This is a genomic window from Pelagerythrobacter marensis (assembly GCF_036700095.1).
In the GTDB taxonomy this organism is placed as follows: Bacteria; Pseudomonadota; Alphaproteobacteria; order Sphingomonadales; family Sphingomonadaceae; genus Pelagerythrobacter; species Pelagerythrobacter marensis_A.
Window position 1 is genome coordinate 2,718,233 of record NZ_CP144918.1, and the last position, 54,558, is coordinate 2,772,790.

Sequence of the window (54,558 nt, forward strand, 5' to 3'; positions counted from 1 at the left end):
CATTCGCAGCGCCGCCAGGCCGAGGCGCAGCAAAACACGCTTTTCGGCGTTGCGGGCGCCATTCTCTCGGGAATCTTCCTGGGCGACAGCGGCATCGGCCAGCAACTTTCGCGCGGCTTCCTGCAAGGCTCGCAATTGCTGACGCTGCGCTTCTCGCGCAGTCAGGAGTTGCAGGCGGACGAGCTGGGGATTCAGTATCTGACACGGGCCGGTTACGATCCGCATGCCATGGCCACCGTTCTGCAAAGCCTCGCCGCGCAGAACGCGCTGGATGCTTCGTTGCAAGGGCGGGGCGATGCAAGGGTGCCCGAATGGGCCTCCACCCACCCCGACCCTGCAAGCAGGGTCCAGGCCGCGATGCGGCGTGCTGCCGGGACAACCGGGGTGACCAACCGCGATACCTTTCTGACCCGGATCGACGGGCTGGTCTATGGCGACGATCCGAAGCAGGGCATTATCGAAGGGCGGCAGTTCATCCATCCCGAGCTGCGGCTGTCGTTTACCGCGCCGCAGGGCTTCTACATGGTCAACGGCACGCGAGCGGTCTCGATCAACGGCCAGAGCGGCCAGGGGCAGTTGAGCACCGCACCTTACGACGGCAATCTCAGCAACTATGTGCATCGGGTATTTCGTGCGCTCGGCGGAAACCGGCAGACGCTTGCGCCGGCTGCGCTCCAGCAGACGACCGTCAACGGCCTGCCTGCCGCATACGGAACCGCGCGCGTCAACAGCGGCAACGGGCAGGTCGACGTGGTGGTGTTCGCTTACGAATTCTCGAACGGGCAGGCGTATCATTTCGCCACACTCAGCCAGGCCGGCCGTTCGGGCGTGTTCACGCCGATGTTCAATTCGATGCGTCGCATCAGCCGGGCAGAGGCCAATCGCGTCGTTCCGCGACGGATCGATGTCGTGACGGTGCGCAGCGGCGACACCGTTTCGTCGCTCGCAAATCGCATGGCTTACGATACCGCCAGGGAACAGCGGTTCCGCGTGCTGAACGGCCTGGGTTCGCGCGATACGCTGCGGGCGGGGCAGAAGGTGAAGATCGTGGTGCGGGGGAGCTGAACAACCTGGTAAATGAAAAGGGCGGCGGGATCTCTCCCGCCGCCCTCTAGTCCAAATGCTTGACGCTATCCGTTGATTAGCCCTCGGCTGCAACGAGGTCGTCAGAAACGGCGGAGAACGTCGCCGACAGATTGCTGCCCAGCGTGGACATAGCAGTGATCGCGGCAACGGCGATCAAGGCGGCAATCAGGCCGTATTCGATGGCGGTGGCACCCTGCTCGTCGCGGAGCAGCTTGTTGATGAACTTCATTTCTAGTCTCCTGGTCCAGTCTTCGATTCCCGAACTCTTTCCAGCAACGCGGAACGAGCAGCTAATGGAAATAGGTGTGGAGAATTGATAAAATACTAAGGGACGCGGTCCCCAATTTTCCTCAGCCTCTTTCCTTCGTGACCTCGGTCGAAACCGCGCTCCACATCACAGTGGTTTTGTCGGCGACTTCCGTAAATGCGCCGATGCACGCGACAACGATCAGCGTCACGATCAGGCCGTATTCGACTGCGGTTGCACCGCGAGTATCGCGTCCGATGCGCGTCAGAATAGTCTTCGACTGCATTGGATGCCCCCGATACGGTCCTGTATGCGGCTTGTCGCACCCGATCCCTTAAGAAATGGTTCCCGCGAGCGTTCGAGATGGAAAAATTGCCGACATGGATCGCCGTCGTTGCGCTGGCATTGCGGCGCCGCGATGGACGATGGCTGATGCACCGGCGCCCACCGGGCAAGCATCACGGGGGCCTGTGGGAGTTCCCGGGGGGCAAAGTCGAAGAGGGGGAAACACCTGATTTTGCCTTGAAAAGGGAAATTCAGGAGGAACTGGGAATCGGTCTCGACCGGGAGCTTCTGATTCCGGTTTCCTTCGCACAGACTGCGCGGGACGACGAGCGACCCGGGATTGTCATCCTGCTTTACACCGCCACCCGCTGGGAAGGGCAGCCGCGATCACTCGAAGGGGGCGAGATTGCATGGTGGACTCCGGGAGAGATTCGCGAACTGGACAAGCCGCCGTTGGACATCGCGCTGTGCGAATCGCTGTTTTCACAACGATTTGACGATCCGGGGCGATAGGGGATTGCAAAGGTCGAATCCGCCTCCTATGTGGCGCCCTCCAAGCGCGCCCGTAGCTCAGCTGGATAGAGCACCAGACTACGAATCTGGGGGTCAGAGGTTCGAATCCTTTCGGGCGCGCCACTCTTTCTTTTTCATTGCAGGTTCCCGCTATTTTACGGCGGGTAACCAGAGCAGGATGTCTAGGAGAGCCAATCTCTCCTGGTGATTTCTGTTATGTGAACTCACGCTGTCGCGGCAGTTTCCTTGATCCTCCGGGAGTTACGATAGTTCGGGCTGGGGAGCACCCGCCGGTGTGCCATATTGGACTCCCCTGGATGTGGCGAAATCGATAAATGTTCGCAAAGGAACCGGAATGCGGCGGCGACTTGGGTAATAGAGGAAGAGGCCGGGATAGGTTGGGCACCAGTCCTCAAGCACCCGTACGACGCGGCCATTTGCCAACAGCGGCTGCGCCAGACTTTCCAGGACGTTGGCGATGCCGAGCCCGTCGGATGCTGCACGCAAGCTGTTGTGCTGACTATCCAGGGTCAGAGGCCCGTTAACATCGATTTCGATCTTCTTTGCGTTCTTCGCAAATTCCCAAGCGTAACGTGTTCCGCTGGGAAAACGGTAGCGAATGCAGGCATGTGCTGCGAGATCGGCAGGGACTTTCGGCTTCGGGTATCGGCGGAAATAGTCTGGTGAAGCCACGATGGCATCGCGTTGTTGCGGGCCGAGCTTGACCGCGATCATGTCTCTTTGCAGGCGTTCGCCGAAGCGAATGCCGGCATCGTATCCTTCAGCCACAATATCGACCAGACTGTCATTGGCCGAAATTTCCAGGTGAATCGCAGGATAAGTCTGCAAGAATGGCTTCATGATCGGGGCAAGGATAACCTCGACGGCCACTTGCGGGGCATTCAGTCTAAGCGTACCCGCCGGCTGTTCGCGGAAGTTGTTGACCGCATCGAGAGCATTTTCAAGGCCGTCGAAAGCGGGCCGCAGATGCTCGAGCAGCCGGTGGCCCGCCTCAGTGGGAGCCACGCTGCGAGTAGTGCGATTGAGCACCCGGACACCCAGCCGATCTTCAAGAGTCCGAATTCGATGACTGATTGCCGACGGTGTGATGCCGAGGTCGACGGCTGCCCTGCGGAAGCTGCGGCGCTCGGCCACCGCCGCAAAAGTCATCAGATCGGAAATGTCGGCCGGTCGCATTGATGAATCTCACTCACCAGATCAATCGAGATTATATCCATTAAAGAAACGATCCCCAAATGCCACTTTCCGGTCCGACGCCGACAAACCCGTGAGCCGGAGTGGACCGTGCATCGTCATTCTCGAATTGCCATCCCAACCGATGGTTTCTGGCCAACGGTTCCGAACGTTCAAGCGGGGAAGAGGCTCGGTTGTCGCTCCGACCGCCGGACGAATGATCCCTATCAAGGAAAGAATGGACAACCCATGAGTACAGACTTGGAAAACCCAGCCTCCACGCCGACGCCGCCGCGAACCCTGGACCGTAAGGTGGCGGTGGTGACTGGCGCAAGTTCTGGCATTGGCCGCGCGACGGCGATCGAGCTGGCGCGGCGGGGCGCCGCAGTTGTCGTGAGTGCGCGTCGCGCGGATAAAATCGATGCTTTGGCGGATTCATTGGCAACCGAAGGACACGACGTCCTGTCCGTACCGGCCGATGTGGTGCAAGCTTCGGATATCGAACACCTTATCGAGGCGACTGTAGAGCGGTTTGGGCGTGTGGATATCGCCTTTAACAATGCAGGCACGGAAGGTGTCTTCGCCCCTTTCGAGGAACAGACCGACGAAACGTTCGACCTGGTCTTCGGGCCGAATGTTCGTGGTGTTTTCAATGCCATGCGTTTTGCAGCGAAGGCGATGCTGGCCCAGGGTGGGGGTGTCATCATCAACAACGCCTCTATGGGCGGTGTTATCGGATTTGAGAATGCCGCGCTTTATGTGGCCACCAAGCATGCCGTATTAGGTCTGACCAAAACGGCGGCACTCGAATGGTTTCCCCGTGGGGTTCGCGTCAATGCGATCTGTCCCGGCATTATCGACACCCCCCTTCAGGACAGGATATGGCCTTCCGCCGAAGCGAAAGATCGTTTCGCCGCCGAAAGTGTGGCCGGGCGCGCAGGAACGGCCGAGGAGATTGCCAGAGCCGTGGCATTCCTCGCATCCGATGACGCAGCGTTCGTTTCAGGGCACGGGCTGCTGGCCGACGGCGGTTACAGCGTAGCCTGATTCCCGATTGTTCACCTCCGGCACCCACCAAGGAAGGCAGAACATGTCCGAACAGATAACACTTGTCGCGCATATCAAAGCCAAGCCGGGACAGGAGGAGGAACTGGGCCGACGTTTGGCGGCTCTGATCGATCCGACACGGGCTGAGGCGGGATGCATCAATTACGATCTGCATCGCCTGAACGACGATCCATCGGTTTGGATGCTCTATGAAAACTGGGTTTCGAAGAGCGCGCTCGACGCTCACTTCAAAATGCCATACTTGGAGGCCTTTCTGGCCAGTAAAGAAGATCTTCTGGCTGAAGATATGGAAATCCGCCTTTACTCCATGACTTCTAACGCAGAATAACCGGGGCCAGGCGAGAGGCGGGGATCGGGGCAGATAGAGTTATCTTTTTGCGGCGTGTTCCCGGCGCGCGATCTCGTGCAGCCAGTCGGCATGGCGCGGCGCCTTCTTGGTGCGGCTCCATTCCTCCAGCATCGGCATGGCCACGCGTTTCAGTTCGGCATATTGCTCGTCGGTCCCGATATCGGCCGCCAGTTCGACCCTGTGGCCGTTGGGATCGAAGAAGTAGATCGACTTGAAGATGCCGTGATGCGTCGGGCCGAGCACGTCGATCCCGAGGCTTTCGATGTGATCCTTTGCCGCAAGCAGTTCATCTTCGCTGCCGACCTTGAAGGCGAGATGCTGGACCCAGGCCGGCGTGTTCTCGTCGCGCCCCATCTCCTTCTGCGTCGGCAGTTCGAAGAAGGCGAGAATGTTGCCGTTCCCGGCGTCGAGAAACACGTGCATGTAAGGGTCGTAGTCGCCCGTGGAAGGCACGTGGTCTTCCGAGAAGGCGCTGACATATTCCATGCCGAGCACCTTCTCGTACCATTCGACAGTCTGCCGGGCGTCCTTGCAGCGATAGGCGGCGTGATGAACGCCGCCCAGCCGGATGGGATGTTCGCTCATTCCGCAGGCTCCGTTTCGGCGGCGGCATCTTCGACTTTCAATGCGCCGCGCTTGATCTGGTCACGCTCCATGCTTTCGAACAGGGCCTTGAAATTGCCTTCGCCGAAGCCTTCGTCGCCCTTGCGCTGGATAAATTCGAAGAACACCGGCCCCACCTGCGCTTCGGCGAAGATCTGCAGCAACAGGCGCGGCTGGCCGCCTTCGGTCGTGCCGTCCAGCAGAATGCCGCGCGCCTTGAGTTCCTCGACATTTTCGCCATGGCCGGGCAGGCGCTCGTCCAGCATCTCGTAATAGGTCGCCGGCGGGGCGGTCATGAACGGAACGCCGAGCTTCTTCAGGTTGTCCCAGCAAGCGATCAGATCGTCGCAGATCAGGGCGATGTGCTGAATGCCTTCGCCGTTGAACTCGCGCAGGTACTCCTCGATCTGCCCCTTGCCGCCGTCGCCTTCCTCGTTGAGGGGGATGCGGATCTTGCCGTCGGGCGCCGTGAGCGCTTTCGAGGTAAGGCCGGTATATTCGCCCTTGATGTCGAAATAGCGGATTTCCTGGAAGTTGAAGAGCGACTCGTAATAGTCGGCCCAGTACTTCATGCGCCCGCCATAGACGTTGTGTGTCAGGTGATCGATCAGCTTGAAACCGGCACCGACCGGATGCTTCTCGACCCCGGGCAGATACTCGAAGTCGATGTCGTAGATCGACAGACCTTCGCCGTTCTCATCCTCGTACCGGTCGACGAGATAGAGGATCGCGCCGCCGATTCCGCGAATGGCGGGGATACGGAGTTCCATCGGCCCCGTCTCGACGTGAACCGGCTCTGCGCCCTGTTCCATCAGGTGGTCCCAGGCCTTTGCGGCGTCGCGTACCCGGAACGCCATGCCGCAGGCGGAAGGGCCGTGCTCGCGCGCAAAATACCAGGCGGCGCTGCGCGGTTCGTAATTAGTGATGAGGTTGATGCCGCCCTGGCGCCAGAGCTGCACATCCTTGCTGCGATGGTTGGCAACCTGGGTGAAGCCCATTGCCGCAAAAACCGGTTCGAGGACGCCCTTCTCGGGAGCGCAGAATTCCACGAACTCGAAACCGTCGAGGCCGGCTGGGTTTTCGAACAGGTCTGGCATGGCTGAATCTCCTTGTTATTGGTTTCATATGTAACCAATTCCGTTCGCCGTTGCAAGGCGCCCTTGCGGTGGTGAGAAGGGCGGGCGATTCACATGGCGGGCGCTTCGGCGCATTTTGGGCGTGCTTGGCGACAAACGCCTTGAATCGGCAGGAGAACTGTGATTCTGTCGGCCTGATGACGTTCGAGGGACACAAGATCACGCTCCCCAGGGAGAAAGTGACTCAAGGGCTGGCCCTGGCCGTGCTGCTCTTGCTGATGGCGCTGGCGATCGCGGGGCCGAGCGGACTGCTGGCCTGGGGCGAGAATGCCCACTTGCTGGAACAGCGGCAGGCGCGCATTGCCGAGCTGATCGAAGAGCGCGATGCGCTGAGAAACCGCGTCAGCCTGCTCGATCCTGCACACGCAGATCCCGACCTGGTGGGCGAGCAGCTGCGACAGAACTTCAACGTCGTCCACCCGGACGAAGTCGTCCTGATTCTCGACGAGCAAGGCGAATAGCCGCGCCGCTACGGCATGGGCGATGTCCGGTGCGCCGGGCCGGTCCGTAATTCGTATTCACTGCGATCCGGGGACGTTGCGCGGACGCGCGCCTTGCGCCTATAGGCGGGCCATGCCGCGTGGCGCGGCGCACCTCCCCAGGTGATCGCGACAACCGAGGATGAGAGATTTGGCCAGAACCGCCAAGACCCGCAAGACGTCCACCGACAACAAGGGCAAAGGCCCGGCGGAGGACACCGATTTCGCGCTGCACAGCCTTCAGGAATCGTTCGAAAGCGCGAAGAGCTACGATGCTTCCGAAGAGGAAATGCTGGAATTCTATCGCCGGATGCTGCTGATCCGGCGGTTCGAGGAGAAGGCGGGCCAGCTTTACGGCCTCGGCCTGATCGGCGGGTTCTGCCACCTCTACATCGGGCAGGAGGCTGTCGCCATCGGCCTGCAGAGTGCGCTCGACAACGATCGCGATAGCGTGATCACCGGGTATCGCGATCATGGCCATATGCTTGCATATGGCATCGATCCCAAAATCATCATGGCCGAGTTGACGGGGCGCCAGGCCGGGATATCGAAGGGCAAGGGCGGCTCGATGCATATGTTCAGCACCGAGCACAAGTTCTACGGCGGGCATGGCATCGTCGGCGCGCAAGTGCCGCTCGGCGGCGGACTGGCGCTGGCGCACAAGTACAACGAGGATGGCGGCCTTTGCCTCGCCTATTTCGGCGACGGCGCGGCAAACCAGGGCCAGGTCTACGAGACGTTCAACATGGCCAGCCTGTGGAAGTTGCCGATCGTCTTCGTGATCGAAAACAATCAATACGCGATGGGGACAAGCACCGCACGGTCCAGCGCCGAGACCGAGTTCCATCGCAGGGGCACGGCCTTCCGGATCCCCGGAATGGATGTGAACGGGATGGACGTGCTGGAGGTTCGCGCGGCGGCGGAAGTCGCCTTCGCCCACGTCCGCGAAGGGAAGGGCCCGGTTCTGATGGAACTCAGCACCTACCGGTATCGCGGGCATTCCATGTCCGATCCGGCCAAATATCGCACGCGCGAGGAAGTGCAGGATATTCGCGAACACAAGGATCCGATCGAAGGCCTGAAGAAGGTGCTGATGAATCGGGGCAAAAGCGAGGACGATTTGAAGGCGATCGACAAGGAGATTCGCAAGATCGTGGCCGAAGCTGCCGATTTCGCCGAAAATTCGCCAGAGCCGGAAGCGGGCGAGCTCTACACCGACGTGCTGGTGGAGGAGTACTGAGCCATGGCGATCGAACTGAAGATGCCCGCGCTTTCGCCGACGATGGAGGAAGGCACGCTGGCGAAATGGCTGGTGAAGGAAGGCGACGAGGTGCGTTCCGGCGACATCCTCGCCGAGATCGAGACCGACAAGGCGACGATGGAGTTCGAGGCAGTCGACGAAGGCACTGTCGGAAAGATCGTCGTTCCCGAAGGCACCGAGAACGTGAAGGTCGGCACCGTCATCGCCCTTCTGGCCGGCGAGGGCGAAGACGCCAGCGAAATCGAGGCTCCCGAACCGTCCGACGAGGACGAAAAGTCCCGGCCGGAGACGGACGAGAACGACGGCGATCGGGAAACGCCGGCACCGACGAAGCCCAGGTCGAAACCGAAAGCCGATCCCGAAATCCCCGACGGAACCAACATGGCCAGCGTCACCGTGCGTGAAGCGCTGCGCGATGCCATGGCGGAGGAAATGCGCCGCGACGAACGGGTGTTCGTGATGGGCGAAGAAGTCGCCGAATATCAGGGCGCCTACAAGGTGACCCAGGGTCTTCTCGAAGAATTCGGGCCCGAGCGCGTGATCGACACGCCGATCACGGAATACGGTTTCGCGGGCATCGGCACCGGCGCGGCGATGGGCGGGCTGCGTCCCATTGTCGAGTTCATGACGTTCAACTTCGCGATGCAGGCCATCGATCACATCGTGAACTCTGCTGCGAAGACCAATTACATGTCGGGCGGACAGATGCGCTGCCCGATCGTTTTTCGCGGGCCCAATGCCGCCGCCAGCCGGGTTGGGGCGCAGCACAGCCAGAACTACGGCCCATGGTATGCCAGCGTTCCCGGTCTGATCGTTATTGCGCCTTACGACAGCTCGGACGCGAAAGGCCTGCTGAAGGCCGCGATCCGTAGCGAAGATCCGGTGGTCTTCCTCGAGAACGAGCTGGTTTACGGCAAGACGTTCGAATTGCCCGAGCTTGACGACCATGTTCTGCCGATCGGCAAGGCGCGGACTATGCGCGAAGGCTCCGACGTCACCATCGTCAGCTACTCGATCGGCGTCGGCTTCGCGCTCGAAGCAGCGGAGAAGCTGGCCGAGGAGGGCATCGATGCCGAAGTCATCGACTTGCGAACCCTGCGCCCGCTCGACCGGGAGGCCATTCTCGAAAGCCTGGCCAAGACCAATCGCCTCGTCATTGCCGAAGAAGGCTGGCCGACCTGCTCGATCGCGTCCGAAGTGATTGCGATCTGCATGGAGGACGGCTTCGACCATCTCGATGCGCCGGTTCTGCGGGTGTGCAACGAGGACGTGCCGCTGCCCTATGCAGCCAATCTCGAGAAAATGGCGCTGATCGACGCCGACCGGATCGTGCAGGCGGCGAAAAAGGTCTGCTACGTTTGACGGATCGGGGTGCGATGGAGCCCTTATGGGGCCGCCCGTCGCACCCCGTTATACACGGAGCGATCCGCAGAACATCGGGATTGCCGGAGTCGCGCGATCAGCAGCTGCTGACCGGTGCAGCGGGGGCAGGGTTGAAGACCCCCGACAGATCGCGGTCGTCGCGCACGTACATCGCGGCGGTCTTGTAGATCGTCTGCTCTGGGATCAGTTCGCCGAAGATCACCGGTCGATAGTCGTAGAAGACCTCGGCGTACATGATCGCGAAGTTCGACTCGGCCTGAACCTGCCGCGTTCCGCTGCCCATTCCTTGAAATGCGGTGCCGGTCTCGCCGGTCCCTTCGGGTCCGTATTTCGATGGATAGGTCTTGTCGCCGCCGCACCGCTGCCAGTGAATCCATTGGCCACCGTCATCGTTCACCTCCAGGCTGGAGAGGATGACACGGCCGTTTTCCTTCAGGTCGAGATTGCCGCCCTGGAGAAACGCGGCCCTGATCGACTCGTTGGCGTCCAGTTCCCGAAAACGCGGGTTGCCGCCAACGATCTCCTGCTTTGCGCGCGACGCGTTATCGGCAAGCGATATGGCGATCTGGTTCACACGCAGATGGACAGTGGTATAGTTGACCAGTTCCAGACCCCCGAAACCGAGGGCGATCATTATCGGCAACGAGTAGGCGAATTCGATCAATGCAACGCCTTCGCATGCTCGGGCGAACGCGCGCATGCGATCTGAAATCGCTGTCAGGGAAATGTTTAAGGGCATATGTACACTGATCGACGAGTGGCCTGCTGTCCGAATGGCTGGTTGCGCATTACCGTGGTCGCCTGGGCAAAGCCCCTGTGCGGCAGTCCCACCATTCTCCAGAACGGGAACAGTCGGTCGTAAGTCACCGTAACTTCGTACAGTACGACGTCGTCGGCTCCGCCGAGTCCCTCGGCGCCGACGTCGGGATCCCATTCACCGTTGTCGTTTCGATCGGTGAAGCATTCGGTATCGTCGTAGGTCCCGCTGCCGTTGGCATCGTCGAAGTCCTCTGGTGTTCCCACATCGCTGAAGGTCTCGTAGTTCAGTCGGCGGATTGTGAGGTCGTCCTCTTCGAGAAACGGCATGACCGCCTCTACCCGTTCGCGCACCTCCGCGTCGATCGCGTCCTGGCCGGCGCGTCCGGTCTCTAAGCCGGAGTCGCGTCCGGCTTCCTGAACCGCACCCTGCAGAACGGACTGCATGTAAAGCCCGTGCCCGAGATCGAAGATCCCGAAGATGAACATGAGCAGGACTGGCGCGACTATGGCAAATTCAACAATAGTCACACCATCGCGGGCGTCTTTCAACCTGGCGAGAGCTAAAGAAAGCGTCATTGGCCAAGCCTCAAATCGGCGACCTGTGACGCGATATAGCGGAACGTTGCGCGCAGTTCGGTGACATCGCTGGAGAAATAAGCGCGGTGCCCGGTCGCACAGGCCTTCATCTCGTCTGTCAGCGACGATCCGAATCCGATCACCCAAACGGTGTAACCTTCGCTTTTGATGGCATTGCATGCGGCGACAAAGCGCGCATCGTGATAGGGCGGCAGATCGTCTCTGTTCGTGTATCTGGGAGCGACACGGTTGTCGTACTTCTCCAGGCCATATGCCGAGTAATAGTTGGTTTCAGGCGCCATCTCGCCATCGGTCATGAAGATGATGTGGCGGCTGACCGAACGATCGGGCTCGTCGTTGACCGTCGTGGCGAAGATGCCGTTCGGGCTTGCCAGACGCCCGCCCCAGATCATCCCTATGTCATGGTAGGTTCCGCCAACCGCATTCAGATCGTCGAGATAGTCTTCAAGCCATTGCGGAACTTGATCGGGCGTGAGATCGACCTCCTGGAAAAGGCGCATCGGTGCCGGGCAGTAACTTGTTACACTCGATCTCGTACTGCTCGAGTCGACTCCGTCATAGTAGTTGTCGCGATAGAAGACCGCGGGCGCGAAATAGGGTTTCCACCGCGTTTCGTCGCTATCGGGAGCCGAGTTTATATCGAGGTCGGTCGCACCCGACGGAACGGGATCCATGTCCTCGTCCACCACTGTCGCCCGCTCTTCGATACATCCTTCCCAGGTATAGCCTGTTTTCGTCAGACCGCTGGTGCCTTCCATTACCGCAAGCGAGCGGATGTCGTGGAAGCCTGGCGTGGGTGTATAGGCGTTGGACGAAACCCAAGTCACGAACTCGACCGGTCCGAACGATTTCAGTGCTGAAACGTCGATATCGGTCTGCGCATAGCGCCACAAGCTCTCGCTTTCATATACTGTCTTGTAGGAGTCGACCGTGACCGTTTTCTTTTGGCGCTTGCATACGCCCCAGCCATTGCCAACGTGTGTCCATGATCCCTTGCTGTATGTAATCTCGGTCGTCGATCCGGGCGGCGCTCCCCATGTCTCCGGGTTCCGGCCATTTTGGGGATAGTCATTATTCCAATAACGCTTGCAATCCTCCCGGGATGTATAACTAGAGTAAGTTTCGGATTCGGTTTTAGTATGGGAATCTTCAGGGATATATTTCGGTGTTTCGAAATAGGCACGCCGCGATTGGTAGGGAACACTGTCGGCTATGTAGTCCATCGGCATCTCGCCATTGACTAGCAAACGTCGGGCATTCACCGTCATGCTATAGGGCACGAAGCCATAGCGAACGCGCACTTCATCGTCGGTTACCGACGAGGCAATCGTCTTGTGGAAGTCCTTCACAGCATCGCGCAGGCCCTGGATGCGCGTACCGGCCATGGAGCCGGTAGTGTCGAGCACGAACATGATGTCGGAATTCGTGATCTGCAGCTCCGCCATGCAATTTACCGAGAAAGAAAGGTCGGTCTTGCCGAATATCTTCATCAGTACGGTGGGGATGCGCGCGCTTGCGGTACCCAATACGTCGCCGTCTACGCCGGCTTGCGTGGTAAAAAGGACCTGATCGGCATTGACGATCCTGGAATCGAAATTGGCATTGAACATGCTCGCGGCCTTGGCCCGCTCGTCGCTCTCGTACTCGCCGGTTTTGGCCATGGCGCGGCGGCCGGCGAGGACTCCGGCATCGCAGGCGTTCTGCAACTGCGTTTTTGTCAGGTAGGCACGGCTGGTGTCGACCCCGCCGCCGACGATGGCGATCAGCGGGATAATCGACGCGGCGACAATAGCGAGGGTGTTTCCCCCTTTATCGCGTCCCAGCGCGGCAAACAGTTTATCAGTGCCCATAAGTTTAGCCAGAATCCGCAGCTTCCCTGACCAGCGCACTAGTGACGCCGCATTAAAAAACTCCAAATGACGGATTTGCCGGCGTGGGGATGACCGTGGTGAACCGGCATCCTCCCTGCTATCGGACGGCCAGGCATGATCGACGAGATGCTCCCCCTGCCGCAACGTCTGGCGCTTCACTACGCGCCCGGGCCTGCCCGCGCTCCAACGCTCGCTCTGCTGGCGCTCGACGCGCGCTTGTCCGAACTCGTGGCCAAGGCGAACGAGCCGCTCCTCGCGCAGCTGCGGCTCGCCTGGTGGCGCGACGAGCTGGGCAAGCCGCAGGCCGAACGCGCCCGAGGGGATCCGGTGCTCGACGCGCTCGAGGCCTGGGCAGGCGAGGAACAGGCGCTCGCCGGGCTCGTCGATGGATGGGAGCAACTGATCGGCGATGCGCCGCTACCCACAAGTTCGCTGGAAAAGTTCGCCGACGGCCGCGGCAATGCCTTCGCGGCGCTTGCCCGGCTGACGGGGCAAGGGCAATCGGCAAAGGCGGCAGGCCACGCCGCCAGGATCTGGGCCCTGGCCGATTTCGCCGCTCATTCGAGCAATGCGGAAGAACGGTCGACCGCGCTCCAGCTTGGCGGTGCGCTTGCTCGCCGGGCCGGTGCGAAGCTACCGCGTCCGTTGCGCGCGGTCGCTGTCCTGCGCGGTCTCGGCCGGCGCGCGATCGAGCGTGGCGGGGGGCCGTTGGTCGGCGGTCGGCGGGACGTGCTCGCCACCATGCGGCTCGGCATGTTGGGGCGCTAGATTGAGGGTCCGTCGGGGGAGGGGAGTATCATGAACCGGGTCGTGCTTACGGCGATCGCCACGCTGGTCCTCGTGGGGCTGGGCCTGTTCTGGTGGCAGGGCAGGGCCGAAGTGGAGCAGGGAGCGCCGCCGCCCTTGCTCGAGGAAGTGCAGGAGGACGAACAGAGCCTGCCCGAAGTCGATCCCGGCGAAATGGTCGGCCCGGAACCGCCCGAAGCGACCGAACTGACACGCGAAGAGCGGCGCTTCTTCCGCTACGATCGCAATCGCGATCGCCGCATCACGCGGACCGAGATGCTCGCTTCGCGCACCGCCGGTTTTCGCAGACTGGACGTCGACGGAAACAATCTGCTTACCTTCGAAGAATGGGCGGTAACGACGGCCGAACGCTTCGAGGGAGCGGATGCCGACGGCGACGGTGAACTGACCCCGGCAGAATTCGCCACGACCGCTCCCAAACGCCGGTCCAAGCCGGCGTGCCGCTGCTGATCGGCGTCGGCGCTTCGCGGGAAAGCGGCTTATGCCGGAATGGCATCCAATTCGGCAATCCACGCACCGAACTCGGCCTTCGCCCGAGTGGTATAGGCTTCCTTGCGCGCCTTTTTCTTCACGTCGTGCAGCGGCGGGAAAAGCCCGAAATTGACATTCATTGGCTGGAACGTTTCCGCGTCCGCATCGCCGGTGATGTGCGCGAGAAGGGCGCCCATCGCGGAGCTGCGAGGGGGTGGAGACCAATCGGCATTGCCCAGTTCGGCAGCCGCCATCATGCCCGCCATCAGCCCCACGGCCGAGCTTTCGACATAGCCTTCGCAGCCGGTTATCTGGCCTGCAAAGCGGATATGCTCGCCACCTCGCAACCGCAACTGCCTGTCCAGCACCAGCGGCGAATTGAGAAAGGTGTTTCGGTGAAGGCCGCCGAGGCGGGCGAACTCGGCATTCTCCAGCCCCGGGATCGTTCGGAAAAGGGCGACCTGCGCGCCATGCTTGAGCTTGGTCTGGAAGCCCACCATGTTCCACAGGGTTCCGAGCTTGTTGTCTTGCCGCAACTGGACGACGGCATAGGGCCAGCGGCCCTGGGGAAACTCGGGGCAGGCCGTGCGCGGATCGTCGAGGCCGACGGGCTTCATCGGCCCGAAACGCAAGGTGTCGACGCCCCGGCTTGCCATGACCTCGATCGGCATACAGCCTTCGAAATAGGGGGTATTGGCCTCCCACTCCTTGAACGTGGTCTTCTCGCCGTCGAGCAGCCCCTGATGAAAGGCGAGATATTGCGCCTTGTCCATCGGGCAGTTGATGTAGTCCTTGCCGTCCCCCTTGTTCCAGCGGCTCTGGAACCAGGCGACGTCCATGTCGATACTGTCGCGATGGACGATCGGGGCGATCGCGTCGAAGAATGCGAGCCGGTCTTGCCCCGTTGCACGCACGATGCTCGCCGCCAGGGCTTCGGCTGTCAGCGGGCCGGTGGCGACGATCGTGGGGCCGCTGTCGGGCAATGCGTCGATCCGTTCGCGCACGATGGTGACGTTCGGATGCTCGCGGAGCGTCCGCTCGACTTCGGCAGAGAACACGTCGCGATCCACCGCCATTGCCGAACCTGCGGGGACGCGCGCCTTCTCGCCCGCACGCATGACAAGCGAATCGAGGCGGCGCATTTCGTGATGGAGGAGGCCGACCGCGTTGCGTTCGTCGTCGTCCGAGCGGAAGCTGTTCGAACAGACCAGCTCGGCCAGCCCCTCGGTCTGGTGCGCCGGGGTGGTGGCCCCGCTGCCGCGCATTTCCGACAGGCGCACGCGAAAGCCGCGCCGGGCGAGCTGCCAGGCCGCCTCGCTTCCCGCCAGGCCGCCGCCGATAATGTGTACGTCATGGGTCATTGTCGGCAGAGACCTAGTGGTTGCGCCACCCCCGGTTCAAGTCCAAGAACGCGCTTTTCGGGGGTAAGCAGGACGATGACGAGGCGCGCGCTGGTCGAACACAGGCCCTGGCTGTTCGCTGCGATCGCCGCGGCGACCATATACTATGTCGCGCGCGACTGGCAGGTGGGCGAGCTGTGGTTGATCCTGCTCAAGGGAGCGGGATGCCTGTGTCTGGCGGCCTATGCCCTGTCGCGCCATGCCAGTGCCGACGCCCGCCTCCTGGGCCTGATCATGGCCTTGTCCGCCCTCGGCGACATGCTGATCGAACTCGACTTCGTTTGGGGTGGGGGCGCGTTCTTCGCGTCGCATCTCGCGGCAATGGCCCTCTATCTACGCAATTTGCGCGATCGTCCGCAGTCCAGCCAGAAGGCGCTGACGGTGACGCTGCTGGTCGCAACTCCGCTGATTTCCTGGCTCGTATCGGGCGATTCGCGTGTCGCCCTCTATGCTCTGGCGCTGGGCGGAATGGCGGCCTGCGCCTGGATGAGCCGCTTCCCCCGCTACCGGGTCGGCCTGGGCGCGGTGCTGTTCGTGATTTCCGACTGGCTGATCTTCGCCCGGTTCGGCCCGCTGGCCGCTAGCCCGCTGCCGGGATTGCTCATCTGGCCGATATACTTTTCGGGGCAGTTCCTGATCGCCACCGGGATCGTGCAGACTTTGCGCAGACACGATCCCGGAGAACGATAGAGCCATCGTCACGCCACCCGCGAGCAGCCAATCGGCGAAGTCCGCTGCCCGAGGGTCAAGCGCCAAGCCGTCATTCGGGATCCTGGGGCCTGTCGTCGCGCGTCGCGGGGTTCGTAGGGGCGGTCTCGTCGGCATCCCGGGCCAGCATGCCTTCGACGATCATCGCCTCTGCCTCGCTTTCGGGCGCTTCTTCTTCGTCGAGGCGAACCGCGCTGACGATATGTTCGCCCTCGGCGACCTTGAACAGGCGCACGCCAGCCGACCCGCGGCCGATCACACGCAGGCTGTCCAGCCCGATACGGATCAGCTTGGCCCGGTCGGTCACCAGCATCAACTGGTCGCGTTGAGTCGCGTTGAAGCTGGCGACCACGGGGCCGTTGCGTTCGATATTGTCGATGTTGACGATACCCTGACCACCGCGCCCGATGCGCCGGTACTCGAAGGCCGAAGACAGTTTGCCGTAGCCATTGGCGCAGACGGTCAGGATGAACTGCTCCTTCGCCGCCAGTTCCTCGAAGCGTTCCCGGGCAAGCTCGCACTCGCCTTCGCGTTCGCCCTTCCAGGGGGCGAAGCGGAGGTATTGTTCGCGCTCTTCCGCGTCGGTGCCGACGCGACGGAGGATCGAGAGCGAGACAACCTCGTCGTCGCCCTTCAGATTCATGCCTCGCACCCCGGTCGAGGTGCGGCTCGTGAACTCGCGCACGTCCTCGCCCGCGAAACGGATCGCCTTTCCGTTGCGGCTGGCGAGAAGAACGTCGTCGTTTGCGTCCAGCAGGGCGACCCCGATCAGTCGGTCGTCGCTACCCTCTTCGAACTTCATCGCGAACTTGCCGTTCGAAGGGATATTGGTGAAAGCGTCCATCGAATTGCGGCGCACATTGCCTTTCGCGGTCGCGAATACGACCGAGAGCGCTCCCCAGCTGTCTTCGTCTTCGGGGAGGGGCAGTACGGTCTGGATCGTCTCCCCGTCGTCCAGCGCGGGCAGGAGGTTGACGATCGGGCGCCCCCGCGTGGCGGGGCCCCCTTCGGGCAGCTTCCAGACCTTGAGGCGATAGACTTTGCCCGCTGTCGAAAAGAACAGCACCGGATTGTGGGTCGAGGTGACGAACATGTCCATCACCGCGTCTTCCTGTTTCGTGGTCATCCCCGCGCGCCCCTTGCCGCCACGGGCCTGCGCCCGGAACGTCGAAAGCGGGGTGCGCTTGATGTAGCCGTCGAGCGTGACCGTCACGACCATCTCGTCGCGTTCGATCAGGTCCTCGTCCTCGATCCCGTCCCAGGCCGGCGCGATGTCGGACAGGCGCGGAGTGGCGTAGAGATCGCGAATTTCCTGCAGCTCTTCGCGCAAGACCGTGTAAAGCTTCTGCCTGTCGGCAAGGATCGCGAGATACTCTTCGATCGCGATCGACAGTTCCTTCAGCTCGGCGCCGATCTCGTCGCGGCCGAGCGCGGTCAGGCGGTGTAGCCGCAATTCGAGAATGGCCTTCACCTGTCGTTCCGACAGGCGGTACGTCCCGCCTTGCTGCTCGGCATCGGGTTCGATCGCTTCGACCAGCCGGATGTACTGCGCGATATCGCCGATCGGCCATTCGCGAACGAGCAGCTTCTCGCGCGCCTGGGCCGGGTTGGAGGAACCGCGGATGATTGCCACGACTTCGTCGAGGTTCGACACCGCGACCACCAGGCCAAGCAGGATATGGGCGCGTTCGCGGGCCTTGTTCAGTTCGAACTTGGTCCGGCGCGTGATGACCTGTTCGCGAAAGACGATGAACGCCTGGATGATATCGCGCAGGGTGAGCACTTCGGGCCGCCCGCCGCGGATCGCCAGCATGTTTGCGGGGAAGCTCGCCTGGGCCGGAGTATGCCGCCAGATCTGGTTGAGAACGACTTCGGCGGTCGCATCGCGCTTGAGTTCGACGACGACGCGGACGCCCTCGCGGCTCGATTCATCGCGGATGTCGGCAATGCCTTCGATCCGCTTCTCCTTCGCCGCGTCGGCAATCTTCTCGACCAGGCTCGATTTGCCGACCTGATAGGGGATCGACGTGAGCACGATCGACTGCCGGTCCCCGCGCGAAGTCTCGATCGTATGGCGACAGCGCATCAGGATCGATCCGCGCCCTGTGGTATAGGCGGCCCTCGCGCCCGACTGGCCCAGGATCAGCGGCGCGGTCGGGAAATCGGGCCCCGGTATGATCTCGAACAGCTCCTCGGTCGTGATCCGGGGATTGTCGATGAAGGCCAGGCAGCCATCGATCACTTCGCCGAGGTTGTGCGGCGGAATGTTGGTCGCCATGCCGACCGCGATGCCGCCGGCGCCATTGACCAGCAGATTGGGGAAGCGCGCGGGCAACACGGTCGGCTCGCTCCGCGAACCGTCGTAGTTCTCGGCGAAGTCGACGGTATCCTTGTCGAGATCGTCCAGCAGGCTGTTGGCGACTTTGGCCAGGCGCGCCTCGGTATAGCGCATCGAGGCGGGCGGATCGGGGTCCATCGAGCCGAAGTTGCCCTGACCGTCGATCAGCGGCACCCGCATCGACCAGCTCTGCGTCATGCGTGCCAGCGCATCGTAGATCGCGCCGTCGCCGTGCGGGTGATAGTTACCCATCACGTCGCCGACGATCTTGGCGCTTTTGCGATAGGGGCGCCCGGCGACGAAGCCGCCTTCCTGGCTGGCGAAGAGGATTCGCCGGTGGACCGGCTTCAGCCCGTCGCGCACATCGGGAAGCGCGCGACTGACGATCACGCTCATCGCGTAATCGAGGTAGCTCGTCTTCATTTCGTCGACAATGTCGACTCGGTCGAAATCTCCGGCTGGCGCCAGCGGTGCAAGGGTATCGGTATCGTCGCTCAACGGACTTCTTTTCTTTTCGTTCTACGGTTGGGAACCTGGTGGGAAGAGCCTAGGCCAGTCGACCGGGCAGCACCACCTGGATAGCACCCAGATGGGTGTTCGGGCGGTGTTTTTCCACACTTGCGCGCTCGCTGGCGTGCGGCGGGGGAACCTTCCATTCAAAGCCGGTTCAGAACGTTTTCCCTAGAAGGAATTGCAATGGCCGCGTTGAGACGGCACTAGCGCGTACATCGCGCGTTTCCTTAGCCTCATTGGCAGAATTATCGAAATGGGAGATACCCAGATGCACTTTTCCGTCCGCAACCCCAAGGCGCGTCGTCCGCGTCCCGGAACGCATTTCGCCCTCGCTCTCGCGCTTGCCGCGGGCGGAGTGCTTGGCGTATCCGCACTGGAAACGCCGGCCGCAGCGCAAAAGAAGGGCGATCAGGCAAAACCGAACTATACCAAGGGCTTTGTCGAAGTCTATCAGCCTCTGGGCAAGCGGCTCGAAGCGCAGGAGGATCCCACCGCGTTGAAGGCCGAGATTCCGGCCCTGACGGCAGCCGTCGAATCCGACGATGACAAGTTCGTGGCGGGTCAGGCGATCTATACGATCGGCGTGCGGGCCGAAGACGCCGCCTTGCAGCGTCGGGGGCTGAACATGATGCTGGAGAGCGGCAAGATCGCACCCGAAAACCGCGCGCTCAGCCTCTTCGCGTCCGGCCAGTTGGCTTATCAGGCCGAGGATTACGCGCAGGCGCGCGAGCGGTTCGAACAGGCCGCTGCGGCGGGTTACGAAGATGCAAACCTGCAGGGTCTGATGGCCGAAACCTACTTTGCCGAAGACAACTACGCAGCCGGTCTCGCGAGTTTGAAGCAGGCCATCGAAGCGCGCGATCAGGCCGGCCAGCCGGTCGAGGAAAACTGGATCAAGCGCGGCTTCGCCATCGCCTACAACAATCAGCTCGCCGATCAGGCGGCCGATTTCGGCAAGCTGTATATCGAGCACTATCCTTCGCCCGACGTCTGGGGCGATGCGATCGCGGTTCAGCGCAGCTTCTACGATTACGACGATCAGTCGCTGCTCGATCTCATGCGGTTGGCCGACCGGACCGACAGCTTGCGGTCCGAACGCGATTATGTCGATTACATTTCGGCGGCCGATGCGCGGCGTCTGCCGGCGGAAGTGGGGCGGATCGTCGACGCCGGGCTTGCGGCCAACATGCTGAACCCCAGCGACGTTCTGGTGACCGAAGCGAAGGCGACCGCCGCAGCGCAGACCGGCCCGGCGCGGGCAGACGTGGCCCAGCTCGAGCAGGATGCACGCGGTTCCGGCGCGACAGCGCTCGACGCTGCCGCCGCCGGCGACATGTATCTCAATTTCGACAACACGGCCAAGGCGATCGAAATGTACGAACTCGCGCTGACCCGCCCCGACGTGGACCGGGCGAGGGTCCTGACCCGTCTTGGCATTGCACAGGTGGATCAGGGCCAGTTCGCCGAAGCGAAAGCGAACTTCGACAAAGTCGAAGGCCCGCGCGCGGCCATTGCCGATCTCTGGGCGCTCTATGCCGAGGCGCAGCTTTCGGGCGGCACAGCCGCGCAGTAAGGCTTCGTTCTAGCGAATGGAAAATCAGGCGCGGGCTTCGGTCCGCGCCTTTTTTCTGGCTGTTTCCTGCTTGGAACGTCGCGTGACTTAACGCAGCCGCTTGACCCACACCTGGTCGCCCTCGCGGCGCTCCATGGCGAAGTTGGGGATCGCCTCGACCAGATCGATCAGCCGGGCATAGCCATAATTGCGGGTGTCGAAGCTGGACCGGTTGCCGGCCCGCTGCCCGACTTCCGAAAGCTTCGCAAAGCCCTTCTCGTCGCGCTTGCTGGCGTTGTAAGCCTCGAACAGCAGATGCAGCATTTCGTCGTCGAGCTTGCTGCCTTTTGCACCGTTCGCACGTTCTTCCTTCTCGGCCCGGATCAGCGCTTCGACATCGATGAACCGGGTGCATGCCTGCCGGAATCCCTCCGGCGTTTTTGCGCTGCCGAATCCGTACACCGGATAGCCGTCCTGCCGGATGCGCATGGCGAGCGGCATGAAATCGCTGTCGCTCGACATGACCCCGAACCCGTGGACGCGCCCGCGATACATCAGGTCCATCGCATCGATGGTCATCTTCATGTCGGTGGCATTCTTGCCGCGGGTCAGGTCGAACTGCTGCTGCGGTTCGATGCCATAGCGGTGGACGAGGTCGGCCCAACTCTTGAGCGCCGGCTTGCGCCAGTTGCCGTAAGCCCGGCGAATATTGACCTGACCCAGCTCCGCCAGGACGGTCAGCACGGGGTCGATCCCCGCCGGACTGGCATTGTCGGAATCGATCAGGAGGGCGATGTTTCGGTGCTGTAGCTCGTCGGACATGGGTGCCTAGATGGCTGGCGGCGCGACAAGGCGCAAGCGCTTTACGCGACCGGCCGAAACTCTCCGCTCTTCTGATCGAGCAGATGAAGGACACCGTCCGAAATCGCGAAGAATGCACCGTGCAGCGACAACGCCCCACTGGCTTCCTTCTCCTGGACGCACGGGAAAGTGCGCAGGTTGTCGAGGCTGACTTTCACGGCCGCTTGCTCCATCGCGCGCTCGGCCTCGCGGCTTTCGGTGCCCAGGCTGGCCGCGATCGGCGCCCGCGCTTCGTCCAGCATCGAAATCCAGTTCGCGACAAAACCGCCCTGGCCCGGCTCGGTTCCGTGAAGGTCCTGCGTAAGCGCCGCCTTGCACCCGCCGCACAGGCCATGACCCATGACGACGACTTCGCGCACTTTCAGGAACTGCACCGCGAACTCGAGCGCGGCCGAAACACCGTGATGGCCCGGCGTCGTCTCGAACGGCGGAACCATCGCCGCGACGTTGCGCACAACGAATATCTCGCCCGGATCGGCGTCGAAAATCTGAGTGGGATCGACACGGCTGTCCGAACAGGCGATGACCATCACCTGGGGCGATTGCCCGGCGGCCAACTCGTTCCACCGTTCGCGCTGCGTCACCCATGCGCCCTTGCGGAAGTGGCGGTATCCATCGATCAGATCGGCAAAGCTTTTCATGGGCCCCCCATGCCGCGAAGCGAAAGGGCTGGCAAGACGGGATGTGGGGACCTAGATGGGGCGCATGAACGATCTTTCCGCCGCTCCTGCGCCAGAAGCACCCCGTCCCGAGCGTCAACGCAAGCCCGACTGGATTCGGGTCAAGGCCCCGGTAAGCAAGGGCTATCACGAAACGCGCCAGTTGATGCGCGATCTCAACCTCAACACGGTGTGCGAGGAAGCGGCCTGCCCGAACATCGGGGAGTGCTGGACGAAGAAGCACGCGACCGTGATGATCCTGGGCGACGTGTGCACCCGCGCCTGCGCGTTCTGCAACGTCAAGACGGGCATGCCCCGCATGGTGGACCCGATGGAGCCCGAGAACGTGGCCATCGCCGCGGGAAAGATGGGCCTCAATCACATCGTCATCACCAGTGTCGACCGTGACGATCTGCCCGACGGGGGCGCGGAACAGTTCGTCAAGGTGATCAAGGCGCTGCGGCGCGAAACGCCCGAGACGACGATCGAAATCCTCACCCCCGATTTCCGCAACAAGATGCGCCCCGCGATCGAGGCGATCTGCGAGGCGGGGCCGGACGTTTTCAACCACAACCTGGAAACCGTTCCGCGCCTCTATCCCACCATCCGCCCCGGCGCGCGCTATTACGCGTCGCTGCGGCTGCTGGAGGAGGTCAAGGCGCACGACCCGCTGATCTTCACCAAGTCGGGCATTATGCTGGGCCTTGGCGAGCAGCGGCTGGAGGTTCACCAGGTGATGGACGACATGCGCAGTGCCGATGTCGATTTCATCACCATGGGGCAATACCTCCAGCCGACGCCCCGGCATGCCAAAGTGGAGGACTTCGTCACGCCCAAGGCCTTTGCCGCGTTCGGATCGATCGCGCGGGCCAAGGGCTTCCTGCAAGTCGCCTCCAGCCCGCTCACCCGCTCCAGCTATCACGCGGGGGACGATTTCGCCGAGATGAAGGCCGCTCGCGAAGCGAGGCTGGCCAAGCAGCAGGCCTGATGCCCGGTATCCGCGAAAGCCGCACGGTGCCCTATAGCGCGGAGCAGATGTTCGACCTCGTGGCCGACGTCGCGCGCTACAAGGAATTCCTCCCCTGGGTCATCGCGACCCGCGTTCGCTCCGACAGCGAGGAGGAAATGATCGCCGACATGGTCGTCGGATTCAAAAGCTTTCGCGAAAGCTTCACTTCGCGCGTGACGAAACGGCGACCCGAGATGATCGATGTGGTCTATGTCGACGGCCCGCTGCGCGATCTCGACAACGAATGGCACTTCACCGATCTGCCCGAAGGCGGAAGCCGGATAGATTTCTCGGTGCAGTTCACCTTCAAGAACCGCATTTTCGAGGCGCTTGCAGGCCAGTATTTCGACCGGGCATTCCGCAAGATGGTCGCAGCGTTCGAAGAACGTGCGAGGGATCTTTACGGCAGCAGCAATTCCAGCGCGCAAAGCGTCGCCTGACGGCGTATTTCCGCGCGGCCGATGCTGCCGAAATTGCGCAGCTCCCCTTCCGGATCGCCGGTTTGCCCGCGCGTGACCCGGGCGAAGACGACGGTCCCCACCGGCTTGAGATCCGTCCCGCCGTCCGGCCCGGCGACGCCGCTGATGGCCACTGCCACGTCTGCCAGGCTGCGTTCCAGCGCCCCCTGCGCCATGGCCCATACGCAGGCGATCGAAACAGCGCCGAACGTTTCGATGATCTCGCTGGAAACGCCCAGCGATTCCACTTTCGCTTCGTTGGAATAAGTCACGAAACCGCGGTCGAGCACGCGCGAAGACCCGGGGATCTCGGTCAGAGCGGCGGAGACGAGCCCGCCGGTGCAGCTTTCGGCCAGCGCGACGCGGCGATCGACGCGGGCATTTTCATCCACGACCCGGCGTGCAAGCCCTTCGATATCGTCGCTCAACAGAGCGCCCGACATCGCTAGTTCCCTCCCACTGCGCTTGTCGGCCCGCTGTCGTCATCGTCGGCGACGGCCATGACAAATCCGACGAGCCCGGCAAGGGTGTCGACAGGCAAGGGATCGAGAAGCTCCAGACCGCGTTCCACATCGGCGCAAGTTGCGCGATAGCCCGCAAAGAGCGCGGGCAGGCCGAAACGAACTGCACTTTCGACGTGCTCTGGATCGGGCGCTTCCCGAGCCTCAACCGGCGGTGGACAGAGCATGAGCGCAAGGGCGGTCAAGGCGGTGACACGTCTGCCGATCACGATCGATCCTTTCCAATCAGGGTGGCGACCGCCTGTGCAGCGATACCTTCGCCGCGGCCGGTCGGCCCGAGTCCTTCGGTGGTGGTGGCTTTCACGCTAACCCTCTCCGGGTCCGCCGCCAAGAGCCGTGCGATACTCGCCCGCATGGCTTCGCGATGCGGGCCGATCTTCGGGGCTTCGCAGATCACGGTCAGATCGACATTGCCGATCGCATAGCCGGCTGCGGAAACCAGCTTCACGGCGTGCTCGACAAAGCGCGAAGAGGGCGCGCCCTTCCATTGGTGGTCGGAAGGCGGGAAGTGCGTTCCGATATCGCCCGCCCCGATCGCCCCCAGCAAAGCATCGACCAGCGCATGCAGCACGACATCGGCGTCGCTGTGCCCGGCCAGCCCCTTGTCGTGCGGAATACGGAGCCCCCCCAGCCACAGTTCTTCGCCCGGGGCCAGGCGATGGACATCGAAACCCATCCCCGTTCGAATGGCCGGGCGCTCGCTCACAAAGTCTTCTGCCACAGTCAGCTTCTTCAATGCTTCGTCGCCTTCGACCAGGGCCACGACGCCGCCTGCCGCGCGCAGGACCTGGGCATCGTCGCCGGCGTCGCGCGGTCCCTGCCAGCGCCGATGAGCTGCCAGTATCGGGCCGAAACGGAAGGCCTGCGGCGTCTGGACGCGGCGCAACCTCGCGCGATCCGCCGATCCCGTCATGACACCGTCGCCGGCGATGGCAAGACTGTCCACGACGGGCAGGACAGGTATTGCGCCAGCGTGATCGGCCAGAGCCGCCAGCAGGCGCGCGATCACCGCCCGGGGGAGCGCCGGCCGGGCCGCATCGTGGATCAGAACCGACTGCGGCGCGACCGCTTCCAGATGTTCCAGAGCGTTGGCGACGGACTGCTGGCGTGTCTCGCCCCCGGCAACCAGTTCGTACCCGTCAAGGCCCGTCAGCGCCTCGTGCGCCTGCTTCTCGGCGTCCTGCGCAATAGCGACGACTATCGGAGCAGCACCTGCCTCCAGCAGAGCTTCGACCGAATGGCGGACGACCGGCTTTCCGTGCCAAGGCACAAACTGCTTCGGCGCCGCCTGGCCGGCGCGCAGCCCCTTGCCGGCGGCAACCACGATCGCGGCGAACGGGGGCAGGGGCGTGCTGTGCGGCATGGAGACCGGGGCGCTAGCGCCTTGCACCGCGGCGGGCAATCCACTATGCGCTGCCCAAAATTTAGGCACCGCTTCGATGACGACGCTTCCTACCCCTCCGGCTCTCAAGCCCATTCATGTCGGTCCGGTCACGATCGACTGCCCTGTCGTGCTCGCGCCGATGACCGGGGTGACCGACATGCCGTTTCGGACGCTCGTGCGGCGCTACGGCTCGGGGCTCAACGTGACCGAAATGATCGCCAGCCAGGCGGCCATTCGGGAAACACGGCAGTCGATTCAGAAGGCGGCCTGGGACCCTGTGGAAGAGCCGGTGTCGATGCAGCTCGTCGGCTGCGATCCGGAATCGATGGGGGAGGCTGCGAAGCTGAACCAGGATCGCGGGGCCGAGATCATCGACATCAATTTCGGCTGCCCCGTGCGCAAGGTCACCAACGGCATGGCCGGCTCCGCCCTGATGCGCGAGGTACCGCTGGCGACGCGGCTGATGGAAGCGACGGTCAAGGCCGTTTCCGTGCCGGTTACCGTGAAGATGCGGATGGGTTGGGACCACGCCAGCCTCAACGCGCCCGAACTCGCCCGTATTGCCGAAGATCTGGGCGTGAAGATGATCACCGTGCACGGCCGCACGCGAAACCAGATGTACAAGGGGCAGGCCGACTGGGCTTTCGTGCGCAAGGTGAAGGAAGCGGTGTCGATCCCCGTCATCGTCAATGGCGACATCTGCGGGATCGATGACGCCGCCCGGGCGCTGGAGCAATCGGGCGCGGACGGGGTGATGATCGGGCGCGGCGCTTACGGCAAGCCGTGGCTGCTCGGCCAAGTGATGCACTGGTGGCGGACCGGCGAAAGGCTTGCCAGCCCCAGCTTCGACGAGCAGTACGCGGTCCTGGTCGAGCACTACCGTGCCATGCTGGACCACTATGGCCGGGAGGTGGGCACCAAGATCGCGCGCAAGCACCTCGGTTGGTACACAAAGGGGATGCACGGCTCCGCGGAATTTCGCAACCGGGCCAACTTCATCGACGACCCGGACCAGGTTCTGGGAGAGATCGAACGCTTCTACGAACCGTTCCTTCATCGCCGCGCGGCATGAACGCAACGAGCGAACGGCCCGATGCCGCGGCCCAGATCGCCGGTCTGATTTTCGCTGTCCTCCTGCTCGATCCCGACCTCGTCGTACGCGAAGCCAATCCCGCCGCCGAAGACCTGCTGCATCGCAGCGCCCGCAGGCTTGTCGGCGAACCGCTCCTCGACGTGATCGCCCTCGACGACGAACGGGTCGCCCAGCGCCTGACGGATGGCGAGGCGCGGCTGACGGTGCGCGGAATGGCGATGCGCTGCGGCGAGCGGGTGACGCAGGTGAATGTCACCGTATCGCCGCTGGCAACGCATCCGGGCTGGCGCGTGATGACCTTTTCCGAAGTGGGGCAGGGCGAAATGGGCGACCAAGGGCGGGAAGAGACGGCCCTGCGCGCGCCCGCCATTCTCGCGCATGAGATCAAGAACCCGCTGGCGGCGATCCGCGGGGCGGGCCAGCTCGTCGCACGCAAGCTCGATGAAAAGGATCGGCCGCTGGCGACGATGATATCGGCGGAGGTCGATCGTATCGCCCGGCTTATCGACCGGATGCAACGCCTGGGCAGCGAACGCGCCGATCCGGTTGCGGCGACCAATCTGCACGAGGCGATCCGCAGCGCCACCGCCACAGTGCAAGCGGCCGGCAAGCAGCGGGTCGAAATGGTCGAGGAGTTCGACCCCTCGCTACCGCCCGTGCTCGCCAGCCGCGATGCGCTGGAGCAGGTGTTGATCAATCTCGTTTCCAACGCCTGCGACGCCTGCGCCAACGAGCGCGCGCCCAGGGTCGTCATACGCACGCGCTTCGTCAGCGGGCTTGTTTCGAACCTCAAGCTGGGCCGCGCGATTCGGCTGCCGATCGAGATCACGGTGAGCGACAATGGGCCGGGGATCGACCCGATCCTGCGCGATCACGTGTTCGAACCTTTCGTGACGTCCAAGGCAAGCGGTCAGGGTCTCGGCCTGGCGCTCGTCCGCAAGCTCATTCGCGATATGGACGGCCGTATCGGCCATCAGCGCGACGAACGCGAAGGGCTGACCCATTTTCGCATTCACCTGCCCCTGGCAAGGGAAGAAGGAGAACAGCCATGAGCGGCACCGTGCTGCTGGTCGAAGACGATGCGTCGATTGCCACGGTCATCCGGTCGGCGCTCGAGGACGACGGTTTCACCGTCGATCGCTGCGACAGCATAGAGGCACGCGATCGTCTGCTTGCCGCCGGCAAATACGACGTGATGCTCACCGATGTGATGCTGGCCGACGGGGACGGGATAGCCACTATCGAGAGCGTGCGGGCGACATGCCCGGACATGCCGCTGATCGTCCTTTCGGCGCAAAACACGCTCGATACCGCGGTGCGTGCAAGCGACACCGGAGCGTTCGAGTACTTTCCCAAACCCTTCGACCTCGACGACCTGGTGCGTGCCGTAAGCCAGGCCGTAGGGTCCGGCGCCAAGCGGGGGGAAGAGGGGCAGGCAGGCGACGGGTTGCCGCTGGTCGGGCGCAGCCATGCCATGCAGGCCGTCTATCGCATGATCACCCGCGTCCTGCGAAACGATCTGACCGTGCTCGTGCTCGGCGAATCGGGCACGGGCAAGGAACTGGTCGCGGAGGCCATCCACCAGCTGGGCCATCGCAAGTCGGGGCCTTTCATTGCCGTCAACGCGGCCGCCATCCCTGCAGAGCTGATCGAAAGCGAGCTGTTCGGCCACGAGAAGGGCGCTTTCACCGGGGCCATTGCGCAAGCGATCGGCAAGTTCGAGCAAGCAAACGGCGGAACGCTGTTTCTGGACGAGATCGGCGACATGCCGATCGAGGCGCAGACCCGCCTTCTGCGGGCGCTGCAGTCGGGCCGCATCCGACGGGTCGGCGGCCGGCAGGAAATCTCCATCGACGTACGGATCATTGCCGCGACCAATCGCGATCTCAAGCCGATGATCGCCGCCGGGCGGTTTCGCGAAGATCTGTTCTACCGCCTGAACGTCGTACCGATCGTGCTGCCGCCGCTGCGCGAACGGGTCGAGGACATAGAGGCACTGACGAAGCACTTTCTGGGCCTGGCGGCGCGCGAGGGGCTGCCGGAACGGCGGATCGACCGGTCGGCGCTGGCGTTGCTGGAGCAGCAGGCGTGGCGCGGCAATGTGCGGGAACTGCAGAACGCGGTCTATCGCCTGGCGCTCATGGCGCGCGACGATGTCATCGATGCGCCGACCGTCGCGGCCGTACTGGGCGATACCTCCGACACCGCCGTCGCCGGACAGGACGACGGCCTGCGATCGGCCCTGGCGGCATGGCTGGCCGAACACGCACCGGCACAAGGCACCCTGTACCACCGGGCCATTGCAGCCTTCGAACGTCCGCTGTTCGAACACGCCCTCAAGCAGACCGGCGGGAACCAGTTGCGGGCGGCAAAGTTGCTGGGCATCAATCGCAACACGCTACGCAAGAAGCTCGGCGAACTGCAGCTCAATGTCGACGATTTCGCTCAAGGAGGATAGCAGTCTGTCCGGTGAATTTGTCCTTTGGACGGATTTGCCCTTGCAAAACCGCAACAGTGCAGTTGTAAGCTTGCAACTGTGGCGGAATCGACACTCCCCTTGACGAAGCGCAATCCGCGCTGGTGGCGGCGCTTCGTCGTTGCATCGCGGCGAGCCAATTTCTTCCTCCTGCTGGAGATCGTCTCCGCGGTCTCGCTGGCCGCGATGATACTGACCACCTGGCTGACGTTCGACAGGGCGCCGGCCGACGGGCAGCTCGTTCCGGCAGGGCAGATCGCCAGCCTGCTGATCGGAACGCTGTTGCCGGCGATGGCGCTTGTGGTCCTGTTCGGTCGGCGACTGGCCCTGCGCCGGGCGGCGGGCAGCACGGCCCGTTTGCACGTCAGGCTGGTGTTTTTCTTTTCGCTGGTCGCGGCTGTTCCCACGCTGCTCGTAGCGGCTTTCGCGGCAGTGCTCTTCCAGTCGGGCGTGGACTTCTGGTTCTCCGACGATTCGCGCGGCCTGATGCGCAACGCCAATGAGTTTGCGCGTTGGTACTACGAGGAAAACCAGCTGGAAGTCGCCAATCACACAGTCGCGATGGCTGGCGACCTGCGCTACTATCTCGAGCGCGGCAGTCTGACCGACGGCGGATTCGAGGATTATTACCGGTATCAGGCCGAAGGCCGGAACATCAACGAATCGGCCATTCTCCAACGCGTCGCGGACGGCAGCTTGCGAACCGCCGCGATGTTCGGGCTGCTGGCCGACAACGATCCGACGCGGCTCGATTCGTCGATCTTCGACCGGGTCGGGAGCGAGGAGCCCGTCGTCGTGCAGAGCGAGACGGAACGGATCGAGGCCATCGCTGCCATCGATCGCGACAGCGGCATCTTTCTCTACAACGCACGAAATTCCAGGGCCTTCGCCTTCGACCTTTGGGATCGCGCCAATTCGATCTCGGCCAACTACGAGATGCTGACCCAGCGGGGGAGGGCGCTTCAGTTGCGCTTCAACCTCGCGCTGTTCTTCGTTTCGCTGGGATTGCTCGCGCTGGCCGTATGGTTCGCGCTGCGCTTCGCCGATCGACAAGTGGAACCGCTCACCGACCTCGTCGGCGCGGCGCGACAGGTCGGCGCGGGCAACTTCGCGTTGCGGGTGGAAGGGCGCACCGGCCCCGACGAGATCGGTCTGCTCAATCGCGCATTCAACCGAATGACAGCCCAGATCGAAAAGCAGACCGATGCGCTGGTCAGCGCCAACCGGCAGCTCGAAAATCGTCGCGCATTTATGGCAACGGTGCTCGAATCGGTTACCGCAGGTGTCATCTCGGTCGATCAGGATCGCCAGGTCCTGTTGATGAACGGTTCGGCGCAGGCGCTCCTTCTCGACGAAGGCTCGCCGCCGCCTATCGGGCTGACACTCGACGAATTGACTCCGCCGATCGCGGCACTGGTGAACGGCGGAATCGATCGGGGGGTCGTCAACCAGACGGTCGCCGGCGAACTGCTGACGCTCGCCGTCAAGATCGCGGACTTCTCCGAAGGCAAAGTGATCACGTTCGAGGATATTACGCGCCAGCTGCTCGACCAGCGACAAGCCGCCTGGTCCGATGTCGCACGCCGTATCGCGCACGAAATCAAGAACCCGCTTACCCCGATCCAGCTCGCTACCGAGCGGCTGAAGCGCCGCTATCGCTCGCAGATCGAAAACGACGGCGAGTTGTTCGACGAGCTGACCAGCACGATCGTGCGCCAGGTCGGCGACCTGCGGAAGATGGTGGACGAGTTTTCCTCGTTCGCGCGCCTGCCGAAGCCGGTCTTCCGGCAGGAAGACGCGCTCGATCTCGTGCGTCAGGCGCTCTTTCTCCAGGAAGTGGCGCATCCCGAAATCGATTTCCGGTTCGAATTCGACGGGACTGGCCCGGTAACGCTCGCCTGCGATCGCCACCAGGTGGGGCAGGCGATGACCAATGTGCTCAAGAATGCGGTCGAAGCCGTCGAAGCCCGCAAACGCAATGCCGAGCCGGATTTCAGGGGGCGGATCGCAGTGTCCATCGTTCCCGGCGAGGACGATGTCGTGGTCGCGGTGGAGGATAACGGAGTCGGCCTGCCGCAGGACCGCGACCGGATCGTCGAACCTTATGTGACGACGCGCGAGAAGGGGACCGGGCTCGGCCTCGCGATCGTCAACAAGATTGTCGAAGAGCACGGGGGGGAAATGGCTTTTGCAACTGCGGCGGGCGGGGGAACGCGAGTCACCCTGCGCTTTGCGCGCAACCCATCGCTGCAGGGGAGCGAAGCGGCGGAATGATATCTTGCAAGGAGTATTGTCGATGACCCTCGAAATTCTCGTCGTGGACGACGAACGCGACATTCGCGAGCTCGTTTCCGGCGTGCTGAGCGACGAGGGGTACGAATGCCGAACCGCGGGCGACAGCGGAGCCGCGCTGGCCGCCATCGATGAGCGCCGCCCAAGCCTGGTCCTTCTCGACGTCTGGCTCCACGGAAGTCCGATGGACGGGCTCGAAGTGCTCGACGAGATCAAGAAGCGCGAGCCCGAGCTGCCGGTGATCATCTTTTCCGGGCACGGCAATATCGACACTGCCGTTTCCGCCGTCAGTCGCGGGGCGGTGGATTTCATCGAGAAGCCGTTCGAAGCGGAAAAGCTGCTCCACCTCGTCGCGCGCGCCACGGAGACCGAGCGGCTGCGCCGCGAAAATACCAGGTTGCGGCAGGGTTTCAGCGTCGGCGAGGAATTCACCGGCAATTCTTCGGTCATCAACCAGGTCCGCGCCACGCTGAAACGGGTGGCGGGCACTGGCAGCCGGGTTCTTATCAGTGGCCCGGCGGGCGCGGGAAAGGAAGTCGCCGCCCGGCTTCTGCACAGCTGGAGCGGGCGTGCCGACGGCGGGTTCGTGATCGTCAATTCGGCGAGGATCACGCCCGAGCGTTTCGAGCAGGAACTGTTCGGCGAGGAATCGGACGGCAAGCTCGTCCGGCCCGGCCTGCTCGAACTGGCGGATGGCGGGACGCTCTACCTGGACGAAGTGGCCGACATGCCGCTTTCCACCCAGGCACGCATACTTCGGGTGCTGACCGAACAGAGCTTCGTGCGCGTGGGCGGGAACCGCCAGATCGGGGTCGACGTGCGCGTCGTCTCCTCGACTTCGCGCGATCTGGCGCAGGAGATCGAGGACAAGCGGTTTCGGGAAGACCTGTTCTACCGCCTGAACGTGGTCCCCGTCGCGATTCCCTCTCTGGCCGAGCGGCGCGACGATATTCCGGCGCTGACGCAGCACTTCTTTACCCGCTATGCCGCCGAACAGGGCATTCCCGCGCCCGAAATATCGGAGGAGGCCATGGCCGCGCTCCAGGCCTACGACTGGCCGGGCAACGTCCGCCAGCTGCGGAACGTGGTCGAGCGAACCGTCATCCTGTCGCCGCGCGACAACCTGCACATGGTCGAGGCGGAGATGCTCCCCAGCGAAGTCATGGGCGGCAAGCTCGGCGCCACGAACGGACTGTCGACACTGATGGGTGTGCCGCTGCGCGAGGCACGCGAGAACTTCGAACGGGAGTATCTCAGTATTCAGATCCGCCGTTTTTCCGGCAACATATCCAAGACGGCGAGCTTTATCGGCATGGAACGTTCGGCCTTGCACCGGAAATTGAAGTTGCTCGGCATGGGCGAGCGCAGCCCGGCCGACCGCAAGGGCTGAACCCGAAGCGCGAAATTCCATTGCTCGCGGGCACCAAGAGCGGCATAGTCGGTTGACTATCCGGTTGGCGATTTTTCTCCGTCAGCCAGAATGCGGACCGCAAGGGCGGCCGCCAAGAAGAAGGACGCAAACATGCCTAGCGGACAGACACTTTCCGCGCGCCCCAAGGCGAAATCTGCTGAGGAGCCCAAACAGGGGCGCCAGCCCAATCTGCAGGATGCCTTTCTGAACATCCTGCGCAAGAACAAGACCCCGGTGACGATGTTCCTCGTAAAAGGGGTCAAGCTGCAGGGCATTGTGACCTGGTTCGACAATTTCTCCATCCTTCTGCGGCGGGACGGACAGTCGCAGCTGGTCTACAAGCACGCGATTTCGACCATCATGCCTGCCCAACCGATGGATGCGAAGCAGTTCGCCAGCCAGGATTCGAGCAAGAAGCAACGCTTGCTGCAGGATGTCTTCCTTTCGCGCGTGCGCGATGCCGAAGCGCAAGTGACGATGTTCCTCGTGAACGGCGTGATGCTCCAGGGGGCGATCGCGGCGTACGATCTCTTCTGCATGCTGCTCGAGCGCGAAGGCTACGTCCAGCTGGCTTACAAGCACGCGGTTTCGACGATCCAGCCTGCTACGCCGGTGGATCTCACCGACGACTGGGAAGGCGACGAAGACTGAGCTTCGACGACAATCTTCTGGGCGAGGTTTCGCGCGGTGCGCGGGCCCTTGTCGTATGTCCCGATATCCGCGGACAACAGCACGATCTGGATGCCGACTCGCGCCTGGCCGAAGCGTGCGGGCTTGCGCTCGCCATCGGCATCGTCGTTGTGGACGCCAGTGTCGTGCCCGTGCGCCAGGTAAAGCCGGGCACGCTCTTCGGATCGGGACAAGTCGAGAACATCGCCACCGCATGCGAACAGCACGAGGCGGAACTGGTCGTGATCGACGGCGCGCTTTCGCCGATCCAGCAACGCAATCTGGAAGAAGCTCTTCGCCGCAAGGTGATCGACCGGACCGGCCTGATTCTGGAAATATTCGGAGAACGCGCGGCGACGGCCGAAGGTCGCCTCCAAGTCGAACTCGCGCACCTCGACTATCAGCAGAGCCGCCTGGTCCGCTCATGGACCCACCTTGAGCGGCAGCGCGGGGGCTTCGGCTTCCTCGGCGGGCCGGGTGAAACGCAGATCGAAGCCGACCGGCGCATGATCCGTCAGCGCATGGGGCGCCTGCGCAAGGAGCTGGAACAGGTGCGCAAGACGCGCGCGCTCCACCGCGAGCGGCGTGGCCGCGCCCCTTGGCCCGTGATCGCTCTCGTCGGTTATACGAATGCCGGGAAATCTACACTTTTCAATAGATTGACTGGCGAATCTGTCATGGCCGAAGATCTGTTGTTCGCGACCCTGGACCCGACGATGCGGGCAATCCGACTTCCCGGGGTGGAAAAGGCCATCCTGTCCGATACCGTCGGCTTCATCTCAGATCTTCCGACCCAGCTTGTCGCGGCATTTCGCGCCACTCTGGAAGAAGTTACGGGCGCCGATGTGATCGTGCACGTGCGCGACATGGCAAACGCCGCGGCTGCCGCGCAGAAAGCGCAAGTGCTTGGAGTGCTGCGCGACCTGGGAATTGCGGAAGGGGAAGGGGGCGAAAGCGCTATCCCTATCGTAGAGGCCTGGAACAAGATCGATTTGCTGGCCGCGGCAGAGCGCGACCGGATGATTGAAAGTGCTCGGCAGGATGAGAACACCGTGCCGATTTCGGCGGTCACCGGGGAAGGGGTGGGGGCACTGCTTGCGCGGATCGACGCATTGCTGACCGCCGGCGCCAAAGTGCACGAGTTCGTACTGCCTGCTGCACGAGGGCAGAAAATCGCCTGGCTCCATGCGCATGGCCAAGTGCTCGAAGATGATGTCGTGGATGGCGGGGACGAGCCGAAGCGCCGCGTCCGGGTGCGATTGACGCCCAAGGAACTGGGACGGTTTGCAAGCCTGGACAGCTAGCGATCAGTCCTCTTCGCGCTTGACCCGCTGCCAAAGGGCTTCCTGCTCTTCCAGCGGAAGGTCGGCGAGCGTCCCTTCGGCGAGGCTTTCCATAGCGCGAAAACGGCGTTCGAACTTTGCATTGGCGGCGCGCAAGGCATCCTCGGCCGAGATGCCATGCGCGCGCACGAAATTGACGGCGGAGAACAGCAGATCGCCGGCCTCCGCGATGCGTTCCTCCCGACTTTCGGCCTGATCCAGCTCATCCATCTCCTCCACGACTTTGGCGCGCGGGCCGACTGTGTCGGGCCAGTCGAAGCCTAGCCGTGCCGCGCGCTTCTGGAGCTTTTCCGCCCGGGACAAAGCGGGCAGTGCCACGGCCACACCGTCCAGCGCGCTCTGGGCGCCCTTGGCCGACCGTTCCTCCGCCTTGATCGCTTCCCAACGCTCTTCGCGCATTCCGCCGGCCCACTGGGCATCGCCGAAAATGTGAGGATGACGCGCCTCCAGCTTGTCGGAAATCGCGCCAGCGACGTCGTTGAAATCGAAGTGCCCGGCTTCCTCTGCGATCCGCGCCTGAAACACCACCTGAAACAGAAGATCGCCGAGTTCGTCGCGAATATCCGACAGATCGCCGCGAGCAACTGCATCGGCAACCTCGTAGGCTTCCTCGATCGTGTGCGGCACGATCGTCTCGAACCGTTGGGCGCGATCCCACTCGCAACCGTTCACCGGATCGCGCAAGGCGACCATTAAGCGGAGGAGGCGGTCAAGCTGATCGGGCATATGCTAGAGCGATAATATATATTATGTTAAATAAGAGGGGTGCCGAGTTGGACTCTATCCCAGGATCAGGCCGAACAGGACGGCCACACCTCCGAATATCACAACCCAGATCAGCACCATCCGAACGCTCTTCTTCCAGTCGAGACGGAACGAAGCGAAGGCGCTGAGCGCGAGGATCAGCCAGCCGACCAGCGCGACCAGCCGAACCGTATCGTATTCGTTCATACCGCGATCTCCAGCCCGTCGTAGCCGACAACTACGCCATGCGGCACTTCGTCGGTCAACGACCGGTAATCCATGCTCTTGTCCAGATGCGTCAGAACCGTCTGTCGTGCACCGCAGCGGTCCGCAAGTTCAAGAGCCATCGCCAGGTGCGCATGCGTCGGATGCGGCTCTCGTCGCAGGCAGTCCGTCACCAGCAGGTCGACATCGGCAAAGGTGTCGATCATCTCGTCGCGAATCTCACTGAAATCCGTGGCGTAAGCAACGGATTTCCCGTCGCATTCGAAACGAAAACCGGTGGTCTGTGCCGGCCCGTGCGGCATCTGGCACCAGCTTACCGAAAACCCGGCACAGAGTCGCAGGCGGTCGAGCGCCTCGAGCGAGACGATCGTGGGATAGCCATGCTGGCCAGCAAAGACATAATCGAACCGGCGCCGCAGCCGTTCGGCCGTATAGGCCGAGGCGTAGCCGGGTATCGGACCGCCACGACCATAGCGGAGCACGCGAAGATCGTCGATCCCGTGGCAATGATCGGCATGATCGTGAGTCCAGAACACGGCGTCGATCGCGTCGATCCCGTTGGCCAGGAGCTGCTGGCGCAGATCGGTCGAGGTATCGATCAGCAGCCGCCGGCCTTCGTTGCTCTCCAGCATGATGGACACACGGGTCCGGCGATTTCTGGGTTCGGACGGATCGCAATCGCCCCAGTCGTCCCCAATCCTGGGGACGCCTGTCGAGGTCCCCGAACCGAGAACGAGGCACTTCATGCCGCAGCCCTGGAAAACAATCGGAAGAAGTTGCCCGTCGTCGTCTCGGCAAGACGTTCGAACGCTTCCCCCCGCAGGTCGGCCAGAAATTCGGCCGTATTGCGGACAAACGCCGGCTCGCAGGGTTTGCCGCGATGCGGCACAGGCGCCAGGAACGGGCTGTCGGTTTCGACCAGCAGGCGATCGGCAGGCAAATCTTTAGCGATTTCCTGCAGTTCCCTGGCATTTTTGAACGTCACGATACCCGACAGCGAGATCGAAAGGCCCAGATCCAGCACCGCACGCGCGAAATCGCGCGATGCCGTGAAACAGTGGATCAGCGCGGGGAAGGCCCCCTTCCCCATTTCGTCGGCAAGGATCGCGGCCGTATCGGCGTCGGCATCGCGGGTATGGATGATGATCGGCAGCCCCGTTTCGCGCGCCACGCCGATATGCATGCGAAACAGCGCCTGCTGAACCGCGCGATCGGACTTGTCGTAATAGTAATCGAGGCCGGTTTCGCCGATCCCGATCACGCGCGGATCGCGGGCTGCATCGTGCAGTTCCGCCGCCCCCAGATCCTCGTGCGCATCGGCCTCGTGCGGGTGGATCCCTACGCTGGCCCAGACGTCGTTCTCGCGACGCGCCGTCCCCACTACCCGCTCCCATTCGCTGCGGCGGGTGGAGATGTTGAGAAACCCGCCGACGCCTGCGGCACGCGCCCGCGCCAGGGCCTCGCGCTGGTTCTCGACCAGCCCCTCGTATTCCAGATGGCAGTGGCTGTCGATCAGCATCAGGCGGCCTCGCTGTCCGGCAGTTCCAGACGCGGGAAGACGCCGGTCGGACGGTCGATCGCAAAGCCGCTTGCGACCAAACGATCGAACCACGCGTCGCTCCCGATCGATGCGTAGCCCCGATCGCCGGGAGCAACACCCATTTGATCGAGCAGCGCATCCGCTGCGGCCGGAACGACCGGCCGCACGGCAATGGCAAGGTCGTGCACGCAACGCAGCAGAGTCATCAGGACGGCTTCCATCCGCTCGGGATCGGTCTTGCGCAAGACCCAGGGCGCCTGCTCGTCGACATACTGGTTGCAGGCGAACACCGCGCGCATCCACGCCTCGAGCCCGTTGGAGAAACCGAGACGCTCGAACTCGCGAGGCAGTTCCTCGGCGCAAGCCCGACGCACGGCGGCAAGCAGGTCCTCGTCCGCCGGGGTCGCGTTACACTTCGCAAGCTTGCCATCCATATTCTTGAAAATCATGGATAAAGTGCGTTGCGCAAGATTGCCGAAGCTGTTTGCCAGTTCGGCATTGGCACGAGTGACGATCGCCTCGGCGGAATAACTGCCATCCTGGCCGAAGGCGAATTCGCGCAGGAAGAAATAGCGCAGCGGATCGACGCCGAACCGGCTCGCCAGTTCCAGCGGATCGGTCACGTTGCCGAGCGACTTCGATTCCTTCTGGCCCCGGTTGAGAAGGAAGCCGTGCCCGAAGACTTTCTTCGGAAGCGGCAGATCCGCGCTCATCAGGAAAGCGGGCCAGTAGACGGTGTGGAAACGCACGATGTCCTTGCCGATCAGGTGCAGGTCGGCAGGCCAGAACGTGCGCCACAACTCGGTATCGTCGGGATAGCCCAACCCTGTGATGTAGTTGGTCAGTGCATCGACCCAGACATACATGACATGGCCGTCGCTGCCGGGCACCGGAACGCCCCAGTCGAAGCTCGTCCGGCTGACCGAAAGATCCTTCAAGCCGCCCGAAACGAATGCGATCATCTCGTTGCGACGGCTTCCCGGCTCGCAGAAACCGGGGCTGTGGAGCAATTCCAGAATGGGTTCCTGATACCGGGAAAGCCGGAAGAACCAGCTTTCCTCCACCGTCCATTCGACCGGGGTTCCCTGCGGCGAAAGCTTTTCGCCATCCTCGCCCGAAACCAGCTCCTTCTCGTCGTAGTAGGCTTCGTCGCGAACCGAGTACCAGCCCTCGTAACAGTCGAGATAGAGATCGCCCTTGGCCTCCATCGCGCGCCAGATCGCTTGGCTGGCGCGGTGGTGATCGCTTTCCGAAGTGCGGATAAATCGATCGTAGGAGATGTTGAGAGCCTCCGCCATCTCCCTGAAATATCCCGACATCTCCTCGGCCAGATCGCGCGCGGTGCGGTTTTGCTCGGCCGCTTTCCTGGCCATCTTCAGCCCGTGTTCGTCGGTCCCCGTCTGGAAGCGCACCTCGCGCCCCATGGCGCGATGAAACCGCGCGATCACGTCGGCTGCCACGGCCTCGTAAGCGTGGCCGATATGCGGGCGACCGTTCGGATAGTTGATCGCGGTGGTGATATAGAATGGGTCAGACATCGACGCGCTCGCTAGCGGGCGCTGCGGAGGCGAGCAAGGTTCCGATTTCCATCATCAGCAGGCCGGGGTCGAAGTTGTAGGTCGGCGCCTGCCCCGCAAGCCGCACGAGTTCGGCGTGCGCGTCGACCAACGAGGCCCACGCCGTGCGGTCGGCGCGGTTCATCTCGCTGGCCAGGACCGACCGAGCGAGGTCGAGGATCGCTGCCGTACGCTCGCGATCGGGCCGCGTGCCCATGGCTTCCGCAAGTTGTCCGCGCAGTTCGAACCCCCGGTCGCCTTCGCGCACGATGCGCGACATGAGGCTATCGAGCGGCCCCAGGCCGCGATTCACGAAATCGAGCGCAAGCCCGGGCGACCCGCCGGATGCACGGACGGCGGCGGCACGGGTCGCAGCGTCGCAATCGGGGGCCTCCGCTTCCAGCCATCGGCCCAGCGCTTCGTCGTCGAGCGGCGAAAAGCGCAGCACCCGGCAGCGCGAACGGATGGTCGGCAACAATTTTGCCGGACGGTGCGCGACAAGCAAAAAGTACGTCCCAGCCGGCGGCTCTTCCAGGCTTTTGAGCAGTGCGTTGGAAGCGCTCTTCTCCAGATCGTCGGCCGGATCGATGATCACGGCCCTGCGCGACCCGAGCGTAGGGCGCGTCGTCAACCGCTGCTGCAGACCGCGGATCTGGTCGACGGTGATATTGCGCCGGGTTTCGTAGGGCTTGCCCTCCTCGCGCTTGCGGTCTTCCTTATCGTCTTTGGGCAAGTGGGTGAGCACGTGAATGTCCGGGTGCTGGCTGCCTGCGCTCACACCCGCCTCTGCACAAAGCTCCCGCGCGGCGGCCTGCGCGAAATGCATCTTGCCCAATCCGCGCTTTCCCGCCAGCAACCAGGCGTGATGCATGCGCTCGCCGGCCAGCGCCTCGCGCCACTGCCGCCATGCCTGCTCGTGGCCGAGCAGAGTCACGTCGACGCCTCGTCCAGCAACGTGGCCAGCGCCTCCAGCACCCGCGCGTGAACCTCGTCCACCGGAGCGTCGCCGTCGACCACCCGAAATGCCGCCGGCTCGCCGACTGCCAGGGCGCGAAACGATTTCGCCACTTGCGCGTGGTAGCCGGCATCGCGGCCGCCGATCGCGTCCGACCGGCCGGCATCGCGGCGCGCCAGCCGCGCCGCGGCGGTCTGGGGCGGGACTTCTATCAGCACAGTGAGATCGGGGCGCAAACCGCCGCTGCCGATAGCGTGCAGAGCGCGCACTGCATCGTCCCCCACACCGCCGGCGCCCCCTTGGTAGGCGCGGCTCGAATCCACGAACCGATCGCAAACCACCCACTGTCCCCGTTCCAGCGCGGGGTGAATGAGGCGGGCGACATGATCGGCCCGGGCTGCCGCGAACAGCAGTGCCTCGGCCGATGCGCCCCACCCTTCCCCCGGCGGATCCAGAAGCAGCGAGCGGATGGCTTCCGCCCCCGGGGTTCCGCCGGGCTCGCGTGTCAGCACGGCGTCGATGCCGCGGCGGCGCAGCGTCTCCGCCAGCATTCGCGCCTGGGTGGACTTGCCCGTCCCCTCCCCACCCTCGAATGCTATGAAGCGCCCGCGCTTCACCGGAATAGCCCTGCAAGGCCGTTCAGGAGACGTTGCCAGCCATTTGCCTGCGCCACGGCTTGCCCGGTGACCAGCGGAACGCGCGAGGGCGGCGCCCCTTCGGTCGCGATCTCGAGTTCGGCGACCTGCTCGCCCGCTTCCAGCGGGGCCCGGAGCGGCCCTTCGTAACGGATTGTCAGAGTGGGTTCGGAAGTCGATCCGTGCGGGAAAGTGGCGTTGATCGGCGCGGCTGCCACCAGCGGCACGGTTCTGCGCGCGCCCTCCTGCACCTGGGCATCGCCGACATAGGCTCCGCGCTGATACAAGCTGCGGCTGTCGAACGCGTCGAACCCCCATTCCATCATTGCGACCGAGACATCCCGGCGTTCGCGCGACGACGCGGTGGCGGCGGCGACCAGGACCAACCGCCTGCCGTCCCGCTCCGCGCTGCCGAGAAAGCCGAAGCCGGCCTGGTTGGTAAAACCGGTCTTGATGCCGTCCGCCCCGGCCACGCGCCCCCTGATGGGGTCGTGATTGGCCTGGGCGATACCGCGATAATCGAGACCTTCGCGACCGACATAGAACCGGTAAAGCCTGGGGTGCCGAGCGATCATTTCGCGTGCGAGCAGCGCCAGATCGTGGGCGGTGGTAAATGTCCGGCCTTCGTCCATCCAGCCATTGGGCGTGCCGAAATGGCTGTCGTTCATGCCGATCTCGCGGGCCTTGGCATTCATCATCGCCACCCAGTCCTCGACCGAGCCTGCCGCCCCCTCGGCCAGCACAGCGGCGCCATCGTTGGCGGAGACATTGGCGATGCCGAGCAGAAGCGTCTCGACCGTGACGACTTCGCCCAGGTCGAGGAACATGCGCGACCCCTTGCCGTGCCAGTCGCGATAGGCCTGTTCGCTCATGGCAAAGGACTGGCCCGGCGACAGCTTGCCTTCCGCAATCAGTTCGAACGCCAGAAAGAGCGTCATCACCTTGGTGATCGACGCGGGCATGAAGCGTCGATCCGCATCGCGCGAAAACAGGACCTGGCCCGAGGACATATCGACGAGCAATGCTATAGGAGCCTCGGCAAAGGGCTCCTCGCGCTGGGCGTCGGAACCTGCTCCGGTCGAGGCGGTCGCCAAGGCCAGGGCAGGCAGTATTGCAAGATATCGAAAACGACCGGCCAAGTGCGCTCCCGCTGCCGGGGCGCAAGCCGGCAGCTCAACGTGCTGTGAAAACTCTCGCGTCGCTATAGCCGGCAGCGCGAACCTTGGCGAGCGCGGCGTCGGCCTGTCCACGGGTCTCGTATGGCCCGGTGCGCACGCGATAGAATCGTCCGGCGGGCGAGACGAACCCGCCCAGCAATTCCGCCGCCCTGTCGGCGTTGCTCTTGTTCGCGAAGGCGGCGGCCTGGACCACGAAGGCACCGGCGGTCGATGCCGGTGGCTCGCCCTCAACGGCGGGAGCGCCAGGCCGTGCCGTGTCCGCGCCCCCGTCGAGCGGCGCGAGCGGATAAGTGGACGATTTCTTTGCGCCGGCCGCTTGCGCCTGCCCTGCGTCCTGGTCGGGCGCATCGGCCTGCACACCCGAAGGCACGGGAACCTCGCGCCGTTCGGCGAGGCTGGCGGAACCTTTCACGGGCAGCTTGCGGCGCAGCACGTCGAGCAGCGTTTCCGGCGTTTCCATACGCAGCGGCGCGGTCCGCCCCGCACGCAAGTCGGCCCGCTGGATCTCGGGCGGGTTGACCCGCCTTACGCGCACGGGCGCACCTGCATTCGCTCCGAGCTGCGCCAGCGCATCGGGCGCCAGGGCCACGACCCGGTCGTTCGTCATCGGACCGCGACGCTCCACCCTTGCCAGGATGGTCCGACCGCTTTCGAGCGAAGTGACTTCGATGTAACTTGGCAGCGGCAGCGTCTTGTGGGCCGCCGTAACGCCGGGGCCGGCGTCGCGATCCAGCGCGGCGTAGCCGACCTCGTCGTGGTTCATCGCATCGGACGGCGTGTATTCCACTCCGTCGATAAAATACGGCTCGCCCAGGACCATGGGAAAATCGGCTGCGGGGCCGTTGAGCGTTGCCGCCGCTTGTCCTGCGCTGGCTGCCCGCTCTCCGCCACTCGCCGCGCCGCAACCGGCGAGAGCGAGGCCCAGCGTCAGCGCCAGCGCAGCGCGAAAACAGTCATCGGGCAATCTCATCCGCAAGCAATCCCACACTCATCGCGTAGTAATTCGAGCAGTTGTATTCGAGGATGACCCTATAATTTGTAGTTAACAGCCAGGCAGGGGTGCCCGGCCCGTCGGGCTGGAACAGCGAGGCGATCACGTCGTCGGACAGGGGGCGTTGCGGTTGCACGCCCATCGCCCGCCATTCGCCCACGGTCTTCCATTGGCTGTGCCGTTCGTGCACGCGCGGACAGACGGGGGCGACGATCTTGCTCTGCACCGCGCCCCAGTCGAAGCCGGCAGGCACCGAAGCGCGCACGCCCCACGGCTGCCCCTGCCGCCAGCCTGCATCGCGAAAGTAATTCGCGATCGACGCCAGGGTATCGGCACGGTTTCCGAAAATATCGGCGCGTCCGTCGCCGTCGCCATCGGTTGCGAGCCGCAGATAGACGCTGGGCAGGAACTGCGGGTTGCCGAAAGCCCCGGCCCAGCTGCCCTTGAGCTGCGAGCGGGAATAGCCCTTGTCGGCGACTTTCAGAAGGTCGACGAACTCGCCGGAGAACAGTTCTCGGCGGCGGCCTTCCCATGCCAGCGTCGCCAGGGCCTGCGCCAGATCGAAACCGCCGGTTACCCGCCCATATGCCGTTTCGTGACCCCAGATCGCGACCAGAATTTCGCCTGGCACGCCATATTCGCGCTCGATCGCGCGGATCGAACCGAGCGCGGAGGCATAGGCGGCCTTTCCGCCGTCGATCCGCGCGGCATCGACGTGGGTGGCGATGTAGGGGGCAAGCGGAGGATATCCGCTGCGCGTGGGCGAGCCGGGCTGGGCCCGATCGAGTTCGATCACGCGCTGGCTCGGCTCGAGGCCCTGGGTCATCCGCAGAATGGTCGATTCGCTCACGCCTTCGGCCCGCGCCCGGGCGATCAGCAGCTGGAGATAGGCATCGAACGACATGTCCTGAGCCGCGAGCGGCGACGTGGGGGCGGCCATCGCCGCTGCGGCGGCGAGAACGATGGGCAGGAAGCGCTTGATCATTCGCCCAATCTGGCAGAGCGGGCGTGAACCGCAAATGATTTTCGACGGTTAAATCCGAAAGCGGGCCGAGCGTACGCAGCGGTAATGACAAGCCGCGCCGCAAGCGCTAGCTGGCGCACGACGCGGACAGGTGGCCGAGTGGTTTAAGGCAGCGGTCTTGAAAACCGCCGTGGGTTCACGCCCACCGTGGGTTCGAATCCCACCCTGTCCGCCAGATGCCGCCGATTACCGCACAAACAATCCAAATATATCTTTTATTATCAGATAGGTAGCTCATTTCTGAGCAGTAGCGCCTCGGGCTCGGGGTCGCGCACGCCCTATCATGTATAGGATAGCCTTCGTCACAACCGCCGGTCTTACGCCGTAGCTTGCTTCGCTTCTGCTCGGACATGACCGGATTGGAGCCGTAACGAGACTGGCCCCTTTCGGGGCAAACGATCGGAAAGCGGCCTTTCCTATCCGTATCCGTTTGCACGGCGGCCCTCGCGACGGTGCTGTCCGGGCGGCTTGCCAGCCCAGCGACGAAACGCGCGGCCGAAAGAAATCTCCGAATTGTAACCTACCTCGACCGCGATCTCGGCAAGAGGCTTGTGCGAGCTCGAGAGTAGCGTTTCCGCCAGTTCCATTCGTCGCGCGTTCACGTAGTCCATCACCGTAGTTCCGGTTATAGCGCGAAAGCGGCTTGCAAGCATACTTCGCGACAGTCCCGCTTCCTTGGCCAGTCCCGCCACGGTCCAGCGTCGGCCCGGCTCCTGATGTACGAGGGTGAGGACACGGGCGATCTGAGGATCGCGTAGCCCCCGCAACCAGTTCGTCCCGCCGGTGGGATCCTCGGCGATCGACGTGCGCACCGCATTGATGAATATGATGTCGGCGAACCGCTCGATGATCGCCTGAAAACCAGGCTCCTCGCGCGCGGCCTCCTCGATGATCTGCCCGAGTATGCCGTCGAGCCACGCCGGCCCTTCCCGCAGCCGTCCCCGGATCAGGATGACATCCGGCAGGGCGGCGATCACGTGATTGGGCCTTGGGCTGGGAAAACCGAATACGCCGTTGACCATGCGCGTCCGCGAGCCATCTCCCCCGGCGCGCCAGCGATCGAATCGCCGGCCGCTCCTGTCCGAAACCCAATCGGGGTCGATGCCGTTGGACCGCAGCAGGTCGTAGAACGGGACGCGCTCCGCATCCGGTTCGGACACCAGCGTGTGAGCTGCCCCTCCGGGCAGGACCAGGAGGTCGCCGGCCAGCAGTTCGACCGCGTCCTTTCCCTCCATTTTGAGCAGGGCACGCCCTTCGGTGACGATGTGGAACGGCGCGCCGTTCACCTTGCTCTTATCGAAGCCCCAGGGAGCGTGGAGGTCGGCGAAGCTGAGCACGACGCTTTCGAGCCTGAGATCGCGCAATATCGCACTGAGAAGGTCCATGCCTCGGATTCTAGCCGTGAAAGGGTGTCTCTCGCAATCTCGCAATCATTCGTGAAAGCATGAATACGGACGTTTAGTTTGGTTTTCAGGCGAATCAGGCATTCCAGAGATCGGGTTTTCCGAATTATGCGGATGATCGGCAAAGTCGTCCGACACAGGGGAGCAGAAGGATGGACCATATCATCACCAGGCCGATCACGCGCAGGAAGATCCTGATGACAGGCGCCGCCCTAGCCAGCGCCGCCGCGATCTCCCCCGCCCTTGGACAAACCGGATCAGACGGCTTCCAGCGGGTCGCGATCATCACCGGCACGAGTTCCGGTTTCGGTAGGCTGATGACTGAGACTTTCGCCCGTCAGGGAATCGCGGTCATTGCCACGATGCGTAACGTCGACAGTCACAACGCCGCAGCGGCTGACGAGCTTCGCCAGTTGGCCGCAGAGGAAGAGCTGCCGATCGAAGTGGTGGACATCGACGTGCTGGACGAGACATCGGTTCGCAACGGCGTCGAGCAAGCCCTGCAAATCGCAGGTCGTATCGACGTCCTTGTCAACAATGCCGGCATCGTTGTTCCCGGGCCGGTCGGCATGCAGCCCGTAGACGCGTTCGCAGCCAATATCGAGACGAACTGCAACGGGGCTCTGCGGATGTTCCGCGCCGTCGCACCACATATGCAGGATCGTGGCGAGGGTCAGATCATCCAGATGTCGAGTGCACTTGGTCGCCTGCTCGACCCGTTGCTGTCGGGATACTGCGCCTCCAAGCTCGCCGTCGAGGCCGCGTGCGACGCGATCGCATGGGAGCAGGAGCGGTTCGGGATCGACGTGTCGATCATTCAGCCGGCCGGTCCCTATCCGACCGAGCTTCAGGTGAACGGACTTCGCTACTTCGACGAGATGCTCGACACGCTCCCGGATGCCGAGCGTGAAAATTCACGCCGGTATGAGGAACTCGAAGCTCGCCTGCGCGAGGAGCTGGCTCCGGATCCTTCGCTTGACTCGCAAGAGATCGCCGATGCGGCAATGCGCCTTGTCGCTATGGAGCCGGGCAGCCGCCCGAGGCGAGTGGTGGTGGGACCTTACAGAGACGGCATCGAACGGCTCAATGATCTTCATCAGACGGTTCAGGCGGAAATGCTGGGATAGTCCGCTCTGCCGCATCCAATGCCGCACCTACGGTCCTCTGCTCAGTTGCAAACAGGCCGTTTGCGGTGCGACCGGCGGTAAAGCACATCTGTCGACAGCGGCTCCCCAATGGCGATTTCATACCGAATCGGGTGGCCGGCAAGGCACGGTGCACACTGCCGGCTGAACGGAGCCTTTTGGCCGAGTGGGGGCTTTGCGTCTCGAAGGATCAGGCGGTTGATGAACGCGCATCCGGCACGACCTCCGGCCGAAGCCACCGGTGCCGCCGTTCCGGCCAATGGAGTTTCTGCGGCGGCGGGAAATCCGGGTCCTCGAAACAGCCGGCGGACACGGAAACTGCGTCCCTGAGGGTTTCTGCGCGCATGAAAACCACCGAACCGCACTCGATGCAGAAATGCTGTTCCAGCCACGCGCCCGACTCCCCTTGCCGGCGCCAGGACCGGGTTTCCCCCTCTTGCGCGACAATTGCAGTGTCGGGGTAGATCGCCCGATAGGCGAAAGCTGTCCCGGTGCAGCGCTGGCACTCGATGCATGCACAGGCATAGACTCGCCGCGGCTCGCCGGCACAAACAAGTTCCACCTTCCGGCAGGAGCACCTGGCCGTTCGCAGCTTATCCATCTGCCTGCTCCGCAACTTCGGCAATCGTGCCGTCGCGTTGGAACCATGGGGCAAGCGATGCGAAGTCTGCGCTTGCCCCATTCTGCGCGAGCGCCTCGCGAAAGACCCTGTCCATGGCCCGAACGAAGGCCGGCTCGAGCCCCCGCTCATCGCAAACCTCCAGAAGATGCCGAAAGGCGCTGTAATGCGCGCCCAGGGAAGCCAGCGTCCCATCATCGCCGGCGAAGCGGCAACTGGCCGATCGATCGATCGCGTCAAGCAGCGCCGCATCGACCACAGGCTTGAAAGCCAGAAGCTGCGCGCGCAAAGTTTCGACCTCGATCCCTTCCGCCTGTGCGACGGCCATGCCCTGCAGCGCGCCGAACAGGCTGCCCCACATTTGTGCGAGCAATGCGGTGTCCAGGGCGGATGCCTGCCCCGGCACATTACCCACATACGTTGTCTGGCCGCCGAGAATGCGCAGCACCGGCTCACAGGTTTCGTAAGCCGTTCTGGAGCCCGAATAGAGGATCGCCGCCTCGGGACGACCGATGAAATCTGGCGTGGCCATGATTGCGCCGTCCAGATACTCGGCGCCCTGGGCACCGATCCAGCTCGCATCTTCCCGGGCGAGCCTGGGAGAGCCCGACGTGAGTTGTACGACAGTCTTGCCCTTCAGAAGAGGGGCCACGCCATCGCGCTTCAACAATGCATTGCTTGCCGCAAAATCCAGCACGATGACGAATATGATTTCGGCCGCGCGAACGACGTCCTGCAGGTTCGTTCCGCTTTTCGCCCCCATTGCGACGAGCGGCGCGCATTTTTCCGGGGTACGGTTCCACACCCAGGTGGGGTGGCCGTTGTTCACGAGGGCTGTGGCAAGGGACGAACCCATGCGCCCCGCACCGAGGACGCAAACTGGCTGTTTCATGATACTTCTCCGGGCCTGTCGGCTGTGACGCTTTCGGTTTGGGTGCGCGCGCAGAAGCGGTGTATAAAATCGCTCGGCATTGAGAAGTACGCACCTTGAGGTGCGTGTAAAAAGACAGATCGGCAGGCGGAGGCGCGATGACCAACAGCGAGCAGGATGATTGCGGCTTCACGGTGGCGCTCAGGGCCATCGGTGGGAAATGGAAAACCTCGCTGCTATGGACCTTGCACCTGCGCCCGCATCGCTTCGCCGAGTTGCGCCGGCTGTCGCCTGGGATTAGCGAAAAGGTTCTGACCCAACAGTTGCGGCAGATGGAGGCTGACGGTTTGATAAGCCGTCATGACTATGGCGAGATGCCACCCCGCGTCGAATACGCGATCACGCCCCGCGGGCTCAGCCTGAACGACGCCGTGACGGCCATGTCGCATTGGGGAAAGCAGCACGAGGCCTGGAAAGCGCGCCGGAAGACGCCGGCATAAAGGATCGGGCCGAGAACCCGGTCCGACAGAAGGAAACCCTGCTGCTCACGCCGTTCGGCTGCTTGTGGTCGCCAGGTCCTTTGGCGCCAGGATGCGGTTCGCCTGCGCAGCGGCCTGTCGATGCCCGCGAAGCAGATGATCCTCGCGCAAGCCGCCGGTGCGATCGGCTTCGCACCGGTCGCGTTCTCCTTGCGGGTCGTCCGCGATTTCGTATTCCATCGTGCGTCTCCTTTGCGGAGAAACGCATCGCCGGCCCGATGGTGCACACAGTCGCGGCGGTTTGCCCGGATTCTCCGGCAGGATGCGCGAATGGTCTGGCGGCTCAGCGCCCCCGTGCGATGATATCGTCCATCATCTCGCGCAGCTTCGGGTCCCATTCGGCGCGCAGTTCCCGGACTTTGGCAAGCAGCGGCTCGTTGTCCCATGCGGGAACGTCCTCGCGATACAGGTCGGCGACCGCACGCATCGATGTCCGGTCCATGTCTTCGAACGCGTCGCGCATGGCGATGGCCGCCTGCCGGTCGGCGCCCAGCGCCTCGTAAGCGGAGCGCCCCATGCGCAGTGCGGCGTCGTAGGTTTCGCGAATGACGTCGCGGCATCCCATGGCCCACAAGTGATAGACGTGGTCGCGGTCGATCGCGCGCGCGATGACATGCACCTGCGGGAAGTTCTTGATGGTATAGCGAACCAGTTTGTCGATCTGCTCGCGCTCGTCGAGCGCCACGATCAACAGGCTGGCCTGCGCTATCCCGGCCGATGCGAGCAGATCGGGCCGCGTCGCATCGCCGAAATAGCTCTTCACCCCGAATTTCTTGAGATGCTCGAGATGGGTCGAATCGTAATCGATCACCGTCGCGCGATATCCGGCGGCGTCGAGCATACGATCGACGATCCCGCCCACCCTGCCGCGCCCGGCGATGATGATCCGGTTGTCCTCGTCGATCGTATCGGCCTCGCGCCCCTCGCCCCGGCAATAAGCGGCGGCGATCAGCTTGTCGTAGACAATGAACAGCAGCGGCGTTGCCAGCATCGTCACCGCCACGATCAGCAGCAGCATGTCGGCCGTTTCCGCGTCGAGTACGAAGTTGGCGACGGCAAAGGCGATAAGCACGAATGCGAACTCGCCGGCTTGCGCCAGACTGAGCGAAAACAGCCAGGCGGCCTGGCGGCGAATGCCGGCAATCCGCGCGATGATCGCGAGGACGACCACCTTGACCGCGATCACGACCGCCGCGCCGCCCAGAACCGTGCCCCAGTTCTCGATCGCAAGCGCGAAATCTATCCCCGCCCCCACCGTGATGAAGAACAGACCCAGCAACAGCCCCTTGAACGGTTCGATATCGCTTTCCAGCTCGTGCCGGTACTCGCTGTTGGCGAGGACGACGCCGGCAAGGAACGTGCCCAGCGCCGGCGACAGCCCGACCAGGGTCATCAGCAGCGCGATCCCGATCACGAAGGCCAGGGCGGCGGCGGTGAACAGCTCGCGCAACTGGGCTGCGGCGATGAACCGGAACACCGGCCGGGTGAGATAGGCGCCGATGAAGACGACGGCGCCGATGGCCGCCAGCGTGGTCAGGCCGGAGAGCCAGACCGGCAGTCCTTCGGTCAGATCGATCCCGCCATGGCCGTGCCCGGCCTCCGACACGGCGGCGCTTGCCGCCGCAGACAGTTCCGGCAATGCGAGAAACGGCAGGATCGCAAGGATCGGGATAACCGCAACATCCTGGAACAGGAGGACGGAAAAGCTCGCCTCGCCCCCTTCGCTCCGCAGCAATCCCTTTTCGGTCAGCGTCTGGACGATGATCGCGGTGGAGGAAAGCGCGAGGATCATGCCGATGGCGAGCGCGGTGCGCCATTGTTCGCCAACGAGGTACATTGCGCCTGCCAGCACGAGGGACGTCGCGATCACCTGGCCGCCCCCCAGCCCGAGCAGGCGGCGGCGCATGTCCCACAGCTTCTTCGGCTCGAGTTCGAGGCCGACGATGAACAGCATCATCACCACGCCGAACTCGGCGAAGACCTGCAATCCCTCGACATCGACGCGCAGTGCGGAGAGCAACGGCGCGAGCGCCATGCCGGCAAGGAGATAGCCGAGCACCGATCCCAGCCCGAAACGGGTCGCGAGGGGCACTGCGACAACGCCTGCAGCCATGATGACGAACGCGAGGATCAGGAAATCGGTCATATCGTCTCACTCCCGCCCATTGCTGCCGCCGTCACGAGTCCCAGCGCAGGCTGGGACCTCGAGCCGCTTTTCCGAGATCTTTCGCCTTCGCCCGAGGTCCCAGCCTGCGCTGGGACTCGGGATAGGGGCTTGGAAAGATCTAGATATGCAGCGCCCGTCCGTAAGCGCCGAGCACGCTTTCGTGCATCATTTCCGACAGCGTCGGATGCGGGAAAACGGTCTGCATCAGTTCCGCCTCGGTCGTCTCGAGCGTCTTGCCGACGGTGTAGCCCTGGATCAGTTCGGTCACTTCCGCGCCGATCATGTGCGCGCCCAGCAGTTCGCCCGTTCCGGCGTCGAACACGGTCTTGATGAAGCCCTCGGCCTCGCCCAGCGCGATCGCCTTGCCGTTGCCGATAAAGGGGAACGTGCCGACTTTGACCTTGTGGCCGGCTTCCTTCGCTTTGGCTTCGGTCATGCCGACGCTGGCAATCTGCGGATGGCAATAGGTGCAACCCGGGATGTTGTTGCGGTCGAGCGGATGCGGGTGGACATCCTTGTTGCCCAGCTCCTGCGCGATCGCTTCGGCGGCGGCGACGCCCTCGTGACTCGCCTTGTGCGCCAGCCAGGGGCCGGGCGTGCAATCGCCGATAGCCCACAGGCCCTTGGTCTTCGTGCGGCCATAGGGATCGATCTGGATGAAGCCCTTCTCCAGCTCGGCCAGCTTGTCGATCCCGATATTCTCGGTGTTGGGCTGGATGCCGATGGCGACGATCGCATGGCTGAACTCGGTTTCGGACACTTTGCCCTTCGCGTCCTTGATCTTCGCCGTCACGCCCTTGTCCGAGACTTTCAGGTCCTCGACCCCGGCGCCGGTCATGATCGTCATGCCCTGCTTGGTCAGCGACTTCTCGAGGAAGGCGGAGACCTCCTCGTCCTCCACCGGCACGACCCGGTCGAGCATTTCCACCACGGTAACGTCGGCGCCCATGTCGTTGTAGAAGCTCGCGAACTCGATTCCGATCGCGCCGCTGCCGATGACCAGCAGCTTTTTCGGCATTTCAGGCGGAGTCATCGCATGGCGATAGGTCCAGACGCGCTTGCCGTCGGCCTTGGCGAAAGGCAGGTCGCGCGCGCGCGCGCCGGTGGCGACGATGACGTGCTTCGCCTCCAGCTTCTCCTCGCCCTTCTCGCCCTTCACGGTCAGGCTGGTGGGGCCGGTCAGCGTGCCCTCGCCCATATGCACGGCGATCTTGTTCTTCTTCATCAGGTGCGTGACGCCCTGGTTGAGCTGCTTGGCGACCCCGCGGCTGCGTTTCACGACCGCTTCCAGGTCAGCCTCGATCTCCTTGGCTTTCAGGCCGTAATCGCCCGCGTTCTGCATGTAGTGGAAGATCTCGGCCGAACGCAGCAGCGCCTTGGTCGGGATGCAGCCCCAGTTGAGGCAGATCCCGCCCAGCAGCTCGCGCTCGACGATTGCGGTCTTCAGGCCCAGTTGCGCAGCGCGAATCGCCGCGACGTAGCCGCCGGGGCCCGAACCGAGCACGATAACGTCGTATTTGCTGTCAGCCATTGGTCGAATTGCCTCGCGATTTTCTTGGCGCGTCCGATCCCTTTCACAGGGGAGGCCATGTAGGAAAGCGGAAAATCGGACGCTGTTGGATTACCTCAGGTGGAAACTTTTTCGGATAGTGCGGCGATGCGGGGACGGTCGTTTTCGTCGAGCAGAACGAACTTGAAAGTTCCCTGTGCGACTCGGGTGGTCGATTCGCCGTTGCGTTCGCGCGCGATGGCTTCGGCGGCAATGGTCAGCGAGGTGTTGCCGGTCGCGGCGATCTCGCAATAGACCGACAGCTCGTCGCCCACCGCCATCGCGCCCGGGAAGGCGAAATCGGTCGCGGACACGACCACGGCCTTGCCCCGCCCTTCCCGGCTGGCCAGCGATCCCGCGGCCAGCGCCATCTGGCTCATCAGCCATCCGCCGAAGACACCGCCATAGGGGTTGGTGTCGGCCGGCATGGCGGTGACCCGGATCATGGGTTCGCGTCGCGCATCCATCGGATTACTCCGCCACCAGTTGCAGGTTGGCGGCGATCACCCAGCCGTGACGGCACGGCCCGTCGTAAGGGCGGCTCTCCGCGATCGGGCTGCTGACGCGGCAATCGCCGAGATCCTGGAAATCGCCGGAAGGGTAGACGATGCCCTGCCACTCGCCCTCGGCATCGCACAGCCACACGAGCGCGCGATGCGGCAGGGTATCGCTTTCCAGCGCGTCGGCCCGGGGCCGCTCGCGCACCGTTTCCGCGCCGCCGTAAGTGGCAATTCGGGCGATCCCGGCGCAAGCGTCGACCGACGGCCCCTCCAGCCCGATCATCGGCACGCGCACGTCGCTCACCGGCGCGGCGTCGGGCGCGGGCGGGCCGACTGTCTGAAGCGCAAGAGCTATGGCTGGCAGCAAGCCCACGTCACACCACCAGCCCCATCGGGTTCTCCACCAGCTGGCGGAACGCGTCCATCAGCTTCGCGCCGTCGACCCCGTCGATCGCGCGATGGTCGAAGCTGCCGGTGGCGCTCATCATCGTGGCGACGCCGAGCGCGTCGTCGATCACATGCGGCCGCTTCTCGCCCGCGCCGACGGCGAGGATCATCGCCTGCGGCGGGTTGATCACGGCGTCGAACTGCTTGGTGCCGAACATGCCGAGGTTGGAAAGCGACGCGGTGCCGCCCTGGTATTCGTGCGGCTGCAGCTTGCCCTCGCGGGCCTTCTCCGCCAGCTCCTTCATCTCGGTGGAAATCTGCGCCAGTCCCTTGCGCCCGGCATCGGTGACGATCGGCGTGATGAGGCCGCTCGGGGCGGCGACCGCGACCGAGATGTCCTGCCGCTGGTACTGGTGCAGTGTGTCGCCCTGGAAGCTGACGTTGCACTGCGGCACCCGCTGCAATGCGCGGGCGAGCGCCTTGATCAGCAGGTCGTTGACCGACAGCTTGACGCCGTCCGCCTCGAGACTGGCGTTGAGTTCGCCGCGCAGCTTGAGCAGCGCGTCGAGCCGGACGTCCACGGTGAGGTAGATGTGCGGAATGCTCTGCTTGGCTTCGGTCAGGCGGCGCGCGATGACTTTGCGCACGTTGTTGAGCTTGACCGCTTCGTAGGGTGCTTCGGACCCGCCCTGCGGTGCGCCGGCGGCGGCTTCCTTTGTCGGGGCCGGGGCCGCGGCCTGGCTTGCGCCTTTCGCGGGCGCTTCGGCCTGTTCGACGTCGGCCTTGACGATCCGGCCGTTCGGACCGCTTCCGCTGATCGCGGCAAGGTCGATGCCTTTCTGCTCGGCGATACGGCGCGCGAGCGGCGAAGCGATCACCCGCTCCCCGTCGACCTTGGGCGCGGCGGGGGTCTTGGGCTGCTTGTCGGATGCGTCGTCGCCTTTGTCCAGGGCCTCGGCCTTCGGTTCCTTCTTTTCGCTCTCGTCCTTTTCGCTCCCGTCCGGTTTCCCGCTGTCGTCCGATTTCCCGCTCGCGTTCGAAGCCGCCGCCGCCTTGGCTTCTTCGGGATCCTCGTCCTCGCCAGCGAGAATCGCGATGACAGTGCCGACTTTCACCCCTTCGGTGCCCTCGGCAACTTCGATCGCGACGATCGTTCCTTCGTCGACCGCTTCGAACTCCATCGTGGCCTTGTCGGTTTCGATCTCGGCCATGATGTCGCCGGAACTGACTGCGTCGCCTTCCTTCACAAGCCACTTGGCGAGCGTGCCTTCTTCCATCGTGGGCGAAAGGGCGGGCATCTTGATCGGAGTGGGCATGGTTTACGTCGGGTCCTCGCGAGTTTTCGCGGCCTGCTCTGGCCAATTTGGCGCGCATGGGCAAGGTCCTTGCGCGGAATACGATTTCATCGGATAGCTGCAAGGGGGCGAAAGGAATACGCATGCGGGTCTATCTCGTAATCATGGACGAGACCGAGGAAGCGCGCAAAGCGCTGCGCTTCGCCGCGCGCCGTGCGCAGGCTACCGGGGGTGCGGTACATATCCTCGCTCTCGTGCAGCCGCAGAGCTTCAACGCTTTTGGGGGGGTTCAGGCGACGATCGAGCAGGAAGCGCGCGACCGGGCGGAAGTCATGGCCAGCAGCGCCGCGGGCAACCTCTATTCCGAAAGCGGCAGAATGCCCACGATCGCGGTGCGCGTGGGCGAAGGGCAGGCGGTCATCAAGGACTATCTGGCCGA

At 63.5% G+C, this 54,558-nt stretch carries 57 protein-coding genes and 2 tRNA genes (2 of these 59 only partly in view); 25 read left to right on the forward strand and 34 right to left on the reverse strand.

Annotated features, from left to right (window positions below; translation table 11 throughout):
- Positions 1–1,065, forward strand: partial view of a M48 family metalloprotease gene (locus tag V5F89_RS12995; RefSeq protein WP_338446056.1) — the 3' portion only. The gene continues 411 nt to the left of window position 1, outside the view; only the last 1,065 of its 1,476 coding nucleotides appear in the window; its start codon lies beyond the left edge, outside the window; the stop codon is at positions 1,063–1,065.
- A 76-nt stretch (positions 1,066–1,141) separates the two neighbouring features.
- On the opposite strand, the gene V5F89_RS13000 is transcribed toward V5F89_RS12995, so the two are convergent.
- Together V5F89_RS13000 and V5F89_RS13005 are read right to left on the reverse strand one after the other, a co-directional pair.
- Entirely contained in the window at positions 1,142–1,315 is a 174-nt protein-coding gene (locus V5F89_RS13000) for a Flp family type IVb pilin (RefSeq protein WP_338446057.1), read from the reverse strand.
- 121 nt (positions 1,316–1,436) lie between these two features.
- Positions 1,437–1,619: a Flp family type IVb pilin gene (locus V5F89_RS13005; protein ID WP_338446058.1), complete on the reverse strand. Its 183-nt coding sequence runs from the start codon at positions 1,617–1,619 to the stop codon at positions 1,437–1,439.
- Between V5F89_RS13005 and V5F89_RS13010 the strand changes: the two genes are divergently transcribed.
- Together V5F89_RS13010 and V5F89_RS13015 are read left to right on the forward strand one after the other, a co-directional pair.
- Complete coding sequence (locus V5F89_RS13010; protein WP_338446059.1) at positions 1,619–2,131, forward strand: (deoxy)nucleoside triphosphate pyrophosphohydrolase; 513 nt, start codon at positions 1,619–1,621, stop codon at positions 2,129–2,131. The two genes, V5F89_RS13005 and V5F89_RS13010, sit on opposite strands and share 1 nt — an antisense overlap.
- A gap of 46 nt (positions 2,132–2,177) precedes the next feature.
- Positions 2,178–2,254, forward strand: a tRNA-Arg gene (locus tag V5F89_RS13015).
- A 138-nt stretch (positions 2,255–2,392) separates the two neighbouring features.
- On the opposite strand, the gene V5F89_RS13020 is transcribed toward V5F89_RS13015, so the two are convergent.
- Positions 2,393–3,328, reverse strand: a complete 936-nt coding sequence (locus V5F89_RS13020) for a LysR family transcriptional regulator (protein ID WP_338446060.1) — start codon at positions 3,326–3,328, stop codon at positions 2,393–2,395.
- Between the two features lie 246 nt (positions 3,329–3,574).
- Between V5F89_RS13020 and V5F89_RS13025 the strand changes: the two genes are divergently transcribed.
- Positions 3,575–4,372 carry a glucose 1-dehydrogenase gene (locus V5F89_RS13025; RefSeq protein WP_338446061.1) on the forward strand — a complete coding sequence of 266 codons (798 nt, stop codon included), beginning with the start codon at positions 3,575–3,577 and terminating at the stop codon, positions 4,370–4,372.
- Positions 4,373–4,415: 43 nt separating this feature from the next.
- The gene (locus tag V5F89_RS13030) at positions 4,416–4,721 is read left to right on the forward strand and encodes a putative quinol monooxygenase (protein ID WP_338446062.1); all 306 of its coding nucleotides are present in this window, start codon (positions 4,416–4,418) and stop codon (positions 4,719–4,721) included.
- Positions 4,722–4,760: 39 nt separating this feature from the next.
- On the opposite strand, the gene V5F89_RS13035 is transcribed toward V5F89_RS13030, so the two are convergent.
- Positions 4,761–5,327 (reverse strand): VOC family protein, encoded by a 567-nt coding sequence (locus tag V5F89_RS13035; protein ID WP_338446063.1) that lies wholly within the window; start codon positions 5,325–5,327, stop codon positions 4,761–4,763.
- On the reverse strand, positions 5,324–6,442 hold the full coding sequence (hppD, locus tag V5F89_RS13040) for a 4-hydroxyphenylpyruvate dioxygenase (RefSeq protein WP_338446064.1): 1,119 nt from the start codon (positions 6,440–6,442) through the stop codon (positions 5,324–5,326). Before hppD ends, V5F89_RS13035 begins: the two co-directional genes overlap by 4 nt.
- A gap of 176 nt (positions 6,443–6,618) precedes the next feature.
- On the opposite strand from hppD, the gene V5F89_RS13045 reads away from it, so the two are divergent.
- From V5F89_RS13045 to V5F89_RS13055, 3 genes are all read left to right on the forward strand, one after another.
- Positions 6,619–6,942, forward strand: a complete 324-nt coding sequence (locus tag V5F89_RS13045) for an FtsB family cell division protein (protein ID WP_338446065.1) — start codon at positions 6,619–6,621, stop codon at positions 6,940–6,942.
- A gap of 169 nt (positions 6,943–7,111) precedes the next feature.
- A complete protein-coding gene (pdhA, locus tag V5F89_RS13050) occupies positions 7,112–8,200 on the forward strand; it encodes a pyruvate dehydrogenase (acetyl-transferring) E1 component subunit alpha (protein ID WP_338446066.1) in 1,089 nt (362 codons plus the stop codon).
- A 3-nt stretch (positions 8,201–8,203) separates the two neighbouring features.
- A complete protein-coding gene (locus tag V5F89_RS13055) occupies positions 8,204–9,583 on the forward strand; it encodes a pyruvate dehydrogenase complex E1 component subunit beta (RefSeq protein WP_338446067.1) in 1,380 nt (459 codons plus the stop codon).
- A gap of 97 nt (positions 9,584–9,680) precedes the next feature.
- Here the strand turns inward: V5F89_RS13055 and V5F89_RS13060 are convergent, their stop codons facing one another.
- The 3 genes from V5F89_RS13060 to V5F89_RS13070 form a co-directional block, all read right to left on the reverse strand.
- The gene (locus V5F89_RS13060; protein ID WP_338446068.1) at positions 9,681–10,268 is read right to left on the reverse strand and encodes a hypothetical protein; all 588 of its coding nucleotides are present in this window, start codon (positions 10,266–10,268) and stop codon (positions 9,681–9,683) included.
- Between the two features lie 65 nt (positions 10,269–10,333).
- Complete coding sequence (locus V5F89_RS13065; RefSeq protein WP_338446069.1) at positions 10,334–10,939, reverse strand: TadE/TadG family type IV pilus assembly protein; 606 nt, start codon at positions 10,937–10,939, stop codon at positions 10,334–10,336.
- Positions 10,936–12,810 carry a TadE/TadG family protein gene (locus tag V5F89_RS13070; RefSeq protein WP_338446070.1) on the reverse strand — a complete coding sequence of 625 codons (1,875 nt, stop codon included), beginning with the start codon at positions 12,808–12,810 and terminating at the stop codon, positions 10,936–10,938. The genes V5F89_RS13065 and V5F89_RS13070 overlap by 4 nt, the downstream gene beginning before the upstream one ends.
- Positions 12,811–12,945: 135 nt before the next feature.
- Here V5F89_RS13070 and V5F89_RS13075 point away from each other — a divergent pair, with 135 nt between their 5' ends.
- Together V5F89_RS13075 and V5F89_RS13080 are read left to right on the forward strand one after the other, a co-directional pair.
- Entirely contained in the window at positions 12,946–13,599 is a 654-nt protein-coding gene (locus V5F89_RS13075; RefSeq protein WP_338446071.1) for a squalene/phytoene synthase family protein, read from the forward strand.
- Between the two features lie 30 nt (positions 13,600–13,629).
- On the forward strand, positions 13,630–14,088 hold the full coding sequence (locus V5F89_RS13080; protein WP_338446072.1) for an EF-hand domain-containing protein: 459 nt from the start codon (positions 13,630–13,632) through the stop codon (positions 14,086–14,088).
- Between the two features lie 29 nt (positions 14,089–14,117).
- Here the strand turns inward: V5F89_RS13080 and trmFO are convergent, their stop codons facing one another.
- Complete coding sequence (trmFO, locus tag V5F89_RS13085) at positions 14,118–15,470, reverse strand: methylenetetrahydrofolate--tRNA-(uracil(54)-C(5))-methyltransferase (FADH(2)-oxidizing) TrmFO (RefSeq protein WP_338446073.1); 1,353 nt, start codon at positions 15,468–15,470, stop codon at positions 14,118–14,120.
- Positions 15,471–15,545: 75 nt separating this feature from the next.
- Between trmFO and V5F89_RS13090 the strand changes: the two genes are divergently transcribed.
- Positions 15,546–16,199, forward strand: coding sequence for a lysoplasmalogenase (locus V5F89_RS13090; protein ID WP_338446074.1), 654 nt, complete (start codon positions 15,546–15,548; stop codon positions 16,197–16,199).
- A 70-nt stretch (positions 16,200–16,269) separates the two neighbouring features.
- Here the strand turns inward: V5F89_RS13090 and gyrA are convergent, their stop codons facing one another.
- Positions 16,270–19,053, reverse strand: coding sequence for a DNA gyrase subunit A (gene gyrA, locus V5F89_RS13095; protein ID WP_338446075.1), 2,784 nt, complete (start codon positions 19,051–19,053; stop codon positions 16,270–16,272).
- 283 nt (positions 19,054–19,336) lie between these two features.
- Here gyrA and V5F89_RS13100 point away from each other — a divergent pair, with 283 nt between their 5' ends.
- Entirely contained in the window at positions 19,337–20,641 is a 1,305-nt protein-coding gene (locus V5F89_RS13100) for a hypothetical protein (RefSeq protein ID WP_338446076.1), read from the forward strand.
- 87 nt (positions 20,642–20,728) lie between these two features.
- Here V5F89_RS13100 and V5F89_RS13105 read toward each other — a convergent pair whose 3' ends face one another.
- Both V5F89_RS13105 and V5F89_RS13110 read right to left on the reverse strand, forming a co-directional pair.
- Positions 20,729–21,442, reverse strand: a complete 714-nt coding sequence (locus tag V5F89_RS13105) for an NYN domain-containing protein (protein WP_338446077.1) — start codon at positions 21,440–21,442, stop codon at positions 20,729–20,731.
- Positions 21,443–21,483: 41 nt separating this feature from the next.
- Positions 21,484–22,122 carry a carbonic anhydrase gene (locus V5F89_RS13110; protein WP_338446078.1) on the reverse strand — a complete coding sequence of 213 codons (639 nt, stop codon included), beginning with the start codon at positions 22,120–22,122 and terminating at the stop codon, positions 21,484–21,486.
- A gap of 64 nt (positions 22,123–22,186) precedes the next feature.
- On the opposite strand from V5F89_RS13110, the gene lipA reads away from it, so the two are divergent.
- Positions 22,187–23,128, forward strand: a complete 942-nt coding sequence (lipA, locus tag V5F89_RS13115; RefSeq protein ID WP_425334356.1) for a lipoyl synthase — start codon at positions 22,187–22,189, stop codon at positions 23,126–23,128.
- The gene (locus tag V5F89_RS13120; RefSeq protein WP_338446080.1) at positions 23,128–23,589 is read left to right on the forward strand and encodes a type II toxin-antitoxin system RatA family toxin; all 462 of its coding nucleotides are present in this window, start codon (positions 23,128–23,130) and stop codon (positions 23,587–23,589) included. Before lipA ends, V5F89_RS13120 begins: the two co-directional genes overlap by 1 nt.
- Here the strand turns inward: V5F89_RS13120 and V5F89_RS13125 are convergent.
- The 3 genes from V5F89_RS13125 to V5F89_RS13135 are packed head-to-tail and all read right to left on the reverse strand — an operon-like array spanning position 23,550 to position 25,491.
- Positions 23,550–24,050, reverse strand: coding sequence for a CinA family protein (locus tag V5F89_RS13125; RefSeq protein WP_338446081.1), 501 nt, complete (start codon positions 24,048–24,050; stop codon positions 23,550–23,552). The genes V5F89_RS13120 and V5F89_RS13125 overlap by 40 nt on opposite strands.
- Before the next feature lie 2 nt (positions 24,051–24,052).
- Positions 24,053–24,337: a hypothetical protein gene (locus V5F89_RS13130; RefSeq protein WP_338446082.1), complete on the reverse strand. Its 285-nt coding sequence runs from the start codon at positions 24,335–24,337 to the stop codon at positions 24,053–24,055.
- The gene (locus tag V5F89_RS13135; protein WP_338446083.1) at positions 24,334–25,491 is read right to left on the reverse strand and encodes a bifunctional 2-C-methyl-D-erythritol 4-phosphate cytidylyltransferase/2-C-methyl-D-erythritol 2,4-cyclodiphosphate synthase; all 1,158 of its coding nucleotides are present in this window, start codon (positions 25,489–25,491) and stop codon (positions 24,334–24,336) included. The genes V5F89_RS13130 and V5F89_RS13135 overlap by 4 nt, the downstream gene beginning before the upstream one ends.
- A gap of 76 nt (positions 25,492–25,567) precedes the next feature.
- Between V5F89_RS13135 and dusB the strand changes: the two genes are divergently transcribed.
- The 7 genes from dusB to hflX all read left to right on the forward strand — a co-directional run bounded on the left by dusB (position 25,568) and on the right by hflX (position 34,757).
- Positions 25,568–26,584: a tRNA dihydrouridine synthase DusB gene (gene dusB, locus V5F89_RS13140; protein WP_338446084.1), complete on the forward strand. Its 1,017-nt coding sequence runs from the start codon at positions 25,568–25,570 to the stop codon at positions 26,582–26,584.
- Complete coding sequence (locus tag V5F89_RS13145; RefSeq protein ID WP_338446085.1) at positions 26,581–27,657, forward strand: two-component system sensor histidine kinase NtrB; 1,077 nt, start codon at positions 26,581–26,583, stop codon at positions 27,655–27,657. Before dusB ends, V5F89_RS13145 begins: the two co-directional genes overlap by 4 nt.
- Positions 27,654–29,063, forward strand: coding sequence for a nitrogen regulation protein NR(I) (gene ntrC, locus V5F89_RS13150; protein WP_338446086.1), 1,410 nt, complete (start codon positions 27,654–27,656; stop codon positions 29,061–29,063). Before V5F89_RS13145 ends, ntrC begins: the two co-directional genes overlap by 4 nt.
- A gap of 99 nt (positions 29,064–29,162) precedes the next feature.
- A complete protein-coding gene (locus tag V5F89_RS13155) occupies positions 29,163–31,355 on the forward strand; it encodes a sensor histidine kinase (protein WP_338446087.1) in 2,193 nt (730 codons plus the stop codon).
- A gap of 22 nt (positions 31,356–31,377) precedes the next feature.
- Positions 31,378–32,763 carry a sigma-54 dependent transcriptional regulator gene (locus V5F89_RS13160; RefSeq protein WP_338446088.1) on the forward strand — a complete coding sequence of 462 codons (1,386 nt, stop codon included), beginning with the start codon at positions 31,378–31,380 and terminating at the stop codon, positions 32,761–32,763.
- A 132-nt stretch (positions 32,764–32,895) separates the two neighbouring features.
- The gene (gene hfq / locus V5F89_RS13165) at positions 32,896–33,435 is read left to right on the forward strand and encodes an RNA chaperone Hfq (RefSeq protein WP_338446089.1); all 540 of its coding nucleotides are present in this window, start codon (positions 32,896–32,898) and stop codon (positions 33,433–33,435) included.
- Positions 33,436–33,452: 17 nt separating this feature from the next.
- Positions 33,453–34,757, forward strand: coding sequence for a GTPase HflX (gene hflX / locus V5F89_RS13170; RefSeq protein WP_338447578.1), 1,305 nt, complete (start codon positions 33,453–33,455; stop codon positions 34,755–34,757).
- Positions 34,758–34,760: 3 nt separating this feature from the next.
- Here hflX and mazG read toward each other — a convergent pair whose 3' ends face one another.
- Genes mazG through V5F89_RS13220 form a run of 10 tightly spaced genes read right to left on the reverse strand, consistent with a single transcriptional unit; the run spans position 34,761 to position 43,605 of the window.
- A complete protein-coding gene (gene mazG / locus V5F89_RS13175; protein ID WP_338446090.1) occupies positions 34,761–35,522 on the reverse strand; it encodes a nucleoside triphosphate pyrophosphohydrolase in 762 nt (253 codons plus the stop codon).
- Positions 35,523–35,576: 54 nt separating this feature from the next.
- Positions 35,577–35,747, reverse strand: coding sequence for a hypothetical protein (locus tag V5F89_RS13180; protein ID WP_338446091.1), 171 nt, complete (start codon positions 35,745–35,747; stop codon positions 35,577–35,579).
- The gene (locus tag V5F89_RS13185) at positions 35,744–36,511 is read right to left on the reverse strand and encodes an MBL fold metallo-hydrolase (RefSeq protein ID WP_338446092.1); all 768 of its coding nucleotides are present in this window, start codon (positions 36,509–36,511) and stop codon (positions 35,744–35,746) included. The genes V5F89_RS13180 and V5F89_RS13185 overlap by 4 nt, the downstream gene beginning before the upstream one ends.
- Positions 36,508–37,284, reverse strand: a complete 777-nt coding sequence (locus V5F89_RS13190; RefSeq protein ID WP_338446093.1) for a TatD family hydrolase — start codon at positions 37,282–37,284, stop codon at positions 36,508–36,510. Before V5F89_RS13190 ends, V5F89_RS13185 begins: the two co-directional genes overlap by 4 nt.
- Positions 37,284–38,843, reverse strand: coding sequence for a methionine--tRNA ligase (gene metG, locus V5F89_RS13195; protein ID WP_338446094.1), 1,560 nt, complete (start codon positions 38,841–38,843; stop codon positions 37,284–37,286). Before metG ends, V5F89_RS13190 begins: the two co-directional genes overlap by 1 nt.
- Entirely contained in the window at positions 38,836–39,795 is a 960-nt protein-coding gene (locus V5F89_RS13200) for a DNA polymerase III subunit delta' (protein ID WP_338446095.1), read from the reverse strand. Before V5F89_RS13200 ends, metG begins: the two co-directional genes overlap by 8 nt.
- Positions 39,792–40,433 (reverse strand): dTMP kinase, encoded by a 642-nt coding sequence (gene tmk, locus V5F89_RS13205; protein WP_338446096.1) that lies wholly within the window; start codon positions 40,431–40,433, stop codon positions 39,792–39,794. The genes V5F89_RS13200 and tmk overlap by 4 nt, the downstream gene beginning before the upstream one ends.
- Positions 40,430–41,590 carry a D-alanyl-D-alanine carboxypeptidase family protein gene (locus V5F89_RS13210; protein WP_338446097.1) on the reverse strand — a complete coding sequence of 387 codons (1,161 nt, stop codon included), beginning with the start codon at positions 41,588–41,590 and terminating at the stop codon, positions 40,430–40,432. The genes tmk and V5F89_RS13210 overlap by 4 nt, the downstream gene beginning before the upstream one ends.
- Before the next feature lie 34 nt (positions 41,591–41,624).
- Entirely contained in the window at positions 41,625–42,599 is a 975-nt protein-coding gene (locus tag V5F89_RS13215) for an SPOR domain-containing protein (protein ID WP_338446098.1), read from the reverse strand.
- Complete coding sequence (locus tag V5F89_RS13220; protein WP_338446099.1) at positions 42,583–43,605, reverse strand: lytic murein transglycosylase; 1,023 nt, start codon at positions 43,603–43,605, stop codon at positions 42,583–42,585. Before V5F89_RS13220 ends, V5F89_RS13215 begins: the two co-directional genes overlap by 17 nt.
- A 124-nt stretch (positions 43,606–43,729) precedes the next feature.
- Between V5F89_RS13220 and V5F89_RS13225 the strand changes: the two genes are divergently transcribed.
- Positions 43,730–43,819, forward strand: a tRNA-Ser gene (locus V5F89_RS13225).
- 241 nt (positions 43,820–44,060) lie between these two features.
- Here the strand turns inward: V5F89_RS13225 and V5F89_RS13230 are convergent.
- Positions 44,061–45,029, reverse strand: a complete 969-nt coding sequence (locus V5F89_RS13230; RefSeq protein WP_338446100.1) for an AraC family transcriptional regulator — start codon at positions 45,027–45,029, stop codon at positions 44,061–44,063.
- A 170-nt stretch (positions 45,030–45,199) separates the two neighbouring features.
- On the opposite strand from V5F89_RS13230, the gene V5F89_RS13235 reads away from it, so the two are divergent.
- Entirely contained in the window at positions 45,200–46,174 is a 975-nt protein-coding gene (locus V5F89_RS13235) for an SDR family NAD(P)-dependent oxidoreductase (protein ID WP_338446101.1), read from the forward strand.
- Between the two features lie 208 nt (positions 46,175–46,382).
- Here V5F89_RS13235 and V5F89_RS13925 read toward each other — a convergent pair whose 3' ends face one another.
- Both V5F89_RS13925 and V5F89_RS13240 read right to left on the reverse strand, forming a co-directional pair.
- Positions 46,383–46,874, reverse strand: a complete 492-nt coding sequence (locus tag V5F89_RS13925; RefSeq protein WP_425334357.1) for a GFA family protein — start codon at positions 46,872–46,874, stop codon at positions 46,383–46,385.
- Positions 46,786–47,829, reverse strand: a complete 1,044-nt coding sequence (locus V5F89_RS13240; RefSeq protein WP_338447579.1) for an NAD(P)-dependent oxidoreductase — start codon at positions 47,827–47,829, stop codon at positions 46,786–46,788. The genes V5F89_RS13925 and V5F89_RS13240 overlap by 89 nt, the downstream gene beginning before the upstream one ends.
- An 11-nt stretch (positions 47,830–47,840) precedes the next feature.
- Here V5F89_RS13240 and V5F89_RS13245 point away from each other — a divergent pair, with 11 nt between their 5' ends.
- On the forward strand, positions 47,841–48,182 hold the full coding sequence (locus V5F89_RS13245; RefSeq protein ID WP_338446102.1) for a helix-turn-helix domain-containing protein: 342 nt from the start codon (positions 47,841–47,843) through the stop codon (positions 48,180–48,182).
- Positions 48,183–48,227: 45 nt separating this feature from the next.
- Here the strand turns inward: V5F89_RS13245 and V5F89_RS13250 are convergent, their stop codons facing one another.
- The 6 genes from V5F89_RS13250 to V5F89_RS13275 form a co-directional block, all read right to left on the reverse strand.
- A complete protein-coding gene (locus V5F89_RS13250; protein ID WP_338446103.1) occupies positions 48,228–48,401 on the reverse strand; it encodes a hypothetical protein in 174 nt (57 codons plus the stop codon).
- A 103-nt stretch (positions 48,402–48,504) separates the two neighbouring features.
- Positions 48,505–50,367 carry a cation:proton antiporter gene (locus V5F89_RS13255; protein ID WP_338446104.1) on the reverse strand — a complete coding sequence of 621 codons (1,863 nt, stop codon included), beginning with the start codon at positions 50,365–50,367 and terminating at the stop codon, positions 48,505–48,507.
- 139 nt (positions 50,368–50,506) lie between these two features.
- On the reverse strand, positions 50,507–51,919 hold the full coding sequence (gene lpdA / locus V5F89_RS13260; RefSeq protein WP_338446105.1) for a dihydrolipoyl dehydrogenase: 1,413 nt from the start codon (positions 51,917–51,919) through the stop codon (positions 50,507–50,509).
- A gap of 95 nt (positions 51,920–52,014) precedes the next feature.
- Complete coding sequence (locus V5F89_RS13265; RefSeq protein ID WP_338446106.1) at positions 52,015–52,383, reverse strand: acyl-CoA thioesterase; 369 nt, start codon at positions 52,381–52,383, stop codon at positions 52,015–52,017.
- 25 nt (positions 52,384–52,408) lie between these two features.
- Positions 52,409–52,810, reverse strand: a complete 402-nt coding sequence (locus V5F89_RS13270; RefSeq protein ID WP_338446107.1) for a hypothetical protein — start codon at positions 52,808–52,810, stop codon at positions 52,409–52,411.
- Between the two features lies 1 nt (position 52,811).
- Positions 52,812–54,140 carry a pyruvate dehydrogenase complex dihydrolipoamide acetyltransferase gene (locus tag V5F89_RS13275; RefSeq protein WP_338446108.1) on the reverse strand — a complete coding sequence of 443 codons (1,329 nt, stop codon included), beginning with the start codon at positions 54,138–54,140 and terminating at the stop codon, positions 52,812–52,814.
- 122 nt (positions 54,141–54,262) lie between these two features.
- Here V5F89_RS13275 and V5F89_RS13280 point away from each other — a divergent pair, with 122 nt between their 5' ends.
- On the forward strand, positions 54,263–54,558 hold the 5' portion of the coding sequence (locus V5F89_RS13280; RefSeq protein WP_338446109.1) for a universal stress protein. Its footprint extends 157 nt past the window's final position; the window shows 296 of its 453 coding nt (coding positions 1–296); its start codon is at positions 54,263–54,265; its stop codon lies beyond the right edge, outside the window.

What these genes read in the sequence shown, in the direction of transcription:
- V5F89_RS13120 (WP_338446080.1), top strand. Translation starts at nt 23,128, where the DNA reads ATGCCCGGTATCCGCGAAAGCCGCACGGTGCCCTATAGCGCGGAGCAG.
- V5F89_RS13025 (WP_338446061.1), top strand. Translation starts at nt 3,575, where the DNA reads ATGAGTACAGACTTGGAAAACCCAGCCTCCACGCCGACGCCGCCGCGA.
- V5F89_RS13065 (WP_338446069.1), bottom strand. Translation starts at nt 10,939, where the DNA reads ATGACGCTTTCTTTAGCTCTCGCCAGGTTGAAAGACGCCCGCGATGGT.
- V5F89_RS13190 (WP_338446093.1), bottom strand. Translation starts at nt 37,284, where the DNA reads ATGCTGATCGACAGCCACTGCCATCTGGAATACGAGGGGCTGGTCGAG.
- V5F89_RS13100 (WP_338446076.1), top strand. Translation starts at nt 19,337, where the DNA reads ATGCACTTTTCCGTCCGCAACCCCAAGGCGCGTCGTCCGCGTCCCGGA.
- V5F89_RS13005 (WP_338446058.1), bottom strand. Translation starts at nt 1,619, where the DNA reads ATGCAGTCGAAGACTATTCTGACGCGCATCGGACGCGATACTCGCGGT.
- V5F89_RS13125 (WP_338446081.1), bottom strand. Translation starts at nt 24,050, where the DNA reads ATGTCGGGCGCTCTGTTGAGCGACGATATCGAAGGGCTTGCACGCCGG.
- lipA (WP_425334356.1), top strand. Translation starts at nt 22,187, where the DNA reads ATGAACGATCTTTCCGCCGCTCCTGCGCCAGAAGCACCCCGTCCCGAG.
- V5F89_RS13235 (WP_338446101.1), top strand. Translation starts at nt 45,200, where the DNA reads ATGGACCATATCATCACCAGGCCGATCACGCGCAGGAAGATCCTGATG.
- V5F89_RS13160 (WP_338446088.1), top strand. Translation starts at nt 31,378, where the DNA reads ATGACCCTCGAAATTCTCGTCGTGGACGACGAACGCGACATTCGCGAG.
- V5F89_RS13145 (WP_338446085.1), top strand. Translation starts at nt 26,581, where the DNA reads ATGAACGCAACGAGCGAACGGCCCGATGCCGCGGCCCAGATCGCCGGT.
- metG (WP_338446094.1), bottom strand. Translation starts at nt 38,843, where the DNA reads ATGTCTGACCCATTCTATATCACCACCGCGATCAACTATCCGAACGGT.
- V5F89_RS13215 (WP_338446098.1), bottom strand. Translation starts at nt 42,599, where the DNA reads ATGAGATTGCCCGATGACTGTTTTCGCGCTGCGCTGGCGCTGACGCTG.
- V5F89_RS13925 (WP_425334357.1), bottom strand. Translation starts at nt 46,874, where the DNA reads ATGGGGCAAGCGCAGACTTCGCATCGCTTGCCCCATGGTTCCAACGCG.
- trmFO (WP_338446073.1), bottom strand. Translation starts at nt 15,470, where the DNA reads ATGACCCATGACGTACACATTATCGGCGGCGGCCTGGCGGGAAGCGAG.
- lpdA (WP_338446105.1), bottom strand. Translation starts at nt 51,919, where the DNA reads ATGGCTGACAGCAAATACGACGTTATCGTGCTCGGTTCGGGCCCCGGC.
- V5F89_RS13035 (WP_338446063.1), bottom strand. Translation starts at nt 5,327, where the DNA reads ATGAGCGAACATCCCATCCGGCTGGGCGGCGTTCATCACGCCGCCTAT.
- V5F89_RS13255 (WP_338446104.1), bottom strand. Translation starts at nt 50,367, where the DNA reads ATGACCGATTTCCTGATCCTCGCGTTCGTCATCATGGCTGCAGGCGTT.
- V5F89_RS13075 (WP_338446071.1), top strand. Translation starts at nt 12,946, where the DNA reads ATGATCGACGAGATGCTCCCCCTGCCGCAACGTCTGGCGCTTCACTAC.
- V5F89_RS13110 (WP_338446078.1), bottom strand. Translation starts at nt 22,122, where the DNA reads ATGAAAAGCTTTGCCGATCTGATCGATGGATACCGCCACTTCCGCAAG.
- V5F89_RS13070 (WP_338446070.1), bottom strand. Translation starts at nt 12,810, where the DNA reads ATGGGCACTGATAAACTGTTTGCCGCGCTGGGACGCGATAAAGGGGGA.
- hfq (WP_338446089.1), top strand. Translation starts at nt 32,896, where the DNA reads ATGCCTAGCGGACAGACACTTTCCGCGCGCCCCAAGGCGAAATCTGCT.
- V5F89_RS13000 (WP_338446057.1), bottom strand. Translation starts at nt 1,315, where the DNA reads ATGAAGTTCATCAACAAGCTGCTCCGCGACGAGCAGGGTGCCACCGCC.
- V5F89_RS13030 (WP_338446062.1), top strand. Translation starts at nt 4,416, where the DNA reads ATGTCCGAACAGATAACACTTGTCGCGCATATCAAAGCCAAGCCGGGA.
- V5F89_RS13265 (WP_338446106.1), bottom strand. Translation starts at nt 52,383, where the DNA reads ATGATCCGGGTCACCGCCATGCCGGCCGACACCAACCCCTATGGCGGT.
- V5F89_RS13105 (WP_338446077.1), bottom strand. Translation starts at nt 21,442, where the DNA reads ATGTCCGACGAGCTACAGCACCGAAACATCGCCCTCCTGATCGATTCC.
- mazG (WP_338446090.1), bottom strand. Translation starts at nt 35,522, where the DNA reads ATGCCCGATCAGCTTGACCGCCTCCTCCGCTTAATGGTCGCCTTGCGC.
- V5F89_RS13185 (WP_338446092.1), bottom strand. Translation starts at nt 36,511, where the DNA reads ATGAAGTGCCTCGTTCTCGGTTCGGGGACCTCGACAGGCGTCCCCAGG.
- V5F89_RS13020 (WP_338446060.1), bottom strand. Translation starts at nt 3,328, where the DNA reads ATGCGACCGGCCGACATTTCCGATCTGATGACTTTTGCGGCGGTGGCC.
- V5F89_RS13250 (WP_338446103.1), bottom strand. Translation starts at nt 48,401, where the DNA reads ATGGAATACGAAATCGCGGACGACCCGCAAGGAGAACGCGACCGGTGC.
- dusB (WP_338446084.1), top strand. Translation starts at nt 25,568, where the DNA reads ATGACGACGCTTCCTACCCCTCCGGCTCTCAAGCCCATTCATGTCGGT.
- V5F89_RS13135 (WP_338446083.1), bottom strand. Translation starts at nt 25,491, where the DNA reads ATGCCGCACAGCACGCCCCTGCCCCCGTTCGCCGCGATCGTGGTTGCC.
- V5F89_RS13275 (WP_338446108.1), bottom strand. Translation starts at nt 54,140, where the DNA reads ATGCCCACTCCGATCAAGATGCCCGCCCTTTCGCCCACGATGGAAGAA.
- V5F89_RS13220 (WP_338446099.1), bottom strand. Translation starts at nt 43,605, where the DNA reads ATGATCAAGCGCTTCCTGCCCATCGTTCTCGCCGCCGCAGCGGCGATG.
- V5F89_RS13245 (WP_338446102.1), top strand. Translation starts at nt 47,841, where the DNA reads ATGACCAACAGCGAGCAGGATGATTGCGGCTTCACGGTGGCGCTCAGG.
- V5F89_RS13045 (WP_338446065.1), top strand. Translation starts at nt 6,619, where the DNA reads ATGACGTTCGAGGGACACAAGATCACGCTCCCCAGGGAGAAAGTGACT.
- V5F89_RS13230 (WP_338446100.1), bottom strand. Translation starts at nt 45,029, where the DNA reads ATGGACCTTCTCAGTGCGATATTGCGCGATCTCAGGCTCGAAAGCGTC.
- V5F89_RS13090 (WP_338446074.1), top strand. Translation starts at nt 15,546, where the DNA reads ATGACGAGGCGCGCGCTGGTCGAACACAGGCCCTGGCTGTTCGCTGCG.
- V5F89_RS13080 (WP_338446072.1), top strand. Translation starts at nt 13,630, where the DNA reads ATGAACCGGGTCGTGCTTACGGCGATCGCCACGCTGGTCCTCGTGGGG.
- ntrC (WP_338446086.1), top strand. Translation starts at nt 27,654, where the DNA reads ATGAGCGGCACCGTGCTGCTGGTCGAAGACGATGCGTCGATTGCCACG.
- V5F89_RS13180 (WP_338446091.1), bottom strand. Translation starts at nt 35,747, where the DNA reads ATGAACGAATACGATACGGTTCGGCTGGTCGCGCTGGTCGGCTGGCTG.
- hppD (WP_338446064.1), bottom strand. Translation starts at nt 6,442, where the DNA reads ATGCCAGACCTGTTCGAAAACCCAGCCGGCCTCGACGGTTTCGAGTTC.
- V5F89_RS13055 (WP_338446067.1), top strand. Translation starts at nt 8,204, where the DNA reads ATGGCGATCGAACTGAAGATGCCCGCGCTTTCGCCGACGATGGAGGAA.